The 57,671-nt window shown below is 50.5% G+C and carries 49 protein-coding genes and 1 pseudogene (1 of these 50 only partly in view); 20 read left to right on the forward strand and 30 right to left on the reverse strand.

Annotated elements, in window-relative coordinates; all coding sequences use genetic code 11:
• Positions 1 to 42 precede the first annotated feature (42 nt).
• Both CPA45_RS02785 and CPA45_RS02790 read left to right on the forward strand, forming a co-directional pair.
• Complete coding sequence (locus CPA45_RS02785; RefSeq protein WP_096650085.1) at positions 43 to 1,203, forward strand: ABC transporter substrate-binding protein; 1,161 nt, start codon at positions 43 to 45, stop codon at positions 1,201 to 1,203.
• Between the two features lie 29 nt (positions 1,204 to 1,232).
• On the forward strand, positions 1,233 to 2,636 hold the full coding sequence (locus tag CPA45_RS02790) for a 3'-5' exonuclease family protein (protein ID WP_096650087.1): 1,404 nt from the start codon (positions 1,233 to 1,235) through the stop codon (positions 2,634 to 2,636).
• Positions 2,637 to 2,649: 13 nt separating this feature from the next.
• On the opposite strand, the gene CPA45_RS02795 is transcribed toward CPA45_RS02790, so the two are convergent.
• The 3 genes from CPA45_RS02795 to CPA45_RS02805 form a co-directional block, all read right to left on the reverse strand.
• Entirely contained in the window at positions 2,650 to 3,456 is an 807-nt protein-coding gene (locus CPA45_RS02795) for an alpha/beta fold hydrolase (RefSeq protein WP_096650090.1), read from the reverse strand.
• Between the two features lie 16 nt (positions 3,457 to 3,472).
• Positions 3,473 to 4,141, reverse strand: coding sequence for a 7-cyano-7-deazaguanine/7-aminomethyl-7-deazaguanine transporter (locus tag CPA45_RS02800; protein ID WP_096650092.1), 669 nt, complete (start codon positions 4,139 to 4,141; stop codon positions 3,473 to 3,475).
• 167 nt (positions 4,142 to 4,308) lie between these two features.
• On the reverse strand, positions 4,309 to 6,225 hold the full coding sequence (locus CPA45_RS02805) for a propionyl-CoA synthetase (protein ID WP_096650094.1): 1,917 nt from the start codon (positions 6,223 to 6,225) through the stop codon (positions 4,309 to 4,311).
• A gap of 288 nt (positions 6,226 to 6,513) precedes the next feature.
• Between CPA45_RS02805 and CPA45_RS02810 the strand changes: the two genes are divergently transcribed.
• Positions 6,514 to 6,834 carry an ArsR/SmtB family transcription factor gene (locus CPA45_RS02810; RefSeq protein WP_096650096.1) on the forward strand — a complete coding sequence of 107 codons (321 nt, stop codon included), beginning with the start codon at positions 6,514 to 6,516 and terminating at the stop codon, positions 6,832 to 6,834.
• Positions 6,835 to 6,886: 52 nt separating this feature from the next.
• On the opposite strand, the gene sohB is transcribed toward CPA45_RS02810, so the two are convergent.
• Positions 6,887 to 7,933, reverse strand: coding sequence for a protease SohB (sohB, locus tag CPA45_RS02815; RefSeq protein ID WP_096650098.1), 1,047 nt, complete (start codon positions 7,931 to 7,933; stop codon positions 6,887 to 6,889).
• Positions 7,934 to 8,158: 225 nt separating this feature from the next.
• Here sohB and CPA45_RS02820 point away from each other — a divergent pair, with 225 nt between their 5' ends.
• Complete coding sequence (locus CPA45_RS02820) at positions 8,159 to 8,470, forward strand: SCP2 sterol-binding domain-containing protein (protein ID WP_096650100.1); 312 nt, start codon at positions 8,159 to 8,161, stop codon at positions 8,468 to 8,470.
• A gap of 37 nt (positions 8,471 to 8,507) precedes the next feature.
• On the opposite strand, the gene nudC is transcribed toward CPA45_RS02820, so the two are convergent.
• From nudC to CPA45_RS02840, 4 genes are read right to left on the reverse strand one after another with little or no spacing between them, the layout of a single operon-like run.
• Positions 8,508 to 9,290 (reverse strand): NAD(+) diphosphatase, encoded by a 783-nt coding sequence (gene nudC / locus CPA45_RS02825; protein ID WP_096650102.1) that lies wholly within the window; start codon positions 9,288 to 9,290, stop codon positions 8,508 to 8,510.
• Positions 9,283 to 10,017 (reverse strand): DNA polymerase III subunit epsilon, encoded by a 735-nt coding sequence (gene dnaQ, locus CPA45_RS02830; protein WP_096650104.1) that lies wholly within the window; start codon positions 10,015 to 10,017, stop codon positions 9,283 to 9,285. The genes nudC and dnaQ overlap by 8 nt, the downstream gene beginning before the upstream one ends.
• The gene (rnhA, locus tag CPA45_RS02835) at positions 10,005 to 10,484 is read right to left on the reverse strand and encodes a ribonuclease HI (RefSeq protein WP_096650107.1); all 480 of its coding nucleotides are present in this window, start codon (positions 10,482 to 10,484) and stop codon (positions 10,005 to 10,007) included. The genes dnaQ and rnhA overlap by 13 nt, the downstream gene beginning before the upstream one ends.
• On the reverse strand, positions 10,477 to 11,277 hold the full coding sequence (locus CPA45_RS02840) for a class I SAM-dependent methyltransferase (RefSeq protein ID WP_096650109.1): 801 nt from the start codon (positions 11,275 to 11,277) through the stop codon (positions 10,477 to 10,479). Before CPA45_RS02840 ends, rnhA begins: the two co-directional genes overlap by 8 nt.
• Before the next feature lie 135 nt (positions 11,278 to 11,412).
• Here CPA45_RS02840 and gloB point away from each other — a divergent pair, with 135 nt between their 5' ends.
• From gloB to CPA45_RS02870, 6 genes are all read left to right on the forward strand, one after another.
• Positions 11,413 to 12,180, forward strand: a complete 768-nt coding sequence (gloB, locus tag CPA45_RS02845) for a hydroxyacylglutathione hydrolase (RefSeq protein ID WP_096650111.1) — start codon at positions 11,413 to 11,415, stop codon at positions 12,178 to 12,180.
• A gap of 29 nt (positions 12,181 to 12,209) precedes the next feature.
• Positions 12,210 to 13,430: a transglycosylase SLT domain-containing protein gene (locus CPA45_RS02850; RefSeq protein WP_096650113.1), complete on the forward strand. Its 1,221-nt coding sequence runs from the start codon at positions 12,210 to 12,212 to the stop codon at positions 13,428 to 13,430.
• A 106-nt stretch (positions 13,431 to 13,536) separates the two neighbouring features.
• Positions 13,537 to 15,414: an extracellular solute-binding protein gene (locus CPA45_RS02855; RefSeq protein ID WP_096650115.1), complete on the forward strand. Its 1,878-nt coding sequence runs from the start codon at positions 13,537 to 13,539 to the stop codon at positions 15,412 to 15,414.
• A gap of 35 nt (positions 15,415 to 15,449) precedes the next feature.
• Positions 15,450 to 16,523 (forward strand): microcin C ABC transporter permease YejB, encoded by a 1,074-nt coding sequence (locus CPA45_RS02860; RefSeq protein ID WP_078087641.1) that lies wholly within the window; start codon positions 15,450 to 15,452, stop codon positions 16,521 to 16,523.
• Between the two features lie 4 nt (positions 16,524 to 16,527).
• Entirely contained in the window at positions 16,528 to 17,601 is a 1,074-nt protein-coding gene (locus tag CPA45_RS02865; protein WP_096650117.1) for an ABC transporter permease, read from the forward strand.
• Positions 17,594 to 19,189 (forward strand): ABC transporter ATP-binding protein, encoded by a 1,596-nt coding sequence (locus tag CPA45_RS02870; protein WP_096650119.1) that lies wholly within the window; start codon positions 17,594 to 17,596, stop codon positions 19,187 to 19,189. Before CPA45_RS02865 ends, CPA45_RS02870 begins: the two co-directional genes overlap by 8 nt.
• A 163-nt stretch (positions 19,190 to 19,352) precedes the next feature.
• Here the strand turns inward: CPA45_RS02870 and CPA45_RS02875 are convergent, their stop codons facing one another.
• Complete coding sequence (locus CPA45_RS02875) at positions 19,353 to 20,057, reverse strand: pseudouridine synthase (protein ID WP_096650121.1); 705 nt, start codon at positions 20,055 to 20,057, stop codon at positions 19,353 to 19,355.
• Positions 20,057 to 20,872 (reverse strand): amidohydrolase, encoded by an 816-nt coding sequence (locus CPA45_RS02880; protein ID WP_096650123.1) that lies wholly within the window; start codon positions 20,870 to 20,872, stop codon positions 20,057 to 20,059. The genes CPA45_RS02875 and CPA45_RS02880 overlap by 1 nt, the downstream gene beginning before the upstream one ends.
• 72 nt (positions 20,873 to 20,944) lie before the next feature.
• On the opposite strand from CPA45_RS02880, the gene rarD reads away from it, so the two are divergent.
• A complete protein-coding gene (gene rarD, locus CPA45_RS02885; RefSeq protein ID WP_096650125.1) occupies positions 20,945 to 21,853 on the forward strand; it encodes an EamA family transporter RarD in 909 nt (302 codons plus the stop codon).
• Here the strand turns inward: rarD and CPA45_RS02890 are convergent.
• Positions 21,824 to 23,476: a methyl-accepting chemotaxis protein gene (locus CPA45_RS02890; protein WP_096650127.1), complete on the reverse strand. Its 1,653-nt coding sequence runs from the start codon at positions 23,474 to 23,476 to the stop codon at positions 21,824 to 21,826. The two genes, rarD and CPA45_RS02890, sit on opposite strands and share 30 nt — an antisense overlap.
• 245 nt (positions 23,477 to 23,721) lie before the next feature.
• Here CPA45_RS02890 and CPA45_RS02895 point away from each other — a divergent pair, with 245 nt between their 5' ends.
• The 3 genes from CPA45_RS02895 (at position 23,722) to CPA45_RS02905 (ending at position 28,894) form a co-directional block, all read left to right on the forward strand.
• Positions 23,722 to 25,422 carry a SulP family inorganic anion transporter gene (locus CPA45_RS02895; RefSeq protein ID WP_096650129.1) on the forward strand — a complete coding sequence of 567 codons (1,701 nt, stop codon included), beginning with the start codon at positions 23,722 to 23,724 and terminating at the stop codon, positions 25,420 to 25,422.
• A 212-nt stretch (positions 25,423 to 25,634) separates the two neighbouring features.
• Positions 25,635 to 26,795, forward strand: coding sequence for a TAXI family TRAP transporter solute-binding subunit (locus CPA45_RS02900; RefSeq protein ID WP_096650131.1), 1,161 nt, complete (start codon positions 25,635 to 25,637; stop codon positions 26,793 to 26,795).
• A gap of 89 nt (positions 26,796 to 26,884) precedes the next feature.
• Positions 26,885 to 28,894 (forward strand): TRAP transporter permease, encoded by a 2,010-nt coding sequence (locus tag CPA45_RS02905; protein WP_096650133.1) that lies wholly within the window; start codon positions 26,885 to 26,887, stop codon positions 28,892 to 28,894.
• A gap of 147 nt (positions 28,895 to 29,041) precedes the next feature.
• Here CPA45_RS02905 and CPA45_RS02910 read toward each other — a convergent pair whose 3' ends face one another.
• Together CPA45_RS02910 and CPA45_RS23220 are read right to left on the reverse strand one after the other, a co-directional pair.
• Positions 29,042 to 30,643 carry a class I adenylate-forming enzyme family protein gene (locus tag CPA45_RS02910; protein ID WP_096650135.1) on the reverse strand — a complete coding sequence of 534 codons (1,602 nt, stop codon included), beginning with the start codon at positions 30,641 to 30,643 and terminating at the stop codon, positions 29,042 to 29,044.
• Positions 30,643 to 30,828, reverse strand: a pseudogene (locus CPA45_RS23220) (acyl-CoA dehydrogenase family protein); the annotation flags it as partial. The pseudogene CPA45_RS23220 and the gene CPA45_RS02910, both read right to left, overlap by 1 nt.
• 584 nt (positions 30,829 to 31,412) lie before the next feature.
• Here CPA45_RS23220 and CPA45_RS02925 point away from each other — a divergent pair.
• From CPA45_RS02925 to CPA45_RS02940, 4 genes are read left to right on the forward strand one after another with little or no spacing between them, the layout of a single operon-like run.
• Entirely contained in the window at positions 31,413 to 32,528 is a 1,116-nt protein-coding gene (locus CPA45_RS02925) for an MlaE family ABC transporter permease (protein ID WP_096650137.1), read from the forward strand.
• Positions 32,525 to 33,325 carry an ABC transporter ATP-binding protein gene (locus CPA45_RS02930; RefSeq protein WP_422821996.1) on the forward strand — a complete coding sequence of 267 codons (801 nt, stop codon included), beginning with the start codon at positions 32,525 to 32,527 and terminating at the stop codon, positions 33,323 to 33,325. The genes CPA45_RS02925 and CPA45_RS02930 overlap by 4 nt, the downstream gene beginning before the upstream one ends.
• 11 nt (positions 33,326 to 33,336) lie before the next feature.
• Positions 33,337 to 34,278 carry an MlaD family protein gene (locus tag CPA45_RS02935; protein WP_096650141.1) on the forward strand — a complete coding sequence of 314 codons (942 nt, stop codon included), beginning with the start codon at positions 33,337 to 33,339 and terminating at the stop codon, positions 34,276 to 34,278.
• A complete protein-coding gene (locus tag CPA45_RS02940) occupies positions 34,275 to 34,889 on the forward strand; it encodes an ABC-type transport auxiliary lipoprotein family protein (protein WP_096650143.1) in 615 nt (204 codons plus the stop codon). The genes CPA45_RS02935 and CPA45_RS02940 overlap by 4 nt, the downstream gene beginning before the upstream one ends.
• Here CPA45_RS02940 and CPA45_RS02945 read toward each other — a convergent pair.
• From CPA45_RS02945 to CPA45_RS02990, 10 genes are all read right to left on the reverse strand, one after another.
• Positions 34,875 to 36,749 (reverse strand): protein kinase domain-containing protein, encoded by a 1,875-nt coding sequence (locus tag CPA45_RS02945; RefSeq protein WP_096650145.1) that lies wholly within the window; start codon positions 36,747 to 36,749, stop codon positions 34,875 to 34,877. The genes CPA45_RS02940 and CPA45_RS02945 overlap by 15 nt on opposite strands.
• Positions 36,750 to 36,760: 11 nt before the next feature.
• Positions 36,761 to 38,017, reverse strand: coding sequence for a 2-oxo acid dehydrogenase subunit E2 (locus CPA45_RS02950; RefSeq protein ID WP_096650146.1), 1,257 nt, complete (start codon positions 38,015 to 38,017; stop codon positions 36,761 to 36,763).
• 17 nt (positions 38,018 to 38,034) lie between these two features.
• Positions 38,035 to 39,012, reverse strand: coding sequence for an alpha-ketoacid dehydrogenase subunit beta (locus tag CPA45_RS02955; RefSeq protein WP_096650147.1), 978 nt, complete (start codon positions 39,010 to 39,012; stop codon positions 38,035 to 38,037).
• Position 39,013: 1 nt separating this feature from the next.
• A complete protein-coding gene (locus tag CPA45_RS02960; RefSeq protein WP_096650148.1) occupies positions 39,014 to 40,216 on the reverse strand; it encodes a thiamine pyrophosphate-dependent dehydrogenase E1 component subunit alpha in 1,203 nt (400 codons plus the stop codon).
• Positions 40,217 to 40,349: 133 nt separating this feature from the next.
• Positions 40,350 to 41,120: an ABC transporter permease gene (locus tag CPA45_RS02965; protein ID WP_096650149.1), complete on the reverse strand. Its 771-nt coding sequence runs from the start codon at positions 41,118 to 41,120 to the stop codon at positions 40,350 to 40,352.
• Positions 41,110 to 42,078 carry an ABC transporter ATP-binding protein gene (locus tag CPA45_RS02970; RefSeq protein ID WP_096650150.1) on the reverse strand — a complete coding sequence of 323 codons (969 nt, stop codon included), beginning with the start codon at positions 42,076 to 42,078 and terminating at the stop codon, positions 41,110 to 41,112. Before CPA45_RS02970 ends, CPA45_RS02965 begins: the two co-directional genes overlap by 11 nt.
• A 2-nt stretch (positions 42,079 to 42,080) precedes the next feature.
• The gene (locus CPA45_RS02975; protein WP_096650151.1) at positions 42,081 to 43,274 is read right to left on the reverse strand and encodes an ABC transporter permease; all 1,194 of its coding nucleotides are present in this window, start codon (positions 43,272 to 43,274) and stop codon (positions 42,081 to 42,083) included.
• 3 nt (positions 43,275 to 43,277) lie between these two features.
• Positions 43,278 to 44,189: a glycine betaine ABC transporter substrate-binding protein OsmF gene (osmF, locus tag CPA45_RS02980; protein ID WP_096650152.1), complete on the reverse strand. Its 912-nt coding sequence runs from the start codon at positions 44,187 to 44,189 to the stop codon at positions 43,278 to 43,280.
• A 99-nt stretch (positions 44,190 to 44,288) separates the two neighbouring features.
• On the reverse strand, positions 44,289 to 45,680 hold the full coding sequence (gene cysS, locus CPA45_RS02985; protein WP_096650153.1) for a cysteine--tRNA ligase: 1,392 nt from the start codon (positions 45,678 to 45,680) through the stop codon (positions 44,289 to 44,291).
• Positions 45,681 to 45,691: 11 nt separating this feature from the next.
• On the reverse strand, positions 45,692 to 47,371 hold the full coding sequence (locus tag CPA45_RS02990) for a glutamine--tRNA ligase/YqeY domain fusion protein (RefSeq protein WP_096650154.1): 1,680 nt from the start codon (positions 47,369 to 47,371) through the stop codon (positions 45,692 to 45,694).
• Between the two features lie 156 nt (positions 47,372 to 47,527).
• Here CPA45_RS02990 and CPA45_RS02995 point away from each other — a divergent pair, with 156 nt between their 5' ends.
• A complete protein-coding gene (locus tag CPA45_RS02995) occupies positions 47,528 to 48,028 on the forward strand; it encodes a peptidylprolyl isomerase (protein WP_096650155.1) in 501 nt (166 codons plus the stop codon).
• A gap of 15 nt (positions 48,029 to 48,043) precedes the next feature.
• Positions 48,044 to 48,814: a UDP-2,3-diacylglucosamine diphosphatase gene (locus CPA45_RS03000; protein ID WP_096650156.1), complete on the forward strand. Its 771-nt coding sequence runs from the start codon at positions 48,044 to 48,046 to the stop codon at positions 48,812 to 48,814.
• A 118-nt stretch (positions 48,815 to 48,932) separates the two neighbouring features.
• Here CPA45_RS03000 and CPA45_RS03005 read toward each other — a convergent pair whose 3' ends face one another.
• The 7 genes from CPA45_RS03005 to CPA45_RS03035 all read right to left on the reverse strand — a co-directional run.
• Positions 48,933 to 50,750, reverse strand: a complete 1,818-nt coding sequence (locus CPA45_RS03005) for a SurA N-terminal domain-containing protein (protein ID WP_096650157.1) — start codon at positions 50,748 to 50,750, stop codon at positions 48,933 to 48,935.
• 113 nt (positions 50,751 to 50,863) lie between these two features.
• Complete coding sequence (locus CPA45_RS03010) at positions 50,864 to 51,136, reverse strand: HU family DNA-binding protein (RefSeq protein ID WP_007114333.1); 273 nt, start codon at positions 51,134 to 51,136, stop codon at positions 50,864 to 50,866.
• A gap of 193 nt (positions 51,137 to 51,329) precedes the next feature.
• A complete protein-coding gene (lon, locus tag CPA45_RS03015; protein WP_096650158.1) occupies positions 51,330 to 53,759 on the reverse strand; it encodes an endopeptidase La in 2,430 nt (809 codons plus the stop codon).
• Positions 53,760 to 54,039: 280 nt separating this feature from the next.
• Positions 54,040 to 55,326 (reverse strand): ATP-dependent Clp protease ATP-binding subunit ClpX, encoded by a 1,287-nt coding sequence (gene clpX / locus CPA45_RS03020; RefSeq protein ID WP_096650159.1) that lies wholly within the window; start codon positions 55,324 to 55,326, stop codon positions 54,040 to 54,042.
• A 74-nt stretch (positions 55,327 to 55,400) separates the two neighbouring features.
• Positions 55,401 to 56,018, reverse strand: a complete 618-nt coding sequence (gene clpP / locus CPA45_RS03025; RefSeq protein WP_078087671.1) for an ATP-dependent Clp endopeptidase proteolytic subunit ClpP — start codon at positions 56,016 to 56,018, stop codon at positions 55,401 to 55,403.
• A gap of 68 nt (positions 56,019 to 56,086) precedes the next feature.
• A complete protein-coding gene (gene tig, locus CPA45_RS03030; protein WP_096650160.1) occupies positions 56,087 to 57,442 on the reverse strand; it encodes a trigger factor in 1,356 nt (451 codons plus the stop codon).
• 227 nt (positions 57,443 to 57,669) lie between these two features.
• Positions 57,670 to 57,671, reverse strand: a 2-nt sliver of a protein-coding gene (locus CPA45_RS03035; RefSeq protein ID WP_096650161.1) for a hypothetical protein. It continues 367 nt past the right edge of the window; only 2 of the gene's 369 nt are visible here; the start codon falls outside the window, past its right edge — the gene reads right to left on this strand; only part of the stop codon is in view: it crosses the right edge, with 2 bases visible at positions 57,670 to 57,671.

A 57,671-nucleotide genomic window follows, 5' to 3' on the forward strand; every position in this document is an offset into this window, starting at 1 on the left:
CACAGCTACACTCCGCCGTCACGATGTCTGGAGCTCTTATTTATGTTGTATCCTTTTTCCCGCCTATGGCTAGCAGCGTTGTCACTCGCATCGCTAGCATTGGTCTTGTTGTTATTATTTTCAAATTCAGTCGCTTACGCAAACAAAGAAACCACTATCAGCGCTGAAGAGCTACGTCTTGAAAGCGAAGTACAGATTCCTGAGGGATTATGGTCATCCTCACCAGATCTGGTAGAGGAAGATGAGGTTGAAGAGGAGGCCCCAACAATGGCCCTCACGCCACCTCCACCTCTAGATCCGCCTCCTTTAAAACAACTAACGCTAATGCTCGATTGGTACCTAAGTCCACAGCATGCAGCCTTAATTGTTGCCCATGAGCGAGGACTATTTGCCGCACATGGGCTTGAGGTTGAACTGCAAACTCCTGCCGACCCCTCCATTGCCATTAAACTGTTAGCCGCTGGAGAAGTCGATCTTGCGTTGGCGCGCCAACCCCTACTACATCTACATGCACATGACGGAGCTCCAATTGCTCGCATTGGCACTCTATTTGAAACGCCTTTAACTGCTGTCATTGTGGCGGGTAACCAATATGAAGATAACCAAGCGTATCTTGCGGGCCTACATTACGGCTTTTCTACTCGTGAAGGGCGCGACACTATGTTAGCACACCTGCTACCCCGCTCCATACAGCAAATCGATGATTTTTCGCCGCCTGAAAACGTACGCTTTTCTTCCGCGACCGCGCTAAGAGATGGCAGTGTCGATGCAATTGCAGACGGCTTCTATCACTACTTACCCCCGCTGCTCGCAACAGAAGGTATTGCAACGCATGTTATTCAATACCACGAGCTCAAGATTCCCCGTCATGACGGGCTGATCGTGCTCGCGAATAGCGATTCAATGGTTCGTCGCGCGCCTACATGGGCAAGGCTTTTGATTGCACTAGAAGAGGCTAGCCATTGGATAATCGACAACCCAGAAGCTGCCTGGACACTATTAGCTACAACTCATCCAATCCTAGATAACGCCATCAATGCCGCTGCATGGGAAGACCTGCTAAGACGCATGACATTGAGTCCGGCAGCGCTTGATACAAGGCGCTATGCGACATTTGAAAACTATTTATTACAAGCGGGTCTGATTGATGCCGAGTTGCCAACTTCACGCTTAGCGATCGACCTACATGCGCTACCGCGTTGACAATATTCAGCCATATCCACGGGAGCCCGATGAGCGACATACCACTAATCTTCATTGATGTCGAAACAACCGGCACACGTACGACCCGTGACCGTATCACTGAAATAGCAGCACTCAAGGTTGTTGACGGCCATATACTTGAGTGCTGGAGTAGCTTAATTAATCCAAGGTGCCGTGTACCCTCACACATTAGCCAACTCACAGGCATCTACGACGAGATGCTTAGCAACGCCCCTACCTTTGAGCAAATTGCAGCTGAGCTTTTCAATTGGTTAGCAGATGGCTGCTTAGTAGCCCACAACGCTAGATTTGATTACGGCTTTCTACGTAATGAATTCAAGCGTTCTGGTTTCAATTTTCGCGCATCATTGATGTGTACATTGCGTATCTCTCGCCGGCTAGCACCTGATGAAACTCATCATAATCTCAAAGCACTAGTACATCGTTTTAACATAGCAGCAGCCCCCACCCATCGAGCGCAGGACGATGTATTTGCGCTCTGGCATTTATGGCAGACGTGGAAAAAGTGCTTCGATGGAACCAGCTGGCAAGCTGCTCTAGGCGACGAGCAGCGCCATAAAACCCTGCCTGCTCACTTAAATAGCGAACAACTTGCAGGATTACCCTCATCGCCAGGTGTTTATCTATTTTATGGCCACAACCGTTTACCACTTTATGTAGGCAAAAGCATCAATTTACGAAGCCGCGTGCTTGGACATTTCCAACGTGATCATCAAGACGATAAAGAGATGCGCCTCACCCAACAAGTACAGCATATTGAGTGGGAGGAGACCGCTGGCGATATGGGGGCTCAACTGAGGGAAGCCCAGTTAGTGAAACAGCTAATGCCAATAATGAACCGACAACTTAGACGGCAAGGAAAACTACGCACTTGGCATTGGCCAGCCGAACAACACGCCCCCACCTTGATAGATGGCAGCGCCCTAAGCCAGCCCCAAGCAGGCAAGCTTTACGGCCTGTTTCGTGGCGCAAAAGAGGCCAATAATGCGCTGCGCTCCATTTGCGAAGCTCAACAGCTGTGCCCGCAAGTGCTTGGATTGGAAAAGGGTAATGGCCGCTGCTTTGCACATCAGCTGGGAAAGTGCACAGGAGCTTGTTGCGGTAAAGAGCCTCTAGAAGATCATACAAAACGATCCCAAGAAGCGATGGAAAAACTTCAGGTCGGTACATGGCCGTGGCCTGGGCGCATAGTGATTCGAGAAAAACACCAGAGTTCCAGTGATGCTGCCTATCATGTGGTGGATCACTGGTGTTATCTAGGCAGCGCCATGACACTTCGCGCAGCGAAAAAGCTACAGAACGCAGCACCTCAGTTTGATGCCGACACCTACCGTATTCTTAACCGATTTCTACGCCATCCACAGCAGCATCAGCTAACAATTACCGCCCTAGAGCAATTACCTCACGCCTAAACAATTGTAGCAGCTACGACTGAGTCGCGATAAAAGCCTCAACAGCTTGTTGAAACGCCTCAGGTTGGTCTGCATGTAACCAATGACCTGCTTGCTTAAGGGTTACCACTCTTGCCTTGGGCAACATCTCCCGCAGAGCAGGCAGCATATGGTCGCCCACATAGTGAGAATCGGAGCCGCGAAGCACCAGCGTTGGGCCATCGTAGGGGCGATCTCCATCGGGCACTCCAATAATAGCGTCATAACCACGCTGAATTTCATCCAAGCCAACCCGAACGCTCATTACCCCTTGCTCGTTGCGGACTAGGTTAGTAGCCAGAAACAACCTCGTTGGCCGTGAGTCAACATGCTCTGCAAGCAAGGCATCAGCTTCACGACGGTTGGTAGGCTTGCCTGCTTTCACCCGCTCCAATGCGGCAAATACATCATCATGACCATGCTGATAAGCGACAGGTGCAATATCAGCAACGATCAATGAAGCGCAGCGCTCAGGCGCCAGACGAGCAAGTGTAATAGCTACTTTCCCACCCATGGAGTGTCCGAGAATATGCGCACGCTCGATAGACAACTTATCCAACACCGCCAACACATCCTCACTCATGGCAGAGTAGTGCATGCCTTCTGCATGGGGTGAGCGGCCATGATTGCGTAAATCAACGGCAATCACTCGTCGGCTACGCTGCCATACTTTAAGGTGCGAGCGCCAGTTATCAGCACTGCCTAACAATCCATGAATAACCACTAACGGCAGCTGCTCATTACCATCTTGCTCGGCAGGCAAGTCAATTACATGAAGTTCGACGGCAGCAAGTTCGGTCATGTAGGCTCCTTCGCCACTATGCAGTTCTAGGGGGCATGTCAACTTGGCCTGTCCACACTACCAAGCGACGCGTTAACCATGCTAATAGCAAACCGTATAAGGGCAAGAAGAATAGTAGGCTAATGGCTAGCTTAATGGCGTAATCAACCACCGCAATCTCAACCCAGTGGTTCGCCATGAAAGGGTCAGGGCTGTTATAGAATGCTACAAAGAAAAATGCGAAGGTATCCGCTAAATTCCCTAAGATCGTCGAACACACAGGTGCTACCCACCAAGCCCATTGGCGTAAACGGTCAAATACCTGCACATCTAATAATTGCCCTATGACATAAGCCAGAAAGCTAGCTAGCGCGATACGAGCCACAAACAGGTTCCATTCACCTAAGGCATCCAGGCCAGCAAAACTACCACGCGGAAAAACTACCGACACGACATAAGACACGACCAGTGCAGGCAGCATGACACGCAAAATAATGCTACGGGCAGGACCTTTGCCAAACAATCGCACCGTCAAGTCAGTGGCTAGAAAAATAAACGGAAAGCTGAATGCCCCCCAGGTAGTATGAAACCCAAACATCGTAAACGGCAGCTGAACCAAATAGTTACTAGCGGCGATAATGCCAATATGGAAAGCAACCATTACCAATAGGCAACGGCGGTACTGTGTATCGGTCAATGCAAACATGTAGGCTGGCCTTTTTTTAATGTCAGGAGGGGTTAGGGAACCCTCTAAAAAGCGTTTTTAACGCTACCGGGCGCGCATTATACGCTTTCCGATAAGTAATAAAAGGCAAGGTAATAAAAGCCGCCCAGAGAAGCAGACGGCTTTGGGGAAGGTCTTGCTCAATAGACTCAGAGGTCTAACGGTTTAGCTCGCTCCGCAGCACCCACTGAGCGCTCGCACATAGCGACATGAACGTCTTCCAGGCTAGTGGGGTCATCAATCGTCGAAGGTATGCCAAACTGTTTACCGTCTGCAATATTGCGCAATAGCTTACGCAATATTTTACCAGAGCGTGTTTTGGGTAATCGATTAACCACTAACACTTGCTTAAAACATGCAATTGGCCCAATACGTTCACGTACTAAGCTAATTAGCTCGGCTTCAAGCTTAGCCTCATCACCATCAAAGCCATCCTTGGGGATCACCAAGCCAATGGGCAACTGCCCTTTTAGATCATCGTGAATACCAATCACCGCGCACTCTGCAACGGCTGAGTGCCCCCCTACAACCTCTTCCATTTCACCAGTCGATAGTCGATGTCCAGCGACATTGATCACATCATCGGTTCTTCCCATGATGAATAAATAACCATCTTCATCGAAATAGCCGCCATCACCGGTTAAATAATAGCCTGGAAAAGCTGCCATGTAAGCGCTATGAAAGCGCTGCGGGTCACGCCATATACCAGTTAAACAACCTGGGGGTAGTGGCTGTTTAATCACCACACTCCCCTGTTGCATGGGCGCTGCTCGCTCACCGTCACGGTCTAATATTTGTACATTAAAGCCCGGCACTGGATACGTAGCAGAGCCTGCTTTGGCTGGTACTGCCTCAACGCCTGGTAGGTTAGCCGCAATAGGCCAACCTGTTTCAGTTTGCCACCAATGGTCGATAACAGGCACATCTAGTAGATCATCTAGCCAGTGAAAGGTTGGTGGATCTAAGCGCTCGCCAGCCACATAGAGATGCTCAAGGCTACTAATGTCGTAGTTGCCTAGCAGTTTAGCATCCGGGTCCTCTTTTTTAATCGCACGAAATGCCGTCGGTGCGGTGAAAAAGCTCTTCACTTTATACTCGTCAATTATCCGCCAGAAACTTCCAGCATCTGGCGTTTTTACCGGCTTCCCCTCATACACAATGGTGGTACAGCCGCGAAGCAAAGGCGCATAAACAATATATGAGTGGCCGACTACCCAACCTACATCAGAGGCGGTAAACATCACATCGCCTGGCTCCAGTGCATAGATAGCCTCCATGGAGTAAGCCAGCGCGACTGCATAGCCGCCGGTATCGCGCACTACCCCTTTGGGCTTGCCAGTAGTCCCAGAAGTATAGAGCACATACAGTGGGTCTGTTGCCTTAACGGGCACGCAGTCAGCAAAAGGAGCACTTGCCACTAGCTCAGCCCAGTCGTAATCGCCCTCTAATAGCTCTGCGCGGAGCGCCTCACGCTGAAAAACAACACAAGCGTCGGGTTTGAAGCTACTCAGCGCGATAGCTTGCTCAATAATTGGTTTATATGGCAGTACCTTATCAACTTCGACCCCACAAGATGCTGCAACAATAACCTTTGGCTCTGCATCCTCGATGCGGATGGCTAATTCATGGGGTGCAAAGCCACCAAAAACCACAGAATGCACAGCACCTAAGCGAGCACAGGCATACATGGCAACCAAAGCTTCCGGAACCATAGGCATGTAGATAACTACCCGATCACCTTTGGTAACGCCTAAACTTGCAAGTCCACCGGCAAATTTGGCTACGCGGTCACGCAACTCATGATAAGTAACTGTCTGCTTTGACTGAGTAACGGGGGAATCCCAAAAAATAGCGGGCTGACCGCCTCGTCCTTGCTCAACGTGATAATCAATAGCGGCATAGCAAATATTCAGCTCGCCGTCACCAAACCAGCAAGCGTGCTGTTGATCATCATAAGAGAGCGTAGTCGCTGGTGGTGTGTACCATGGCAGCCGTTTTGCCTGCTCTGCCCAGAAGGTTTCGGGATGCTCCACCGATTGCTGATAAGTACGCTGATAGAGAGTCATAGTAGCTTTGCCTTGATTTTGTCAACGAAATGAATCCAATTGTTGACACTTTATAAAGTTAATTGCATTGCCACCCTCATACTATGGGATACATCGCGACTAAAGCCGTATAAAACAATCCAAGTTGTCGACAACCAAAGGCGGTATTACCATTGATTAACCGTTAAACTTGCGTTTGGACAAAACCCGCTAAATTACTGATCATTGAATCAACAAGTCCTCGCGACGCGACGATGCCTAAACAACCATAACAACGCTGTTTTTATCAGTGTAGGCAAGGAGATACTTATGTTTGCTTCCCCAAGCGCCGCTACACGCCTGCTAGAAGATAACTGCCAAGCAATCGAGACTGGCACCAACTTGCTTAAAGCACTCGCTAACGAAAAGCGCCTACAGATCCTTTGCTTGCTAGCAGAGAAGGAGCTGTCAGTCACCCAGATTAATCAGCAGCTAGCACTTAGCCAATCTGCCCTCTCACAGCATCTGGCGATTCTGCGTCGAGATCAATTGGTTAACACACGCAGGGAATCACAAACCATTTTCTACTCCCTTAAAAGCGATAGCGCCAAGGCTATCATCGATACCCTGGCGCATTTCTACGCGGCTTAAACTGGCAAACGACTCTTTGTAAGCTTAAGTATAACGTGCACAAGGCTTGTGCTTAGCGGCGCTGCCAACCTGCAGCATCGACTAGGCCCAACCCTTTTACAATGGCTTGCTCTACCCCTGCCGATATTGCCAACCCAACTTTACGACTTATCGATTTGGGAGGTTCTAGCTTCACGTGATAGACATCAGCTTCGGCCATACGCTCAACCAAATACGCCTCGCTAGTGCCGACACTATCTACCAGCTGCTGCTCAAGAGCTTCACTGCCATACCAGATCTCACCGGTTGCTAGCTTGTCGATATCCATGCTGGGGCGATGTTGGGAAACGTAGTTTTTGAATAATTGATGAGTGTTTTCCAAGTCATCAATAAACTTCTCACGCCCCTCTTGGGTATTCTCGCCTAAAACGGTCAAGGTGCGCTTATATTTACCCGCGGTGAGAAGTTCAACATCAATGTCATGGCGTTTAAGTAGACGATGTATATTGGGAACTTGTGCAACAACGCCAATAGAGCCAATCACCGCAAACGGCGCTGCCTTGATATGGTTAGCTGTGCAGGCCATCATGTAACCGCCGCTCGCAGCAACCTTATCGATGCAAACGGTTGTTGTTAACCCAGCCACACGAAGCCGATCTAGTTGAGCCGCGGCGAGCCCATAGGCATGCACTAGCCCTCCCGCGGATTCTAAGCGAACAATCACTTCATCTTCAGTGCTGGCTACTTCGATAATTGCAGACACTTCCTGAGCAAACTGCTCTGTTTGAGACGCCTTTAAATCACCGTGAAAGTCTAGAACCCATACTTTTGCAGCATGCTGGTGCTCACTTTTGCCTTCTTTGGCGGCTTTGTGTTTGGCCTTCTCTTCTTGTCGAAAGGTTTTGATTAGCTTTTTACGCGCTCCCTGCTCTGTAGTGTGTACACGCAATCGACGTCCTCGAGCACGCCGCTGGTCATTTAGCGACTCGATACGAAGCTTGAGGCTATCATCGTTAGATTCTTTGCTACGCATCACAAGCAACAAAGTCATCCCCACCAGCGCCACTACAACAGCTGTCTGGATTAGGAATGTCCCCATATCTACAAGCCACTCGCTCATAAGCATTCTCCACCATAATGTTTAAACGTTACGATCTTTCACTTAGATCATTCACTTTTCTGCGCATATGATCATCTACGCTTGCAGCTCTATCAATGGGCACCCCAAACTCATAGCATCATAGCCACGACGCTTGATTAAAACGATTGTTTGAAATAGTCTCATGGGTAACGTGCTGATTCCTCAGTGCCTGCACTCTTAATCCACCTATAAGGAATTTGTATTATGTCATCGAATACGCTTGAAAAGTTACAAGCCCGTTTCAACTCAGAAGCAGCAAAAGGCATGGATGAAGTGTTTCAATTCCATTTCACTGATGCAGGCAGTCACTACTTGAATATTCAAGACGGTACTCTCGATGCCCAAGAAGGCGAGCACGATGATCCTTCCGTTAGTTTGACTATGAGTACCGAGACCCTAAAAGGCATCATGAGTGGCGACGTTAATGGCATGACAGCCTTCATGACTGGAAAACTGAAGGCGACAGGTAATGTCATGCTGGCTACCAAGCTCACCACCCTATTCCCGGGCAAGTAGCCTTCCAGGGAATAGAGTAGGTTACGGTAATTGATTGTTAATTACGCCAACGTGCCAAGTGAGTCTCAATGAGCTCACGCGAGATAGAGTAAGGCGGCGGCAGCGCGGGTAGCTGTCGCGGCGAAAACCACGCGGCATCGCTAATCTCGACTCCATCAATATGAATACGCCGCGTGGTTGCTTCAGCAAAAAAGCCAAACATAAGCGAGTGCGGAAATGGCCACGCCTGACTTTGGTGGTAACGCAGCTGGTCAACGTGCACCCCCACCTCTTCAAATACTTCCCGATGTACGGCCTCCTCAGCAGACTCTCCAGGCTCAATAAACCCCGCAAGCGTTGAATACCGCCCTGGTGGAAAACGAGGGCTACGCGCTAGCAACATCGCCTCACCGCAAGTTACCAAGGTAATGATACAAGGTGAAATACGCGGATAATTGCGATGCCCACAAGCGTGGCAATGCATGGCGAATTCAGCCTCCAGCTTAGTCGCTTTTTCTCCACAGCGGCCACAGAAACGATGATTCTCCAACCAAGCACCTACCTGTAGCGCCGTAGAAAGCAGGCTAAACCATGATGCGGGTAAATCTCCGAGCCATTGTCGACCGTCTATCCAACCATCCCCTGGTGTGCTTTCAACCAGCAGTGCTACCGGCTCATCGTGCCAATAGCATAATGGCTGCATCTCCTCACTCCAGGGCTGTAAAGGCTGCAAGGGCGTCAGCTCGCCACCAGCTAATAAGGGCGCAGGAGCCAAGTGGCTACGGGCGACACGGATAACGCGCCCTTCACGCGCATGGTGGGGAATTTCACGTCTAAGCATCAGTGCGGAGTTCCTCAAACCAGCGTAGCTTATGTGTTTGGCATTTAGCTTGATGCGCAGCTTGTTCGTCAGTAGTAGGGCGAATAACTCGTAACTGCCCAGGGCTAAGCGACAGCCGCTCAACAGATAGCCCCTCGTTGGTCTGGTGCTCTTGCTGCTTGCTGGAGGCCTCAGCGTCTAACGTTAGTGCTGTTTGGCCTCCCGTCATCGCCAAGTAAACGTCTGCTAGAATCTCGGCATCTAGCAAAGCACCATGTAATACGCGGTGCCCATTATCTATATCGTATCGCTTACATAGTGCATCTAAGTTATTACGCTGGCCGGGGTGCATCTCCCTCGCCATGACCAACGTATCAAGAATACGACAATGTTCTCGCACTGGGCCTAGCACCGGCGCTTTACGCCGCTGATTGAGCATCGTTAGCTCATGATCAATGAACCCAACATCGAAAGGCGCGTTGTGAATAACTAGCTCAGCACCTTCGATAAATGCCCAAAAAGCATCTGCAATTTCTGCAAATACTGGTTCATTAGCCACTTTGGCATCGTCAATACCATGAACCGCAACGACTTCAGCGTCGATATGCCGCTCTGGGTTAATGTATTGATGATAGGAGCGGCCGGTAAACCGTCGATTAATCATTTCAACAGCACCAATTTCCACCAATCGGTGACCATCTTTTGGATCAATACCGGTAGTTTCAGTATCTAAAATCACTTGGCGCATGTGGTATTCCTCTGATGCTCATCAATGGCTTCATTCGCTAAGGCATCTGCTCGCTCATTTCCAGGGTGACCGCTATGCCCTTTTACCCAGTGCCAATCTACGCTATGCCGCTGGGTTTCCTCATGCAGAGTTTTCCAAAGCTCAGCGTTTTTTACCGGCTGTTTCGCTGCTGTTTTCCAACCGCGTTTGATCCAATTATGGATCCACTGAGTAATCCCCTGACGAACGTATTGAGAGTCAGTCCAGAGGGATACTTCGCAGGGTTTATTAAGTGTTCTCAGCGCCATAATGGCTGCCATTAACTCCATACGGTTATTCGTTGTCTCGGCTTCATAGCCTTTTAATGTCTTCTCATGCTGACCACTTGAGAGCACGACCCCCCAGCCACCCGGACCTGGATTTCCTCGGCACGCCCCATCGGTATAAATTGTCACCCGGGGCAGCCCTTCGGCTGCTTGCTTACTCACGCTCTCTATCCTTTTTCAGACGACCTTGGTTTGAAGAGTGGCAGTGCGCTGAAGCACCGTTACGCGTCGCTCCAAGCGAGGAGGCAGAAATCGGAGCACGCAGCCCAAATTTGACTCGTTCGATGGGCGCATGACGCTCGCGACGCTGCGCTTGAATCATATAGCTTTCACCTAAAGGGAGGTTATGCCGTCGACCCCAAGCCTCCCAGTGCTCGCCACAAGTGGCGCTCATTGGACCACGAAAGCAGCAGTAGTCTACGCGTTCTACCTTAAAGTCGACAAATGCCAGCCAATCCCGTAGCCGATTAGCAGTGCGCCATTGCCCATTCCAGGGAAACTGCGACCGTTTTTTACGCCAGCGCTGGGCTAAACCACCAAGACCAACTGGGTTAAAACCAAACAGAACCAAAACACCGTTATCAGCCGTCACTCGTGCTGCTTCTTGAAGTGTAAAATGGGCATCCGGCAAATGCTCTAACCAATGATGCACAACTACTGTATCCATGCAGCGGTCAGGTAGGGCTAACTGATCCGGTGGGCATATAAGTGTTGACGTTGACTCAGCCAGTGAACGAACAGGCGCCCAGCGAACCACATGGGGTATAGCTGACATAGTCATTAACGCTGGTCCCATGCTCATCTCTAAACTATGCCCACCTTTACGTCCTTCCACTACAGGGCCAAGGCAAGCACGCTGCACATCCCACAGCGAACGGCCGGCCTCGGTTTGCCAATACGCCTCGCTTTGAGCCATCTGCTTTGCCAGCATGAGTGCCATCGCCGAATTTGACATGAACAGCGCTTACCTCCACAGTATTGACCTTTTAACGTCTTTAATATGCTGTTTTAGGCATCATAAAACCCTAAATAGCGCTTATCCATTAACTCTGCGTGTAATCACCTATACGAACTTCAAAGGATCTCGCCCATGATGAGCGTGACACCGATTCCTGCCCTTAGCGATAACTATATTTGGCTAATAAGACAAGATACCAGTCAAAGCGTTTGCGTGGTGGATCCTGGTGAAGCGGCGCCTGTCATCGAGCGTCTTGAGCGTGAGTCTTTGCAGTTGGAAACCATTTTGGTTACTCACCACCACCATGATCATACCGGTGGGCTGCATGAGTTGATTAAACGCTACTCACCCCGTGTAGTGGGTCCTGCAAACTCATCAATTGAAGGTGTTAACGAGCCGGTTGGTGATGGCGACGAAGTAAGGATCTTAGGGCGCTTATTTGAAGTAATAGCCACGCCTGGCCACACCTTAGACCACCTAAGCTATTTCACCCCAGGTATCCCTGCTCTGCTTTTCTGTGGCGACACGTTATTTTGTGCCGGTTGCGGCCGTCTGTTTGAAGGGTCACCAGCACAAATGTTCGCTTCACTGAAAAGATTTATGGAACTCCCAGAGGATACACTGGTCTTTGCAGCCCATGAGTATACGTTGGCCAATCTGCTATTTGCTCAAGCTGCAGACCCAAGCAATGAAAACATTAAATACGCCTTGCAAGAGAGTGAGAAGGCGCGCGCCTTAGATAGGCCCACTTTACCCAGCACGATAGGACGCGAGCTGAAAATTAACCCTTATCTACGCGTGGATACTGACAGTGTACGCCAAGCAGCAGGCACTCAGGGCTCTAATGACGATGATCTCGCAACGTTCACCACTCTGCGCGAGTGGAAGAACCGTTTTTAAGTAAGCTATCGAAAAGAAACGAACCGACTATGACGTATCGAACGATTCGCCAGCGCTTATTATTAAGCGCTGGCAGTACTGTAATAATGGGCCTTCTGATGGCTGCAGCAGCAAGCTCTCAGGCATCTGCAACTAATTATAGCAGCACTTACCCGTCAGCCACGCCAGCCCCATCAGCAGCGGCAGACTCACACACCTCAGCACGCCCCTCCACGTTTTATACCCATTTCTGGGAATCGCTGGTGCTAGAGCCACGAGATGCTTGGAGCGCCCTACGCGCAAACTTCCAATGGCAAGATAAGCAGCTCTCTCCAGAGGCTCAGGCCAGAGTGGACAAATGGATAGAGCACTATCAGGCAAGCCCACAAAATATCGTCGCAATTACACAGCGCTCTGCTCCGTGGCTAGCATGGATTACACAGCAGGTTGAAGAGCGAGGGTTGCCGGGTGAAATCGCCTTAATTCCTTTTGTCGAAAGCTCTTTCGACCCTAGCGCTCGAAGCCATCGAGGTGCCGCAGGATTATGGCAATTTATGCCAGGCACAGGTGATGCACTAGGCCTTGTACGTAACGGTAACTATGATGGCCGTTTAGATGTAGTAACGTCCACCGACGCAGCACTTGAATACCTGGAAATGCAGGCAGACCAGTGGTATGAGGGTGACTTGATGCTATCACTAGCGGCGTATAATGCTGGCGCAGGCACCGTGAACCGTGCTCAAAGACAAGCATTAAGCCAAGGTCTATCAGGCGAGTATTGGGATCTTGCTCTACCCAATGAAACCATGCAGTACGTCCCTAAGCTAAAAGCAATTGCTACAATTATTAGTGATCCTGAATTTTATGGCGTCGACCTACCCGAGATCCACTCAGATCCCGCTTTTGCAAAGGTACGATTGGAGCAACCGGTTAGCCTTGCCCAAGCATCACAGCTATTAGATGTTAGCCAAGCAGCGCTGGCCGAGCTAAACCCTGGCCTGCTTAATGGCAGTATCGATCCAAACAGTGCACAGACCTTATTAGTGCCCGAAGAAGTAGATACCCAGGTGTTAGCTCAGCTTTCACAGTCTGGCAATAGCACACTCACCACTGCTGAGGCACCAGATACTTACCGCGTTGAAAATGGTGACAACCTATCGGCGATCGCAGCACGCTATAATCTTGATCAGCAGGACTTAATTAGGTGGAATGCAATAGATCGCCCGGAAGCACTTCAGCCAGGCCAGCTACTTAGCCTTTCTGGGCGTTGAAACGAGGTAGCATAGACTTTATCACTTGAGCTTTTATTTATGCTCTGTTTCATGGGTTTTGTTACGACGGTTTGTTACTGCAGTTCGTTACTACAGGAAGTTACCAATGCCACGCGGTGTGTTGTTTACTAATACGCTTTTGATCATAAGCGGCTTCCTGCTTAGCATGTCGCTATTTGCTTCAGATGGTCTCGTTGAAACCACTCCGCCCGGCCCCGTTGAAACCACTCATGGGTTGTCCTTGTACGACAACCCAGAGCTAGCCGAAGACTTTGCTTATTTCCCCCACGTCAATCCGGTGGCCCCAAAAGGTGGCACTATCACTCACACTGCTGTGGGCGGTAGCTTTGACTCAACGAACCCCTTTATTATTCGAGGAACCCCAGCCACCGGCATTTCGAACATCTATGACACATTGATGACGAGCAACCCAGGAGAGCCCTTTAGCCTATATGGATTACTAGCAAAAGGTGTTCGTTTAGACCCTGATCGTCACTGGATTGAGTTTGATCTTCGCCCTGAGGCACGCTTTCAGGATGGTGAGCCAGTTACTGCCTACGATGTCGTCTTCACCTTTAACCTACTGCGTGAAAAAGCCAATCCCTTTTACGCTAGCTACTATGCGGGTGTTGAGCGGGTCATTGCGCAAAGCGAACATCAGGTGCGTTTTGAATTCAACAATACCGAGTCTCGTGAGCTACCACTTATCGTGGCTCAGCTACCTATTCTGCCCCGCCACTATTGGGAGCCTCGGGACTTTACATCACCCACCCTAGCGGCACACCCTGGATCCGGCCCCTACCGCATTGGTGATGTAGATCCTGGGCGGCGCATCGTGTTTAAGCGGGATGAGAACTACTGGGGGAAAGATTTACCCGTAAATATAGGCCGTCATAATATCGATCGAATTATTTATGAGTACTACCGCGATCGCGATATTGCCTGGGAAGCCTTCAAAGCTGGGCTAACCGACTTTCGCATTGATGCTCGCGCAGCCACCTGGGCAATTGGCTATGATTTTCCGGCTTATCGGGACGGCTTGATTAAGCGTATTACTGTACCAGACGTAAATCCTTCGATGATGCAGGCGTTTGTATTCAACCTGCGTAAAGAGCAGTTTCAAGACCCACGGGTTCGTGAGGCGCTTAGCCTAACGTTCGATTTCCCATGGCTAAATACAAATATTTTCTATGGTACTTATCAGCGTACTGAAAGCTTTTTTCAGAATTCTGAAATGGAAGCCACCGGGCTACCATCGGAAGATGAGCTGGCGCTTTTAGAGCCATTCAGAGACGAGCTGCTCGCCTCACACCGCTCTGAACGACTTTTTACCGACCCGCTGCCCATCGAGCACCCTACCAATCTGCGTGATAGGCTGAGGCTCGGCCTGGACTTGCTACATGAGGCAGGATATGAAGTTGATAACGGCGTTCTGGTCAATAACGAAACAGGCCGCCCCCTCAGCGTAGAAGTACTGCTATATGATTCAGGCTTAGAACGTGTAGTGCAGCCGATGCTACGCAATATGGCGCGGCTTGGCGTACAGACTTCACTTCGCATCGTTGATATCAATCAGTTTCTTAATCGGCTACGCAGCTATGACTACGATATGGTTATTAGCCATTTCCCTCAATCTAATAACCCAGGCAATGAACAACGTGACTACTGGACCAGCGCCGCTGCTGAAGCTCCACAAAGCCGCAACCGGATGGCTCTAGCCCACCCTGCCGTTGACGCACTAGTTGAGCAGTTAATACGCGCTGAAGATCGTGAAACACTAGACACTGTCACCCATGCCCTTGATAGAGTGCTGCGCTGGGGGTTTTACGTCATACCCCACTACCACTCGGGTGAATCCCGTATCGCCGTTTGGGATAAGTTTGGCTATCCAGAGCCATTCCCAGAATACGCCATGGACTTAGATGCCTGGTGGGTAGATACCGAACGTGAAGCAGCCTTGCAGCGACGTAATCGTCGGCGCTGAGCCTTGCTAAATCACAACGACTCACGGAGTGCACTGTGGCACGCTATACCCTTCGCCGACTGCTACTAATGATACCTACGCTGTTCGGTATCATGCTGCTTAATTTTATTATTGTACAAGCGGCCCCTGGCGGGCCTATTGATCAAATGCTAGCGCGCTTTGAGGGCGCTGATGCAATGGCAAGCACGCGCCTGGATATGGGTGGTGCGGATATCCAAGTAAGCGATGATTCGCGTGGCGCAAGAGGAATCGACCCTCGCTTTATTGAACAGTTAGAGCAACAGTTTGGCTTTGACAAACCCGCTCACGAGCGGTTTATTGGGATGATGGTGGATTATCTCACCTTCGATTTCGGCACCAGCTTCTTTCGTGACCGCCCAGTAATTGAACTGATGATAGAACGACTGCCTGTATCTATCTCACTTGGGCTGTGGACGACATTACTGGTCTACTTAGTTTCAATTCCTTTAGGAATACGTAAAGCGTTACGCCACGGGTCACGTTTTGATGTATGGACTTCAGGCTTGGTCGTTGTAGGCTACGCGATTCCCGGCTTTCTATTTGCCATTCTGCTTATCGTGCTGTTCGCGGGAGGAACTTACCTGGACTGGTTCCCGCTACGCGGCTTGACCTCGCCGGACTTTGCAGAGCTATCCACCTGGGGAAAAATAAAAGATTACTTCTGGCATATCACACTACCCGTCACCGCCGCTGCCATTGGCAGTTTCGCTACGCTCACCATGTTGACCAAAAATAGTTTTTTAGACGAAATCCATAAACAATACGTTTTAACGGCTAGGGCCAAAGGAGCAGACGAGCATCGCATCCTCTACGGGCATGTTTTCCGCAATGCAATGCTCATTATTATTGCGGGCTTACCGTCTGCAATGATCGGTATTTTTTTTACCGGCGCACTGCTTATAGAGGTAATTTTCTCCCTGGATGGCTTAGGCCTGCTGGGCTTCGAGGCAGTTATGCAGCGAGATTACCCAGTGATTTTTGGAACGCTATTTCTGTATACCGTCATCGGACTGTTGCTAAAGCTGGTGTCTGACCTTACCTATGTGTGGGTTGACCCTCGCATCGACTTTTCGTCGCGGGAGTCATAAGTATATGCACTTTATTACCTCGCGCCTTTCACCAATTACACAGCGTCGCTTAGCGGCATTTAAAGCTAACCGCCGCGCACGGGTCTCGCTGTGGCTATTTAGCACGTTATTCATTGTCAGCTTATTCGCTGAACTTATCGCCAATGACAAACCTATCGTGATGCAGTACCAAGGCCAGTGGTACTTACCACTGCTAGTAGACTACCCGGAAACTGAGTTTGGCGGATTTTTACCCACCCGCACCGATTATTTAGATCCTTTCATCCAACAGCAGATCAGCGACCACGGCTGGGCGCTTTGGCCTGTCATACCGTTCTCCTATCAAACGTTGGATATGCAGATGACCCAACCCTCCCCCGCTCCGCCGGATAACCGCCATTGGCTAGGCACCGACGACCAAGGGAGAGATGTACTGGCGCGGGTGATTTACGGGTTCAGGCTTTCGGTGGCGTTTGCCCTTGTGCTCACCGCTGGTTCGCTGGTGATGGGTGTCGTCGTGGGTGGGGTTCAGGGTTATTTTGGCGGCAAAGTAGACCTCATCGGCCAGCGTATGACTGAGATATGGTCGGGGTTGCCGGTGCTATTTCTGCTGATTATTTTGGCCAGCTTTGTGCAGCCTGGCTTTTGGTGGTTATTGGGTATTATGCTGCTCTTTTCTTGGCTGGGCCTAGTGGATATCGTGCGCGCCGAATTTTTGCGCGCCCGTAACCTTGAATATGTGCGTGCTGCTAAGGCGATGGGGCTACCCTCTCGGCTAATCATGTGGCGCCACGTTTTGCCAAATGCCATGGTGGCAACGCTTACATTTATCCCTTTCCTGTTTACCGGCGCTATAGGCACCCTGACAGCGCTAGACTTCCTGGGCTTTGGGCTCCCTCCAGGTGCCCCCTCGCTAGGGGAGCTAGCCGCTCAAGGTAAAAACAACCTGCATGCGCCCTGGCTGGGTATTACTGCATTCATGACGTTGGCGATTATGCTTTCTCTACTCGTATTTATTGGTGAAGGTTTGCGCGATGCATTCGACCCGCGCCATGTTACGCAGCGCCCTTCATCAGCCCAGGAAGCAACTCATGTTTGAGCCTACCAATGCTAATCCGCTACTGCGCTTACAGGAGTTTTCAGTTGCCTTTAATGACAGCGTGGTCGTTGACTCACTCTCGCTCACTGTTAATGCCGGTGAAACACTAGCAATCGTAGGTGAATCTGGCTCCGGAAAGTCAGTCTCTGCGCTCGGTGCCATTGATCTACTACCTAGCAACGCGACTGTGAGTGGGCAACGTTGGTTAGAAGAGATAAACCTCAACCAACTCACCAAGCGTGACTGGAATGGCATCCGCGGCAACCGAGTCGGATTTATTTTTCAGGAGCCGATGACCTCGCTCAACCCATTACACCGCATTGGCAAGCAGATCGGTGAGACACTGCGCCTACATCAAGGGATTGGCGGGCAGGCTGCACGTACTCGCGCCAAAGCGCTGCTAGAGCAGGTCCAACTACCGCGACCGGAAGAGTTATTAGATGCTTGGCCGCATCAGCTTTCTGGCGGTCAGCGCCAGCGAGTGATGATTGCTATGGCTATTGCCAATAATCCAGCACTGCTAATTGCTGACGAACCCACTACGGCACTCGACGTAACCGTTCAGCAAGAGATTTTAGCCCTGCTAAAAGAGCTACGTGACCGCCATGGAATGGGTGTTCTGCTAATCAGCCATGACCTGAACTTGGTACGCCGCCATGCGGATCGTGTGTGTGTTATGTACCAGGGAAAAGTTCAAGAAACAGGTAGCGTTGTCGACGTATTCGATAAACCAAAAAGCGACTATACCAAAGCGTTGATCGCTGCGGAGCCCGAAGGCCGACCTGCAGCACCTGTTAATGCTACACCGCTATTAACCACACACCAGCTCAGCGTCAGCTTTAAGCGGCCAAAAACAGGACTCTTTCAGCGCCAGCCGCCCGCATTTGACGCTCTCAAAGCAACTGATTTAAGCATTTCACCTGGTGAAACCCTAGGCGTTGTGGGGGAATCAGGCTCCGGCAAGACTACCCTGGCCTCAGCCATCATGCGCTTAGTCGCTAGCCAAGGAGAGGTAACACTAGGTGATGCAACGTTAAGCCAACTCTCCGGTGATGCGTTAAGACGCCAGCGCCATCGGCTGCAAATGGTGTTTCAGGATCCTTATGGTGCCCTTTCACCCCGCATGCCTGTGTTCGATATTGTGAGTGAAGGCCTGCACTTCCACTATCCTAACCTAACCCCAGCCGAAATAACCGAGCGTGTGCACCGTACCTTGCGCGAGGTTGGCTTACCGGAAAGCTGCGCTGCCCGCTATCCCCATGAATTTTCAGGTGGTCAGCGCCAGCGGATTGCCGTAGCTCGAGCAATTATTTTAGAGCCTGAGCTGCTAGTACTGGACGAGCCCACCTCGGCACTCGACCGCACCGTCCAGAAACAGCTGGTAACCCTACTACGCGAACTCCAGGCTCGCCGTCAGCTAAGTTATCTATTTATTAGCCATGACTTGGCTGTAGTGCGCGCTATGGCTCATCGTATTATGGTACTTAAGGACGGTGAAGTGATCGAACAAGGCGATTGTCTTGAGGTACTTGCTAATCCACAGCATGCCTATACCAAGGCTCTGATAAAAGCCGCCCATTTGGACTAATATCTGCTGAAATTTTGCTGGTCAGCGGCACTATCTGGATGGTGGTTATCTTGTTACGAACCATGAAAGATAACGGTATAAAATTTTACTTTTCCATAAGCAAACGCCCTCATTACACGATCGTGTAATGAGGGCGCCATACAGTTTTAGTACACGTAATAGGCTAGAAACCAGCTATCTCTTCTGGGGTTAGCTCACGCCATTCGCCCGGCGCTAAATTATCCGGTAATACTATGTCGCCAATTGATCGGCGATGTAACGAACTCACATGGTTGCCCAAGGCGGCAAACATACGTTTTACCTGATGATAGCGCCCTTCGGTAATGGTCAGCTCGGCTTGATATGGAGTAATAAAACGCAGCACGGCAGGCTGAGTGGGCGTCTCTTCTCCGTCTAGCATAATCCCTTCCGCTACCTGATCGATCGCCCATTGGGCAGCTTGATCCTCTACGGGTTCGGCTAAATCTGCCACATACACTTTTGCACAACGGTGGCGGGGAGAAGTCACTCTATGGGACCACTGACCATCATCGGTCAACAATAATAAACCTGTGGTATCAACATCTAAACGCCCTACTGGCTGCAGCCGCTCTACTTTCGGCAGGTCTATTAAGTCAATAACCCGCGGGTAGAGTCCACGGCGTGCAGTGCACTCCACATCTACCGGCTTATGCATCATCAAATAGCGCAGTCCAACCAATGATAACGTTTCACCATTCAACTTGACGTCATCACTCTCGGTGTTTACCTGGGTCGCCGCTTGTTTGATCAGCTCTCCATTAAGGGTGACTTCACCATTTTTGAGCGCACGCTTCGCTAAACTACGAGTTAACGGGGTCGTTTCACTTAAAAAGCGATCAAGGCGCATTATTGACCCACTCCTGGCAGCAGCGAATAGCGGTCGGCATCTTGCCATGCAGGAAATTTTTCACGAAAAGCATCTAGGTCCGTTTTATCTAGCGTCCCCGTTTCAATAAACGGAGCGTTTGCAGGATGATCGATCAGCGGTTCCCCTTTGAAATCGACCAGCATTGAGTCGCCACTGTAAGCGAGCCCTTTGGCATCCTCACCCACACGATTTACACCCACCACATAGGCTAGGTTTTCGACCGCACGGGCCTGTAGCAAAGTACGCCACGGATGCCTTCGGGGAGCGGGCCAGTTCGCCACGCACAGAATAGCATCATACTCGAAATGCTCGCCTTCTGCTGGTTGCTGACGCATCCATACAGGAAAGCGTAAGTCGTAACAAACGCTCAACTGCAACTTAAAGCCTTTAAGCTCAACAATTTGGCGCTGGTTACCCATTCCGTAGCGCTCATGCTCTCCAGCCATACGAAAAAGATGCCGCTTATCGTAGTGGCACAGGCCCTCGTCAGGAGTGGCCCACACCATACGGTTGAAATACTGCCCGTCTTCAACAATCGCAACACTGCCCGTCATCACACAGCCTCTCGCCTTGGCCTGTGCTTTCAGCCAAGCAACGCTTTGGCTTTGTTCCACCGGTTGGGCCATTTCACGAGAGTTCATGGTAAAGCCAGTGGCAAACATTTCAGGCAGCACGATAAGATCAGTAACTCGGCTATCTAACTCACCTAGCAATTGCTCTAGGTGTGCGTGGTTCGCTTGAGGATCTTCCCAGCGTAAATCGCATTGCACCAAGCTTATCTTCAATTGGCTCATGCCACTCTCCTTATGCACCGGTGTATTCATTAATTGTGTGCTAGATTAGCATTTTAAATTAATGAGGCTGCTATGCTTTCCTCAACATCGCGGGACCCCGAAGCAGTTAAAGGCGTTATGTTTGGTTTAACCGCCTATATAATGTGGGGCTGTTTCCCGCTATTTTTTGCCCTGTTTCAGGGTATTCCCGCCTTTGAAATTCTGGTCCATCGAATCTTGTGGTCGTGCTTGTTCCTGGTGGGCCTGATTAGCCTATTGCGACGCTGGTCTCCGGTGGCAGCAGCGCTGGTGCAACCACAGCGCTTAGGTCGAGTGCTGGCCTGCGCCCTACTGATTGCCTTTAACTGGGGAATCTATATTTATGCTGTGGAAAGCAAGCAGGTACTACAGGCCAGTTTAGGCTACTTTTTGACCCCCTTGGTAAACGTAGCATTAGGTATGCTGGTGCTACGTGAGGTGATGGCACGGCTTCAGCTCATTGCGCTAGGACTGGCGAGTTTAGCCATTGCTATCCAGTTTTTCATGCTGGGAGAGCTGCCCTGGATCAGCCTACTGTTAGCGCTAAGTTTTGGTAGCTATGGGCTATTTCGCAAACAGATCCCTTTAGACGGCCTTTCAGGCCTGTTTGTGGAGACACTGCTGCTACTTCCCCTTGCGCTAATTGCTCTTACTTGGCTGAACTGGCAAGGGGAATCGCACTTTTTGTATGATGTACCTATGTCCGCACTGTTGGTGATCAGCGGTGTACTGACTGCTCTGCCTCTAATGGCATTTGCAGGGGCTGCGCGGCGCTTACGGCTCGCCACGCTGGGGTTTCTGATGTACATCAACCCCAGTATTCAGTTCTTAATTGCACTTGCTGTCTTTGACGAGAAGCTGAGTATTATCCAACTGGCAACGTTTGTGATGATTTGGGCCAGCTTAGCGCTCTATTCTTGGTCATCGTGGCAGTCACGCACGCGCCAGACAGTGGCTTCCTGATATTGGCTCCCTTTGCTGGTCAAGGGCTAAATCTGCCGTACCGGCAGATTTAGTCGGTTGGTAACCAATACGGAAACCGCCCCAGTGCTTACCATTTACATAAATTGGTGCCGAAAGGTCATGCATGATTTCCCCAGTATCACGCTTGTAAGTTTGCAGTAACAGTGGCTTTTCATGGGCACCGCAACGGCTGCCTGTTGGATCATCAAAAATACGCTTGCTGCGGCAGTACTTCAGATCATGACCATAGCTGCCAGTAGGCTCACGGCTGACCGCCGCGTTGTGTGTAGGTACATAGCCGTTGCGATCGCAGGCGATAGCATAACTTAACCTAAACTGAGTGAGCAGCGGCTCTTGCAGGTTTTGTAAGTGTCGATCCGTAAAATCGTCAAACCCCGTATGGTAAAGCAGTGGCTGGGTGCCAGGAATTGCTCGGTAGTCTGGCGAAAATAGTGCTGTATGTGCTAGCTGGCCGTTAGCCAAGCCTTTTTCAAATAGTTTGCCGATTTGATCAGCAGCTTGACGGGCTATGCGAAACACTTCCTGATGCCGCCCCTCTAAGCGCTGCTGCGCCAGCTCACCATCAACACCTTCCGCAGCATCCATCAATGCACGGGCCTGAGAAGCCAGATCGTGCATGTTGCGATTTCCCTCATCCACATCGTCTTCTAACTGCCTTAGGCTATCCGCAACGGTTTGGCTATGTTCTCTTGTGCTTGTCATGGCTTCTGCGACGCTAGTAATCTCGCGCTGCACATGATCAAACTCTTGGGTAATAGTAGCCAGACCACTCCCTACTTGCTGCATACCTTGAGAGCGCTCACGAATTCGCGTCATCAATGACCCAATCGTGGCGACCACGCTATGGCCACTTTGATGCATATCATTAACCAGCTCATCAACACTTTGAGTGGCCGTTGACGTTTTTAACGCTAAGTTACGTACTTCACCAGCCACTACGGCAAAGCCCCTACCGTGTTCCCCAGCACGTGCTGCTTCAATTGAAGCATTGAGTGACAATAAATGGGTTTGTTCGGCAATTCCTTCGATCATGGAAGTGACGTTGCGCACACGCTCAATTTTATCGTTCAGCTCTGTCAACATATCAAGCGCATCGTTAGAGCGCTCAGCGACGCCTGCCATATCTTCTATGATATCAGCAAGCTCGCTATGATTATGATGGCTTGATTGGCGGGCATTCTCCGCAAGCGAAGCGACTTGGCTAGCGCTTGCGCTCACTTGCATAATGGCGGTGTTTATCGCACTCATACTTGATGATGCATCCCTCGCCATTTTTTCTTGCTTGGCCAGACGCTGATCCATTAAATCGGCGTAATGTGAAACCTCCGCCGAGGCTATCGCCGTACTACTGGCACGATTCATTAATCGGTAGGCCATAGCCCTTAAGGATGCATAGTCACTCAGGGGCTTTACTCTCCACTGCCCTTTTTCAAGTCGTCGCCGGTCAGAGCGATATACGTCCTCAAGTGCGCTCAACAAAATAGCTCCACCGCCAAGAGCGGCAGGTAGCAATGCTACATAACTCCACATATCATTTTGAGCGACCAAGCCCGCCGACAGTGCCAATAACACCGCAGAAATTAGCAATAGCAATAAGCGCATGAGTAGTACTCTTTTTATTGACATTATTGAGTAATGGACGCCACACAGAGCGAGCTTAACCCCGCGTTGTGATTAATCTTAACGGGTTATGTTGATGAAAGAAGTAGCACTTTGGGGGCAGAAAGAAAGCGCGTATGGCCCCATACGTCACATGACTTCTGAAGAGCAAATAAATATAAGCACTGCAACTAAATGGAATATCATTTACCCTTTGTCTTCTGCCGCCCTCTAGACACCTGGAACTCATGCTAAAGCGCTATTTGCCCATTCTGACGTGGCTACCCCATTACCATAAACGGCTACTGGGAGCAGACTTACTGGCAGGGTTAATCGTCACAGTGATGGTTATCCCTCAATCGCTGGCATATGCGCTGCTGGCTGGGCTACCCGCGGTGGTTGGGCTGTATGCCAGTATTCTTCCCCAACTGCTGTATACCTTGTTTGGCACTAGCAAAGCGCTCGCGGTAGGCCCCGTTGCCATTATCGCCCTAATGACTGGCGCGGCGCTTTCCTCTGTCGCTACCCCAGGTAGCGATGCTTATCTGCAGGCGGCATTGGTACTTTCATTGCTATCCGGGGTAATCCTGGTCGTAATGGGGGCGTTAAAAATGGGCTTTTTTAGCAATTTTTTGAGCCACCCTGTGATTTCTGGTTTTTTAACTGCCTCAGGTATTCTTATCGCCGCTAGCCAACTAGGTAGCCTGCTTGGAATATCTAGCAGCGGTTTTACCTTGATTGAGCGTTTGATGACGCTGCCCCCAAACCTGTCGGCGGTAAACCCTTACACACTCGCTATCGGCAGTGGCACCTTGCTCTTCCTAGTCGCCCTGCGCCGTTTTGGAAAACCAGGGCTTTGTGCCCTTGGTTTACCTAGTGCTGTCGCTGACTTAATCGCCAAAGCAGGGCCTGTTTTCGCAGTGGCTGCCACTACGCTAGCGACTTGGCACTGGCAACTAGCAGAGGTCGGTGTTGAGGTGGTGGGAACTATTCCAAGTGGCCTACCCGCTCTGAGCTTTCCTTGGGGCGATACAACACTATGGCGTGCGCTACTTATTCCTGCGCTGCTCATCAGCCTAGTGGGTTTTGTGGAATCAGTATCCATGGGGCAAATGCTAGCTGCTAAACGGCGACAGCGTATTTCACCCAACCAGGAGCTAATCGGCTTAGGGGCTGCCAACTTAGCCGCTGGCGTTACTAGCGGTATGCCAGTAACAGGCGGTCTTTCACGTACCGTTATTAACTACGACGCTGGCGCTCAAACACCCGCCGCGGGGGCATTTGCAGCCTTGGGTATAGCACTGGTTACGATGTCGTTTACTGGCTGGCTCTATTACCTGCCAATTGCCACACTAGCTGCCACCATCACAGTGTCTATTTTGACGCTAGTGGATATACCAACGCTGCGCCAGACATGGCGCTATTCTCGTAGTGATTTTGCTGCCATGGCCGTCACTATATTACTAACGTTAGTTGAAGGTATTGAGACTGGAATTATTGGCGGAGTAGCCCTCTCTGTTGCACTGTTTTTATATCGTACTAGTCGCCCCCACAGCGCACTGGTAGGCCGGGTTCCCGATACGGAGCATTTTCGCAATATCGAGCGTCACGATGTAGAAACGGCAAGCAGAGCTGCACTGCTGCGCATTGATGAAAGCCTCTATTTTGCTAATGCACGTTATTTAGAAGATACCGTCTACAACCTAGTCGCTAGCCGCCCAGAACTTGAACATGTGGTGCTCATATGCTCGGCGGTTAATTTAATTGATGCTTCTGCTTTGGAAAGCCTGGATGCTATCAATGCTCGTTTAAAAGATTCTGATGTAAAACTCCATCTCGCAGAAGTAAAAGGGCCAGTGATGGATCATCTCAAAAGAAGCGACTTTCTTGAGTCGCTTACTGGACGTGTTTTCCTTAGCACCTACGCTGCATGGAGAGAGTTTAGTTAACTACACCTTGTTCAAAAAACACTTGAAAAGCCAGGCACTTGCCTGGCTTTTTCTTTTAAAGCTCATGCCATTTAGCCTCACAATTTAGATCGGCGTTGACATATCCCTATGCGCTTACCTACTATCAACCGGCCACCAAGTAAAACCAAATACCGCATAACAAAACCAAAAATAACGAGATGTAAATACAACCACAATAAAGGAGCATTCAAATGCGCCCATTCGCTCACCGCTTACTCATTGCCACTTTACCTTTATCACTACTCGGCGCTGCGATTAGCTACGCTAGCGAAGTTGAGCTGCCAAACACCATGGCATGGACAGCCTATGGCACTAACTCCAGTGGCTATGCCCAAGCCGTCGCTATCGGGAATATGCTGCAGAATAAATATGGATCCTCGGTACGGATCCTACCGGGTGATAACGACGTATCGCGTATGACTCCACTCAAGCAGGGTCGTGTTGATCTTTGTGCTTGCGGTATTGCCAGCTACTACGGTGCGGAGGGCGTGATGATGTTTGCCGACCGCGACTGGGGGCCTCAGCCCCTGCGAGTGATAACTACCTCGACCGCCTCTTTTGGTCTATCTCTGGCAGTCGCAGGTGACTTAGATGTTGAAACACCCGCTGACTTGGCAGGTAAACGTATCGCATATATTCGCGGTGACGATGCCCTCAACAAAGGAACCGAGGCTTACTTAGCTTTCGGTGGGCTTACCTGGGATGACGTCCAGCGTGTTGATTACCCGGGATATGGTCGCTCCTTCGACGGTATTATTGCTGGCGACGTGGACGCCTCCTTCACTACAACAGTCACCCCACCTGCACAGCAGCTTGCTAGCAGCCCACGTGGCATTAGCTGGCCGGTGCTAGACCCTGAAGACGAAGCCGGTTGGGAGCGTATGGCTGCCGTTGCCCCTTATTTTCGCCCCCATGAAGTGACCGCAGGCGCTGGTGGTATTAGCGCCGAGAATCCCGTCCCCAGCGCTAGCTACCCTTACCCCATTGTGGTCGCCAATCAGAGCCTGGATGACAAGGTCGCCTATGGGTTAATCAAGGCAATGCAAGAAAATTTCGACGACTATAAAGATAACGCCCCAGGAGCCGTTGGCTATGCCTTGGAAGAGCAGGATCTTTTATGGGTCGTGCCATTTCATGATGCCGTGGTGGAGTACTACAAAGAGATCGATGTGTGGACGGATGAAATGCAAGCACATCAGGATCAGCTCGTGGAGCGCCAAGAAATCCTGTTAAGTGCCTGGGAAAGTTTCATGCAAGACGCGCCTAGTGATGAGGAAGCATTTACGATCAGTTGGATGGAAGCTCGTGCCATTGCACTGAATGATGCCGGTTTCGAGCCAATTTTCGAGTAATGCCCCAGGGGCAGCATTCGTTGCCCCTACTGATTATCGGCCCCTCCCTTGATTGCAGACATTTCCGCCATGACCATAGATACCTAGCCATGACTACAGATAGCTTTACTGCCAGTGCTCCACAGGTTAAAGAAAAGATCAGTCAAATTCGTCAACTACCCTCAGCCCTGCGCTGGATTCCAGCCACGGCGACCGTTGCTTTAATGCTGATAACGCTGGATTATCTTTTCAATATTGGATGGCTCACCTTTGTAACAGGCCTGGAAACACAATTTTACTATGCAGTTGTCGCCTTACTTTTACCGCTGGTTTTCCTGCTTTGGCCAATGCGTCGTAGCCAGCAAGAACGCCCTGTTCCGTGGTATGACTACCTGTTAAGCACCACCACACTCATTGTCGGCGGCTATTTTGTTTACAACGCTGTACCAATTTTAGAGCGGGGGTGGGCCTTTGCTGCACCAGATCTCGCTATCTACGCCAGCTACGCTTACTGGCTACTTATTATTGAGGCTGCTCGTCGAGCAGGCGGTTTGCCAATCGCTGTTATTGCCGGTGTATTTTCGCTCTACCCACTAGTGGCGGATATTGTGCCAGGCCCTATACAAGCGTTTCCTTCAACTCTTGAAGAAACCGCCATGTACCACACCATGAGCACCGAAAGCATCATGGGGGTGCCGCTACAAGCCTTCGCTGGCCTTGTGATCGGCTTTCTAGTGTTTGGCGTGGTGCTACAAAAAAGCGGCGGTGGTAAGTTTTTTATTAACCTAGCCTTTGCTTTATTAGGCCATGTGCGAGGAGGGCCCGCCAAAGTATCCATCTTCTCCAGCGGTTTGATGGGCTCAATGAGCGGTAGTGTTATCAGCAATGTGCTAACCACTGGAGTGCTGTCAATACCTGCCATGCGCCGCATCGGCATGACGCGCTCATTTGCAGGCGGCGTAGAAGCCTGCGCCTCAACCGGCGGTGTTTTAATGCCACCGGTGATGGGTGCAACTGCTTTTGTGATGGCAATGTTCCTAGATATCCCCTACTCCACCATTGCACTGGCCGCGGTTATTCCTTCAGTACTGTATTTCCTAGGCTTGTTTATACAGATTGATGCTTACGCTGCTCGCAACGACATTAAAGGCTTACCTGCCGTTGAACTACCCTCTTTATGGAAAACCTTAAAAGAGGGTTGGTACTTCATTTTTGTCTTTGCGCTATTGGTGTGGATGCTACTTGTCATGCAACGGGAAGCCATCGCTCCCTTTTACGCTACAGCACTACTACTCGTACTCAATCAACTATCTAAATATAACCGCTGGGGTTGGAAGGATGTAGGTGACACATTGTCATCTGCCGCCAAGCTATTTGCTGAACTCATCGCTATCTTGGCAGGTGTGGGCATGCTGGTGGGCGCGCTTTCCATGACCGGCCTTTCTGGCACCATCGCCAACGACTTTATCAACATAGCCGGCGGTAGTGTTCCACTTCTACTGATAATGGGGGCTGTTACTAGTTTCGTGTTGGGTATTGGGATGACCGTTACAGCAGCCTATATATTCTTGGCGGTTGCGCTGGCTCCTGCGCTAATTCAAGGCGGCGGCCTCAACCCAATGGCAGTACACATGTTCATTCTATATTGGGGCATGTTGAGCTTCATTACTCCGCCGGTCGCGCTGGGTGCCTTCGCCGCTGCCACTGTTGCAGGTGCACGCCCTATGGCAACCGGCCTTCAGGCAATGCGCTTGGGCAGCGTGATATACTTCATCCCTTTCCTATTCGTACTCAATCCCGCACTAATTATGCAGGGTGAGCCGCTCACCATTGTCGCCGTGTTCATCCAGGCCGTGGTTGGCATCATCCTGTTTGCCTCTGCCATGCAGGGCTACCTAGTAGTGGTAGGTCGGCTTGGCTATGGAATAGTACAAGAGAGCATAATTCGCGGCTTGGTATTAGTCGCAGGCCTACTGCTGGCACTACCTGGGGGTGGGATGGTGCCACTAAGCCAACTTACACTACTTGGCATGGCCTCAGTAGCGTTACTGCCTGGCATCATTTTGGCTCGCCTAAGTCAGCGGCACCACCAGCGTTCAAAGTGGCGGCTAGACAACTGAAGTAGCATGCTCTGCCCACACTGACGCACCAAACGCGAACGATAGGCAGGTAGTCGCTGCATGCCCAACAGCTTGTGATAGCCAATTAGCGCTTACTAAGACATATCGGAGCTACTCACTTGAATACTGAGCTTTGTTTAAATTGACTCATGAGGTGCTCTCCTGCTGAGCTAAATCCCGCAGCCGCCCTTTAAGAATTTTGCCGCTAGCTGTTGAAGGTAGCATGTCCATTAACACTATATGGCTCGGCCGTTTATAGGGCGCCAGCCGCTCGGCAATAAATGCCTTAAGCTCCGCCACATCCAGCTCAACGCCTGGCTCACTTTGCACAAACGCTACGACTTCTTCATTACCTGACACTTGGCGCCCTACCACGGCAGTTAACGTGACCGCCGGGAACTCATTAATAACCGCCTCTACATCCGGCGGATAGACATTAAAGCCCGAGCGAATGATTAGCTCTTTGCTACGTCCAACGATATACAGGTAACCATCGTCATCAAGTTTGGCGATATCGCCTGTATTAAGCCAGCCGTCTTTGGTTAGTGTGGCACGAGTGGCTTCTTGCTGGCGAAAGTAGCCTTTCATAACATTGGGCCCACGCACCCAAAGCTCTCCAACATTTTCGTTGGGCTGCTCGGCATGTCCACTGCCACTGAGCGGCTCAAGGCGATACTCAAGCAATGGTAAGACGCGGCCAACCGTACTGCTAACGTGACGATCATCAATCCGCGTTTGGCTGATCGTTGGACTAGCCTCTGTTAAGCCGTAGCCGTTGTGCAACGTGAGCCCAAAGGCTGACTCCACCCGCACCTTGGTATCGCTATCTAACGGCGCTCCACCCGCAGAGATGTAAATCAGTTCAGGTGCCTCTAGCGAGCGGTGTTCATGTTTTAAAAACTCTAGCGCACGGGCGTACATGGCCGGCACACCCTGGAGAACGGTAATTCGCTCGTGCTTAAGCGTAGCCAGCATATGTTCAGCATCAAAACGCGGCACGGTATACAGACATGCACCGTTATACAACGACCCCATACAGACCGAGGAAAGGCCAAAAATGTGTGACATTGGCAGCACGCCGTAAACTCTTTGCCCCTGACTCAAGTGACGCATCCCCCCCGAAATCGAGGCGATATAAAGAATGCCACGATGGGTCAACATGACGCCTTTTGGGGTGCCAGTAGTGCCTGAGGTATAAATCATCGCTGCTACCTGTTCGGCACCGCTTGCGTATACCCGCTCAGGTTCGCTGTCATAAAGCGGTGAAATAGCCAGATTCCCCAATTGAGGGTGCTGGTAGCGGTCAGCAGCGCTGCGCGCAGCGTGTTGGCAAGCCTCTGGCGAGGCATCACATGTATAAAATACTCTCCGAGGTAGGCAGTTGCTCTGAATAAGATTAATTTCCTGGGCAGAGAGACGCGCATTAACAATCGCCACCCATACATCAAGCTCACTGGCGGCAAGCAGCAAAACAACTAGGGCACGGCAGTTCTCGCCCACCGTCATCATACGATCGCCTGGGCGAAACCCTAATGCCTTTAACCAGCCACAGGCAGCCTGTATTTCTTGACCAAGCTCTGCGTAGTTCCAACGCACATTGCCGTCCACAATGGCAGGCTGCCCCGCCAAAAGCTGGGCATTTTCTAGCACACGAGTACTGAGCCGGGCAGGAATCTCTGCCACTAGCTCGCTAGCAAGGCGTCCAAAAATACTCTCGTCCGGTGCTTGGTAAGGTACCGATAAAGCCATTAGGACGCCTCCCGCACCATATTACGGGCAATCACTATTTGCTGAATTTGGGTAGTGCCTTCGTAAATACGAAATAGCCGCACATCGTGATAACAGCGCTCAACCGCGTACTCGGACATGTAACCCGCGCCACCATGAACCTGTACCGCACGGTCAGCCACACGCCCTACCATTTTACCGACGTAGGTTAGGCGCGCTCCGTTTGGGATCAAGCGTTCACGGACAAAACGGGCGATTGTATCGACAAGCTGACCAATCAATTCGGGATCTCGAATCATGATGGCTCCTGATGGCAAAAACTATTATTGATCGTTATAAATAGCGCTGGAGTAGCGACAAACCCGCCAGGCGGAATTAATGTCCAAGTTGCTTATCAAGCACTTTTGCATAGCCCAGGACAGGCAGTCAACAAACGAAACCAAATTCTGCAATGCAAAATAAAATCACAATAACTATTAATTACTCTCCTTGATGCTGGTTCAAGACTACCCACTGCAGCCTCGGCCATCAGGCGCGCCTGGCTATGCGGCTGATCGGACGAACAAGGTCATGGCGATTAACTGCGGTGGCTCTAGCCTGCGCTTGGACATGACCGCTTGGTTAACAATCTCGGGCTGCGTTTAAAAGAAGTGGCAGACAATATCAAGCAGGAACTGGCACCTGAATATCGTGTTTCACGTTAAGTTACTGACAACTTCTCTTTCACTAACACTCGTTTGAATGCATCATAAGACCTTCACTTAATCGTGAATATCGATGAGGAGCAGGGATGCCAGACGAATGGTTAACAGTCGAAGGTGCCAATATATCGTTTCAGGGCAAATGGACGCTTGATAATTTCCATGCCCTAAAAAGCGTACTCAGCCAGCAGGGCGAGCTATCTTCGAAAAAAAAGATATCGCTTAATGGTATCGAACGCCTTGATACCGCTGGTGCTGCCCTGATCATCGAATTCATCGGCATTGAAAGAGCTAAGCAGGTACCAGAGTGGGCCAGCGAATTGCCTAAAGAGCAACAAGCGCTACTGGTGCGGATTGCTGAGGCAATGGAAGTGCCTCTGGATATCCCCCCCTGCACACGACATAGTATTACTGATGCGCTTGCCAATATTGGTCAGAAAATGTCTGACCTATGGTCGCAACAGCGCCAACTACTAGCTTTTATTGGTTTAGTGCTAGCCACACTTATTCCGTTGCTGCTGCGCCCTCATCGCTGGCGCTTTACCGCCACCATTGCACACATCCAACAAAGCGGCCTAAACGCGGTCCCTATTGTTGCGCTGTTAACTTTTATGGTGGGGGCTGTAGTGGCTTTCCTCGGTGCCACGGTGCTCGAAGATTTTGGCGCCACCATTTATACCATTGATTTAGTGGCTTTCTCTTTTCTACGTGAATTTGGTGTTCTGCTTGCCGCCATTTTGCTCGCAGGCCGCACGGCCAGTGCGTTTACTGCACAGTTAGGTGCAATGAAATCCAATGAAGAAATTGATGCCCTTCAGGCCCAGGGGCTCGACCCTATCGAGCTTCTGGTGCTGCCCCGTGTGATTGCCATGTTGGTCAGCCTACCGCTTCTTGCCTTTGTAGGCATGCTCAGCGGGTTATTGGGCGGTGCTGTAGTAGCCTCGCTGTCGCTGGATATTTCTCTTACCCAGTTTATGACCACACTGCAAAAGGACATGTCTGTTACCCACTTTCTGGTGGGGCTAAGTAAAGCCCCTGTGTTTGCCTTTGTCATCGCGGTGATTGGTTGCCTTGAAGGGTTCAAAGTCAGTGGCAGTGCACAGTCAGTTGGCGCCCATACAACCTCAAGCGTTGTGCAATCAATTTTTATGGTGATTCTAATTGATGCCCTGGCTGCACTGTTCTTTATGGAGATGGGCTGGTGACACATTCAAATAAGTCTTCAGAGCAACATAGTCAGCCAGTTATTAGCGTCCGGGGATTAGTTAATCGCTTCGGTGCCAATGTCGTTCACGAAAACTTGGATTTAACCCTGAATCAAGGTGAAATCCTTGGGGTCGTAGGCGGTTCTGGAACGGGAAAGTCAGTCTTGTTACGCAGTATCGTCGGCTTGAAACGCCCTAATGATGGCACCATTGAAGTATTGGGTACGCGCTTAAATGACCTAAGTGAAGAGCAGCGCAGTCAGGTAGAACGTCGCTTTGGCGTATTGTTTCAGCGCGGTGCACTATTTAGCTCTTTAAATTTGCAGGAGAATATCGCTCTACCGCTAATTGAACACGCCAAGCTAGGTCGAGAGGAGGCGGAGTATCTAGCACGACTCAAATTATCGTTAGTAGGCCTGTCTCCTAACACCGCTCTACAATTTCCCGAGTCGCTCTCTGGCGGGATGGTAAAACGTGCCGCCCTGGCACGTGCTCTAGCGCTGGATCCAGATATTCTCTTTTTAGATGAGCCTACCGCTGGCCTTGATCCTATCGGCGCGGCAGCCTTTGATGAGCTGCTAGTCACTTTACGCGATGCGTTGGGCTTTAGTGTTTTCCTGGTAACTCATGACTTAGACACGCTCTATGCCGCCTGTGACAGGGTAGCAGTACTTTCTCAAAAAAGGGTGCTTGTAACTGACACGTTAGCGCGTGTTGCGTCGTATGACGATGAATGGATACAAGACTATTTCCAAGGCCCCAGGGGCAGAGCGGCTCAACACGCTCATCAAAATTAGGAGTAACGCATATGGAGACACGTGCCCATCATATATTGATCGGTCTCTTTACGCTGTTAACTGGCGCAGGCGCCCTGCTCTTTGCCTTATGGATGAGCTATGCAGCTGGTGAACGCGACTACCAGCCTTACCAGATCTTATTTGAGCGCAGCGTAAGCGGCCTCTCCGTTGGAGGCAAAGTGCAATATAACGGCATAGAGGTAGGGGATGTGACCTCTTTGGAGCTAAACCCCAGTGATCCACGTCAGGTCATTGCTGCCATTCGTGTCTACAAAGACACCCCTGTTAAATCAGACACCCGTGCGAAGCTAGCGTTTGCCAGCATTACCGGCAGCATGTCTGTTCAACTCCATGGTGGTTCTCCGGAAAGCCCTCTCTTGATGGAGCAAACCGACGATGCAGTTCCATTTATTCGGTCCGACCCCTCACCAATCGCCACTTTGTTTGATGAAAGTGAAGTAATGATCGAAAACATCAATGCGATCTTGAAAAGCGTCAATGAGCTATTTGATGACAGCAACCGCGAACAAGCCGGTAACATCTTAACGAATATCTCCCGCATTACCGATATGATTGCTTCTCAGCAAGGTGCACTTGACGAAAATATGGCGCTATTTGGCAATGCATCGCGCCAAGCGACTTCTACCCTGGCAAGTATTGAAACGCTTAGCCAGGAAACGACTCGATTACTCAGTCAAGATGGTCAAATGGTGATGGAGAGCATCGCTGGTGCCAGCCGCGATGTGGCGAGCGCTGCACAGCGTATTGAGCAGCTAGTCAACGACAATTCGAGCTCTGTAGAACGTGCGCTTCAAGGGTCGGGGGATATCGCGCCAGCACTTTCTGCCTTGCGCTCTACTCTAAATTCACTGGACCGTATTACCCGCCAGCTCGAAGAAAGCCCCAGGGACTTCTTCCTGGGCCGAGATCAGGTAGAGGAGTTCCGCCCATGAGCTTTCGTCTTACATTTAGTCCCCTAGCACTGACGGCTGTGTTACTCATTAGTGGCTGCTCAATACTGCCTGAAAGTGAACCAGCCACTCTGTATCGCCTACCTGCATCAGATACTTCGCTTGCTGGCTCTTCTGGTGCTGTTTCGATTCCCTTAAGACTCGGAATTGCCACCCCTGAGGCAGGCCACTTGCTGAGTAGCAACCGCATTGTGGTTTATCCCCAGCGTAACGTGGTCAATGTGTACGAAGGTTCACGCTGGCATGAAAATGCCCCAGACATGCTGCAAGCCCGCCTTATATCAGGTTTGCAGCAGCGTCAGCTATTTACCAGCGTGGGTAGTGATCGCCTGCCTAATGATTTACTGCTACTTAGCGAGTTGCGCCACTTTCAAAGCGAGTATGACACCAACCCTCCCAGCATTAACCTTCAATTAGACGTACAGCTGGTAGGTGCTCACGATCGTCAGCCAATAGTGGCACAAAGCTTCGCTACCCGCGCCCAGGCAAGTAGCGTCGAGATTCCTGACGTAGTTGATGCCTTTGGCCAGGCGAGCGACGTACTAACCGAACAGCTGGCAGTATGGTTACTAGAGCAATCAAGTGGCTTGTGAGCCACTTATAGGTGCTTGCGTAAGGTGCTTGCGCAGATAGGCTCGAGGGTCTTTGGGATAAAAGTGCTCTGGCTGGCGTTCAAGGTGAGTGAAAAAGCGCGTATCTTTATAAGGCATTTTCATAAACCCAGACACGCCCAGGCCTTCGATTTGGCTAACCGAGTCCAGCATGCGCGCCAGCAAACTGCAAAACTCTTGCTCACGGCAGGGGTCAAGTAGCCGGTAATAGCTGTGAATCTTAAGGTGCTTAGGCAGTGCTTCGAAGATAATCATGCCGGTATGGTGAATATCATTAAGTTGCTGAAGTATCTGAATGATGCTTTCAGGAAGTGCAAGCAGTTCTTCTGGGTCAGGGCCATCCTCAAAGTAGCTATGCTGACGAGTACGGTCTTCCATTTCCGGCACCGCGCTTAGCTCATAACTAATCGCCATATTAGACTCGCAGTGAAACGAGTGCTCCGCACTTAGGCGCTCTATGTGGAGGGTTTGGCGGGCATTAAACAGGCAGCTTTTGAAAATCCCCTGACGGTGAATAGCGCGGGCCAGATGCACCATGTTATTAACAGCCTCAATAAAGGCTGGCTTTAGATCTGGATCGTGCAGATTTAAGGAAGAATCGATATAGACTCCTTCTCGCTCCCAGCGAACTGCCAAACCACCCACCACTGGGTATTTACCCAAACGGCTCACCGATGCCAAAAACGCCTTTTCGGTTTCTCCCATGCCCTGCATGAACTGCTTATAATAGCGGTCTAACTGCACGTCATTAACGTCGTTTAAAGTCTCTTCAGCATTTGCCTCACGCAGGAATGCTTTGCGCGAGCTATACACCACAGTATCTATTTCTTGACGCGTAGACCGCCCCCATACCGGCACCAAGGGAGGATGTCGAGCAACGGGCAGATCAACCATGACTGTCTTTTCCAGGCGCGGCATAACACGCAAAAAATAGTCGCCCGCACGGCGACGCACCTGCGGGTCTGGATCCAACATGCCATCCAGGATACGAGCAAACTCCATCGGCAACCCTAAAGAGCTGGCGGGAATCGCACGATGGCCAAACCTGCAGGATTGGGCAGACGCCAACGCATAAAGCGTTCCCGCTACGCCCTGCTCATCAAAGCGTGGCGATGAAAGCGCACCATTGAGCTGCTCATCACCAATAAAGTACACATCCCCAAGGCGCGCATTGGTTTGCTGTAAATTATCGGACATTAGCTCCATCACGTTAGCGCCTACAAACTGCAGCTTTTCATCCAACTGGGCAAATACGGATGATCCCCAATCAATCAGTGCAACTTGCTCTGTGGTGGGGTCAAACACCAAATTGGAAGGCTTGATATCACCATGCACCACGGGGCGGGCATTGGGGCCTGATTCACGGCGCAGCACGGTAAGGATATCCGCTAGTTGAGCGGCAATGCGGATAATTAAACGGGGAGAAAGTTTCCCCTCTTTAAGGGATACCTGCTCTAGATTCCAGCCAGGCGCACGCTCCATTACCAGAATGGATTGACCTCTAGCACGCTGATAGGCTACCAACTTAGGGATACGTGGATGTGCCACTTGGTCAAGCATGAATGCCTCTTCTTCAAGGCGCTCTTGCAGGTGCATCGGCAAAGTAATACGCGAGAACTTAAATACGTAGTGAGCCGGAGCACCTTGAACAAGTGCACTGCCCGCAAACACAAAGCCGTAGGCTCCTTTACCTATCAGTTCAATTTCCGTGTAGCCCAGTTGGGTGAGCTGTGTTTGACACAGCGCCACCCAATCCTTGAGCTTACGGGCATCGTGATGGCTTAGCAGATATACCGACTGCTCTTCTGGTATGTAGAACTGCTGAAGCGGTGCCTGAGACATGGGTTGCTTTGCTAACCCAAGTGCAGCAGCATAGTTTCTGGCGCTTCTAAAAAGCCTTTCCAGGCATTGCAGAAGCGCGCGATAGTACCACCATCAATAAAGCGGTGGTCTCCTGCCCAGGTAATCGTCATGATCGCGCGACGCTGCACTTCCCCCTGCTCATCAAAGCGTGGCAGCCACTGGGTTTTACCAATAGCGACAATTGCGGCTTCAGGGGCATTGATAATCGGTGCTGCATAGGTACCACCAAGCGCCCCAATATTAGAAATGCTGATCGTGCCGCCTTTGAGATCTGCTTGATCTACACGCCCCTCCCGAGCGGAGGTGGTTAATCGCCCCACTTCACGGGCAATATCAAGTAACGTCAGTTGCTCAACACCTTTTACATTAGGCACAAGCAGGCCCGCTTTACTGTCTACTGCCATCCCAATATTACACTGGGGAAAATAGTGTAGCTCATCCCCTGCTGCATTCAGCTGAGCATTCACAATAGGGGCTTGAGCAACAGCAAGTGCCATCGCTTTCATAAAAAAGGGCATCAACGTCAAGCGCTCACCCTGAGCTTCTACTAGCGGTTTCAAACGCTCACGTAGTGCTAGCAGCTCTGTGACATCAATTTCCTCACCGTAGTGGAAGTGCGGAATAGTGCTTGCCGCTTCGACCATCCGTTTAGCCATCACTGCACGTACACCGCGTAGAGGCTCAACCCTGGGCGCCAGAGGTTCGCTTCGCATTACAGGCTGTCCGCTGGCATGGCTTACGGGGGTTGCCACTGGCTCCACTTGGTCAAGATGCGCCAATACGTCCTCTTTTAACACCCGGCCATCTTTACCGCTGCCAGCAATATCGGTTAACTGAAGATCATGCTCGCGCACAAGGCGGCGCACCGCAGGACTAGCAGGCACTTTATCTACGGCTACACTAGGTGCAGTTTGTGGAGACGATATTTCGGAAGGCTTGAGCGACGATGGGGCTTGTTCGGTTACATTGGGTGCTTCAGCTATATCGGCATCGCTATTCGGCCCAACCTCAGCTTCTATCTGGTAGGCATACAACGGCGCATGTACCTTGGCAATTTGCCCCTGAGGAACGTAAAGCTTAGTGACCACCCCGGACTCAGGAGCAGTGATTTCAACCAACGCCTTATCGGTCATCACCTCAACGATAGGCTGATCCTCTTCAATGTGGTCGCCTTCAGCAACGCGCCACTCAACCACTTCACACTCAACGATACCTTCACCGATATCCGGCAGTAAAAAATCACTCATGGCTGTTCTCCCTGGCGCTAAAAGTTCACGCTTTCGCGAATCGCTTCAAAAATTTTCAGATGATCGGGCAGATACTCTTTTTCCAGCACTAATGGGAAAGGGGTATCTAGCCCGGTTACCCGACTAATCGGCGATTCCAGATAGAGAAAACAGCGCTCTTGAATTGTCGCTGCGATTTCACCGGCAAAGCCACCAGTTAACGGAGCTTCATGGCTAACAATCAGACGTCCGGTTTTAAACACTGACTCAGCCACTGTATCCGCATCCCATGGCAGCAACGTGCGCAAATCAATAACTTCGCAAGCAATGCCCTGCTCTTCGGCAAGCTCAGCAGCTTTGCCAATAACTTCCATTTGTGCGCCCCAGCCTACCAGGGTGATATCGCTGCCCTCTTTGATGACCTCAGCCTCGCCAATCGGCAGTTGATAGTCCTCCTCAGGGACATCGCCTACTGCCGCACGGTAGAGCCGTTTAGGCTCAAGATAAAGCACCGGATCTGGATCACGAATGGCCGCCAGGAGCAGACCCTTGGCTTGATAAGGGCTACGGGGTACGACAACTTTCAAGCCCGGGGTATGGGTGAAATAAGCTTCTGGTGACTGAGAGTGATAGAGGCCACCTGCAATTCCACCGCCATAGGGCGTACGAATAGTTAAACCACCTACGTTAAACAAATCACCTGAGCGATAGCGGAATTTGGCTGTCTCATTAACGATTTGGTCAAAGGCAGGGAAGATGTAATCGGCAAACTGAATTTCAGCAACCGGTACCGAACCCTGTGCTGCCAAGCCGTTGGCAAAGCCGATTATTCCTTGCTCTACCAACGGAGTATTGAAGCAACGTGCCTTGCCGTATTTTTCCTGTAAATGGCTGGTAGCGCGAAATACACCACCAAACACACCCACGTCTTCACCGAAACAGATGACTTTGTCATCTTCGGCCATGGCGATATCGAGAGCATTATTAATCGCCTGTAGCATATTCATAGTAGGCATCTTACGCTCCCCCCTGAGAGTGGTTGGCCGAATCAACATCCAGGTCGAGAGACTTAGCACCTTTTGGGTACGCATCTGGATAGCGTCGAATATGACGCTTGAGCTGATCTAGCTGACGCTGCAAAGCAGGGGTAACATCAGCGTAGACATCGCTAATTAGCGAGTCTAGTGGCGGAGAGGAGCGTTTTTCTGCTCGCTTCATCGTGTCAAGAACCTCTCGACGCAAAGTTTCTTGCTGGCTGGCTTCTTCCTCGTCACTCCACCAGCCCTTTTTCACCAACCACTTTTGTAAGCGCAGTAGCGGATCCTTCGCTCGCCACACCTCTTCCTCATCCTTCGAGCGATAGCCGGAGGGGTCATCTGATGAAGAGTGAGCAGCGAGTCGATAGGACATCGCTTCGATCAGTACGGGCTGATTCTGCTCTACAGCAATTTTGCGGGCTTGTGTCGTGGCCTCAAATACCGCTAACGCGTCATTGCCATCGACCCGAATGACGTGCATATGGTAGCCAAATGCTCTCGGCGCAATACCATCTGCAGCAAACTGCTCAGTGGAGGGAGTTGAAATGGCATAGCCATTGTTGCGGCAGAAAAAAATCACCGGTACTTGATGAACGGAGGCCATATTCAGAGCGGCATGAAAATCCCCTTCTGAGGCAGCACCTTCGCCAAAAAATGTCAGCGTACAGTGCCCATCACCTGCCAACTTTTGACCATATGCGTAGCCTGTAGCTTGGGGGATCTGGGTCGCAAGAGGGGATGAAATGGTCATGTAATGCAGTTTGCGCGAACCATAGTGGATCGGCATTTGACGGCCTTTACCATAATCCAGCTCATTACCGAAAAGCTGGTTCATGAACTCGTCGATGGAGAAGCCACGGTACATCAAGGCGCCCTGCTCACGGTATTGCGCCATAATCATGTCCGCGTCATCTAACGCTGCAGCCGCCCCAACGACCGCAGCCTCTTCGCCGGTGCACTGCATGTAAAAACTGAGCCGCCCCTGGCGCTGGGCAGCCATCATTCGCTCATCGAGGATGCGAGTTGCCAGCATGGCCTGATAGAGCCGTCTAGCATGATCACGTTCTAACGCTGGCTCACTAGCACCTTGGTAAAGCTCGCCCTCTGGATTGAGCAAGCAAAAAGTATCTATTGAAAACTCGTCGCCGGTCATAAAGCGCGGCTGATGTACGTACTCGGTCATCATTATTATCCTTGTATTGCCCCTTTTGAGGGCAGTGTTGTCGGTGTTGACCTTTTATGCCAGTGGATTTATCTGACAGGGATCAACGCAACACAAGGACATTAACTCAGCGGGCTACTTTAGGGGATACAACTTAAGACGCAGAAAGGCGCGAGTAGAGCTTTTTTTGATAAAAATCGAAGATGCTATCAACCGTCAAAGCAAGCAGTGCAATCAGCAAAGCTCCTTGGACCACATAGGCCATATTACCATTCACAATACCAGCGATAATCGGATCGCCTAAATTGCTGGCTCCTACGGTTGCCCCCAAAGCGGCAGTGGCGATATTAATCGTCACTGATGTGCGTATACCCGCTAATATCACCGGAGCCGCCAACGGCAGTTCGACACTGCGAAGTACCTGCCAAGAAGTCATCCCCATAGCCCGTGCCGACTGCTTGATATCCGCATCGACACCCTGAAGACCTGCCAATGTATTGCGCACAATAGGTAATAGTCCATACAGTATGAGTGCCACAATAATTGGCAGTGTGCCAAAACCCAGCGTGGGCACTGCCAGCGCCAACACTGCAACTGGAGGAAACGTTTGTCCTAGCGAAGCCAACTGCCCGACAAGAGGTAAAAAATCACGACCACGCCGGCGGGTAACCGCTATACCAGCAAGCACACCCACAATAATTGTGCACAGAGCTGCGATGCCCACAACCAACACATGGCGCCCCAGCAGCGTATAAAAATCTGCCCGATGGTAGATTACCTGACGCGCGTCAGGCTCCAACCAACGAAATAGCCCTTCCAGATAAGGTATCCCAACCAGAGTGACCAGCAGTAACACCCCCCAAACAAGGGGCAATACACGCGCTTGGTTAGCACTAAGCGTGTCAGTGTAGCGGTTAATATGCATCCCGAGCGCCAACCTTATCGAGTTGAGCCTCTTTGACTATCTTCCTTAGTGACAGCTCGCCAATTGGCATATCTTGCTGGTCTACAACGGTAAGCCGGTCGCAATGATCGCGCAACATCATTGAAAGCGCCTGGCGGAGCGAAAACTCAGCAGGAATACGCGACTGTGCTGGAAGCGTCTGTCCCAGCGATGCCATATGGTCTCTTACTCGGGTCAATGCGGCTTGTTTAAGCCCCCTTTCCAGGCCGCCCAACAAAGAGTCTACAAAAGGATCAGCAGGGTGCTGCAAAAGTGCCAACGGAGTTCCTTGCTGCACAATGCGACCACTACGCATCACTACCAAATGGTCAGCAAGCTTCAACGCTTCATCCATATCATGAGTAACAAAAACAACTGTTTTATTTAGACGCGCTTGAAGCTTTGCCAATTCGTCTTGGAGATTTTCGCGTGTAATGGGGTCTAGCGCCCCAAAAGGTTCGTCCATCAACAGGATGTCAGGATCCGCTGCCAGAGCGCGCGCAACCCCCACCCGCTGTGCCTGACCACCCGACAGCTGATGGGGATATTTATGGGCAAACTCTTCCACTGGCAAACCCAATAAATTCATTAACTCTTCTACCCGGGCCAACACAGTTTCACGGGGCCACTTTAAAAGCCTGGGCACCAAGCCAATATTACGTGCCACCGTCCAATGAGGAAAAAGTCCTGTACTCTGAATCACATAGCCAATGCGGCGACGTAACTTCACAGGGTTGTAACTTTGGATATTCTGACCATCAACCAGGATATCCCCTGCACTATGTTCAATGAGACGGTTAATCATGCGCAGAGTGGTAGATTTACCACAACCAGATGTGCCAACCAGCGCACAAAACTTCCCTTTTGCAACACGCAGCGATATGTCATCAACAGCTGCTTCATCACCAAAAAATTTTGACACGTGGGCAAGTTCGATCATTACTATCCTCCGGGGCGTAGCGCTTTGGCCAACGCGCCCAACCCGGCATCCACAATCAGCGCCAGTAATAAAATAGGCAGTGCGCCTAGAAGCACCATATCCATTGCCGCCTGGCCTAGCCCCTGAAAAATAAAAGTGCCAAGCCCACCGGCGCCAATTAATGCCGCCACGGCGGTCAAGCCCACTGCTTGTACAGTGGTAATGCGTACTCCCTCTAGTACTACAGGCAGCGCTAACGGAAAGCGGACATGCCAAAAACGCTGACTGCTACGCATCCCCATCGCCTTGGCCGCTTCTAAGGTATCGACACTGACTTCCTCCAAAGCAATATAAGTATTGCGGACCATAGGTAGTAAGCTGTAGGCAATAAGGGCAATTAACGCGGGCGTTGTCCCAATACCACTAACACCCAACTTTGCTAGCAGCGGCACATTTGCGGCTAGCCATGCTAACGGGGCCAGTAGCAGGCCAAATAATGCAAGGCTCGGAATGGTTTGCAGAAAATTGAGCAGGGCAAATGACACGCGCTGTAGTTTGGCATAGCGACGCATCATTATCGCCAGTAACAACCCTACTACAACACTCACGCCTACAGCAGTGCTTACTAAACGAAGGTGCTGTAAGGTAGCACGCCAAAACTGCTGCTCACGAACTTGAAACTCCTGCACTAACGCCAAACTCTGCAACCAAAAAGTGGCGCATATCCCCCACACCACGCCCACGCAGCTCAACAGTAGTGTGGTGGAAAGACGAGTTAAACCCAGCCTAATGCGTAGCTCTACCAAACAGAGCAACAGGATAAACAGCAGTGACCAGGTAGCAGCACCAATGCTTAAACGGGATTGGGGAAGCGCAGGATCCACCAACCACTGGCTAGCGACCATCAAGCCGAATGGCATAAGCAATAACACAATCATCACTAGTGTCAGCATTGCTCGATAGTTAGTTCGGCTGGGGAATAAGGCTAGCCCACTCATTGCACTTATTAGCAGCGATATGAGCAACGCCCCAGGCAACCCTATAGCATCCAACATACCGTAAGAGGTACCTGGCACAATCCGATTAGGGGCAACGCTGACCGGGTTTAACAGCCATATTACTGCTAACATCACTAAGCCTAAACTCAGCAGTACTACATTGGGGTGCCATGCACGCTGGTTCAGCTTAACGGTGGGCAGCGCATCAGTAAGCGACATTCATTAGTCATCCAAGCTATCAAGATAGTCACGTGCCACCTGGTCAGGCGATAAACCGTTAACCGCTACGTCCGCATTCAAAGCTTGCAGTGTGACTAAATCCAGTGTCGCAAACACTTCGTTAAGCAGAAGCTCAATACGTGGGTGCGTTTCCAAAACACTGGCACGTACAACCGGGGCTGGCTGATACACCGGCTGCACGCCTTTGGAGTCTTCTAACACCACTAGGCCAAGCGCTCTTAACCCGCCATCAGTGCCATAAGTCATTGCGGCATTGACACCGCTAGTTTGCTGAGCAGCAGCGCGCATAGTAGCTGCCGTATTACCTCCAGATAACACTAGTAACTGATCGTTGCTTAGCTCGAACCCATAGGCTTTCTGGAAGGCGGGAAGCGCTTGGGCAGACTCAACAAATTCAGCGCTGGCAGCGAACTTAAACGCCCCCCCCTGGGCCAAATATTCTGTGAGGTCGTCAAGGGTACTCAAATCATGGGCTACAGCGACATCCTCACGGATACTCATCGCCCACGTATTATTGGCACTGGCGGGTTGCAGCCACACAAGCCCCTGCTCAGCATCACGTGCTTTCACCGTTTTGTAAGCATCATCAGCGTCATTCCAAACGAGGCTGTCGGCCATATCAAAAAAAAACGCGCCGTTACCGGTATATTCTGGATAAAGGTCTATCTCACCAGCTTTAAGGGCACTACGTACAACGCTAGTCCCCCCTAACTGCAAACGATCTTCAGTGGCAATACCATTGCGCTCAAGAGTCTGAATAATCAGCTCCCCAAGCACTGAACCTTCTGTGTCAATTTTAGATGACACGACAACGGGGGCATCGGCATTTGCCGTCGAGCAAACAGCGGCCGATAGAGCAAAAGCAACGATCACAGGACGGGTAGCAAAGCGCATTGTCGTTATCCTTTTTAATAGCGTGTTTCGGTCACTTAAGTATAAAAGCCATCTGCGTTAAACTCAGACGCCGCGTTTGCGGCGTCTGAACATTCCTTTTTACTGAGGCGCCTCAATGACCCACGTGGTTCCTTCCCGGGAATCCTTCAAAATAATCCCCATACTGGCCAACTGATCTCGAATGGCATCCGCTTGAGCAAAATCTTTGTTTGCCTTCGCTTCATGGCGCTGAGCTATTTTGGCTTCTATCTCTGCGTCGCTTAGTGCTATCTGCTGCTGGGCGCCCTTTAGAAAAGTCTGAGGTACTTGCTGCAGCAACCCCAACACACCTGCCAAACGCTTTAACTCACCCGCCAAAAGAGGCGCCTTTTCCGGCGTTTCACTCTTCGCACGGTTAAGGTCACGGGCTAAATCAAACAACACCGCCAATCCTTCAGGTGTATTAAAGTCATCATCCATAGCTGCTGTGAAGCGCGTAGAATAGCTCTCTAGTCCGCTACCATGATCGTTGCTCACCACGCCATCCAGCGCTGTATAGAAGCGTGTGAGCGACTTACGCGCTTCATGCAGCGAATCTACTGAATAATTAATCGCGCTACGGTAGTGGCTAGCAACTAACAGGTATCGCACGACCTCAGGATCATGCTCGACCAACACGTCACGAATCGTGAAAAAGTTGCCCAAGGATTTCGACATCTTCTCCTGATTAACCCGCACTGCACCAGCATGCATCCAGGTGTTAACGTAGGTTTTGCCGGTAGCAGCTTCAGACTGGGCAATCTCATTTTCATGGTGAGGAAAGGTCAAATCCGGCCCACCACCATGAATATCGAAGGTATCACCCAAACAGCAGGTCGACATCGCTGAACACTCAATGTGCCAGCCTGGGCGCCCGTCTCCCCACGGCGAAGGCCAGTGTGCCTCCGTGGGCTTAGCTGCTTTCCATAGCACAAAGTCCAGCGGGTCCTCTTTATGAACATCAACTTCTACCCGTGCACCAGAGCGCATATCATCTAACTGGCGATTATTCAGTTTTCCGTAATCAGTGAATTTACGCACCCGATAATAAACATCACCATTGGCGGCTGGATAAGCAAAACCTTTTTCAACCAGCGTTTCGATCATAGCGATGATATCGCCAATATGCCCCGTTGCACGGGGCTCATTGCTCGGCGGTAATACATTGAGTCGCGCTTCATCCTCATGCATCGCATCGATCATGCGCTCAGTCAATACATCAATCGTTTCACCGTTTTCTTCGGCACGCTTTAAAATTTTATCGTCAATATCGGTAATATTGCGCACATAGGTGACGTCATAACCACGATGCCGTAAGTAACGTGTAATCACATCGAAGGCCACCATGACCCGCGCGTGACCAAGGTGGCAGTAGTCATACACCGTCATACCACAGACATACATGCTTACTTTACCCGTGACGATTGGGATAAACGGTTCTTTGCGGCGTGTCAGCGTATTGTAAATCTGCATATGACTATTCCTTAACCCTTCTGTTTGATTTTCGCCCAGCTATCTTTCAACCCTACTGTTCGGTTAAATACCGGCTGCCCTGGTTTAGAGGCGTGACGGTCAGCACAGAAATAGCCCATACGCTCGAACTGGAAGCGATCTTCAGGCGCTGCATTGGCCAAGCTTGGCTCGCCAATAGCTTGACACACCATCAGGGAGTCGGGGTTAAGATGCTCTAAGAAGTCGACGTCTTTATCGCGGTCAGGCTGCTCAACCATGAATAAATTGTCATACAGGCGCACTTCCATGGGTACACCGTGGGCAGCGCTTACCCAGTGAATCACCCCTTTCACTTTGCGGCCCTCTGGGTTTTTCCCCAAAGTATCGAAGTCTACCGAGCAGTGTAGTTCGGTCACCTCTCCGGCTGCGTTTTTTACCACATCATCGCAACGGATAACGTAGCTATTGCGCAAACGTACTTCCTTCCCAGGCGCTAGGCGGAAGAATTTTTTGGGTGCATCCTCCATAAAGTCATCTTGGTCGATATAGAGCTCACGGCCAAAAGGAACCTTCCGCATTGGCATGTCGTCACGCGCAGGGTGGCCGGGCACGTCATATACTTCTTGATGCTCTTCAGGAACGTTGGTCAGCACCACTTTTAGCGGTTTTAACACGCACATTGCTCGGGGCGCGCTGTCTTCAAGATCCGAACGAATCGCATGAGTCAACATCGCTATATCGACCAAGCCACCATCAGCACGGGTCACGCCAATCATTTCGCAGAATTTACGAATAGAGGCCGGTGTGTAGCCACGACGACGCATACCCGAAATAGTCGGCATACGTGGATCATCCCAACCATCGACAATCTGCTCGTCAACCAGCAACTTTAGTTTGCGTTTGGAAGTCAGCGTGTAGTCGAGGTTAAGACGTGCAAATTCAATTTGGCGTGGCTTTGTCGGCACCGGAAGATTATTTAAGAACCACTCATAAAGCGGGCGGTGATCTTCAAATTCCAATGTACAGATCGAATGAGTAATGCCTTCGATGGCATCCGACTGACCATGGGTAAAATCATAAGAGGGGTAGATTTTCCACTTATCGCCAGTTTGATGATGGTGCGCGTGACGGACGCGATAAAGAATCGGGTCGCGAAGATTGATATTAGGCGATGCCATATCAATTTTAGCGCGCAGTACTTTCCCACCCTCAGCAAACTCTCCAGTACGCATGCGCTCAAATAGGTCGAGGTTCTCGTCCACGCTGCGTTCACGGTAGGGGCTAGGCTTGCCAGGAGCGGTTAAGGTGCCGCGATATTCACGGATTTCATCTGGCGATAAGTCATCAACGTACGCCTTTCCCTCCCGAATTAAATGCTGTGCCCAGATGTATAGCTGGTCGAAGTAATCAGATGCAAAGCGTACCGGGCCGGCCCACTGAAAACCCAACCAGCTAACGTCTTCTTTGATCGCATCAATATACGCCTGCTCTTCTTTTGCCGGGTTGGTATCGTCAAAACGTAAATGACATTCGCCACCCAACTGTTTCGCTAATCCGAAGTTTAGGCAGATCGACTTAGCATGGCCGATATGCAGAAAGCCATTGGGCTCAGGAGGAAAGCGCGTGACAATTTTACTGACCTGGCCGCCCTCAATTTCGTCGCGTACTTGGTTGCGAATGAAGTTCGGCGCTGGGGTGGTCTCGTTGGTCATGGTGGTGTTGATAACCTCATAGTGGATGGCATGCCAGACATTCGCTGCCTAAGCTGACAGGGTTAGCGCTTCGCGGCGCCAAGCAAAACCGCTATTATAACGTGACGCCGATGCACAGCGCCAAGGCGAACGCCTTTATTGAACAGGAATTTATCTATGATCGTATTACAGACCAACCACGGTGACATCACTATCGCGCTAAATTATGATAAAGCGCCACTTAGCGCTGCCAACTTTGAGCAGTATGTGCGCGAAGGATTTTACGACGGCACACTATTTCATCGTGTGATTGATGGCTTCATGGTTCAAGGCGGCGGTTTTGATCAAGAATTTAACCAAAAGCTAACCCGTGACCCCATCGAAAATGAAGCCGACAACGGCCTGGAAAATACAATTGGCACCCTCGCCATGGCCCGCACCCAAGACCCGCACTCAGCTACCGCACAATTTTTTATCAATGTAGGTAACAACAGCTTTCTGAATCATAGCGGCAAAAGCCTGCAAGGGTGGGGCTATGCAGTGTTTGGTGAAGTTGTAGATGGCATGGACGTAGTTAATGCCATTAAGAGTGTCAATACCACTCGCCGCGGCATGCATGCTGATGTCCCTGCAGAAGATGTCATTATTGAGCGTGCATACGTTAAAGAAGCGGAATAACCGTTTAGGAGCTTTATGCGCACTCTTTTAGTTGCTGACCTGCATCTGAGTAGCGAGACCCCTGAGATTAACCAGGGGTTCTACCGCTATTTAGAGCAAACCGCTAAGGGGGCGGACTCCCTATACATTTTGGGCGATCTTTTTGACGCCTGGATAGGCGATGATCTTCTTGATACCCCCCACCCGCTTAGTATTATCGCTCAAGAGGTTATTAAGCGATTACGTCAACTAAGCAGCAACGGAACAGCTATCCATTTCCTGCATGGTAATCGCGACTTTTTGATTGGTGAGCGTTTCATTACCGCCTGCCAGGGAAACTTACTACCAGAGGCTCAAACAGTTGAGCTTCAAGGCGTACCCGTATTGATCCTTCATGGCGATAGCTTATGCACTAAAGATGAAGCCTACATGGCATTTCGCCAACAGTCTCGAGATCCTCAGTGGCAAGCGCAAATCCTAGCACTCCCTCTAGAGCAGCGCTTGGAGTTAGCCAAGAGCTTACGCATGCAATCAGGGAGCGCCAATGCTAATAAAGCCGAAGAGATCATGGATGTAACGCATGATGAGGTGGTAGCGCTAATGGAACGCTTTGGTGTGACAACCATGATTCATGGTCATACGCATCGCCCAAAAGTTCATGATTTAACGGTAGAAGATGTACCAGCCAAGCGGTTTGTTCTAGGTGATTGGGACGCACTGCATGGTTGGGACGTAGTGATTGAGCAAACGGCGGAGCACTCTGCAATGCCGATTCTACGCCAGTTCTCCCTCAACTCTCCACCATAGCCACCCACTATTGGCACAACTAGCATAATAGATAAAGCCGATCTAATGATCGGCTTTATCAAAGCTTAGCGTTTCAATTTTACTGCTACAACGCTAAATTAATCGCTCTAGATGCGCTCTACCGCTCAATATTGGCATTCCGGCGTAGGTCATCGATCAGGCCTTGAATTACCGACTGAGCTCTAAGCTGTTCGGCCATTTGGGCTACGAAAGAGGTTACCTGCTCATCAACCTCTCCAGCTGTTACGCTATCCAATGCCACAACTACCACGCTTTGTGGCAGCATTACAGAACGATACGCACTTTGCCCATCCTCAGGGCGAGGCATACGAAACACTTCCTGAACTAGTGTTTGAGGCAACGTGCTGTCAGACTGCCGAGACACGTTAGATGCCTCAAGCCATGTGACATCTACTGTTTCACCAGCCTCTAACGCTGTAATTAAGCGCTCAGCTTCGTCCTCTAGCCGATCCAGACGCTGCTGTGCAGCAACTGCGCTCTCGACTTCATCACGCACTTCATCCAGCGTTAACCGAGTAGGCTCTCTATGCTCTGCAACGCGCAAAACCAAGCGGCGATCATCATCTAGTTCGATAACTTCGCTGTTATATCCTTCGACGAGAACGTCAGCACTGAATGCTTCATCAAGTACGCCTGGTTCCGAAAGAGGACCATCGCCTTCGCCACGAGCCAGCCAATCCGTTTGATTGAGCGTCAAGCCAAGGTCATCCGCCACACTTTCCAGATCATCAGCAGCAAAGCTTTCATCTATCAGACGCTGAACCTGTCGGTTAAAAGCATCGTTCACTTCACGCAAAGCCACTTCTCGCTGCAGAGCATCGCGCTGTTCCTCAAACGTTGGTGCAGCGATACCGGTTACCTGCAAAATATGAAAGGCCCCGTCCATTTCTACAAGCTGCGATATTTCACCTTCGCCAAGAGCAAACGCCGCTTCATCAAACGCATCACCGAAGAAACCAGGGCTAATCACACCTAAGTCGCCACCCTCTTCTGCACTAGCAGTATCATCAGAGTAGCGTAAAGCGGTATCTGCAAATGTTTCACCGTCCTGTAGGGCCTGCAATGCAGCCTCAGCGCGCTCCTGGGCCTCTTCACGGCTACGGTCTCCACCAAATGTCACCATCACGTGAGACACCTGACGGTCTGCATTTTGAGTCTGCTCACGCCATGCCCGACGCAGCTCACTTTCATCAACCTCACGTCCAGCAGCCATTTCTTGACGGTCAATCATCACGTACTCAACACGCACTTGCTCAGGGCGCTCGAAGCGAGACTGATTGGCATCATAGTAAGCCTGCATTTGCTCTTCAGTTACCTCGATGTTCAGATCAACATCATCGGCACTTAACATAGCGTAACGAAAACTACGCTGCTGACGCTGCAGCTCTGCCAGTTGCTCTTGCTCACTGGCTAAGCTGAAATCGCTAAATGCAAGGCCTTGCTGGAGGTGTTGGCGCTTGATATCCACCCGTAGCTCTTCGCGGAACGAAAGCGGCGTATAACCAGCTCCTGCTAAACGATTACGGAAAACTTCAGGTGAAAAACGGCCTTGCTGGTCATGAAACTCAGGCAAGCCAATAATCATTTGATCCAATTGGGCATCTGAAACGTAAAACCCACCGTCTTCTGCATATTGGGTCAGCAGCGTTTGGGTAATCAGCTGATCAAGCATGTCGTTACGCAAAGCACGCTCTTGCTCTGGCGGCACTTGCCCAGAACGCAACGCACGCTGCACTTCAAGCTCGACCTGCTGACGCACGATTGGCTCGCCGTTAACGCTCGCTACTTTATTAGGGTCACTACCAAATACACTAAACAGCGACTCAATACCGAATAGTGCCATGGCGGCTACCATGACACCGATAATTATTTTGGCACCCCAGCTTCTGGAGCCATCTCGAATACTTTGCAGCATGCTAGCCTCAGATCGTTACAGCCAAATTCATCACCCTAAATATTGGGCTTGAAAATAACATGGGCGCATCGCGGATGCGATGCGCCCATTAGATTACAGCAAACGTGGGTCAATTAGTTGACGGCGTCTTTCAGCGCTTTTCCGGCTTTAAAGCTAGGAACTTTTGCAGCGCTGATTTGAATTGGCTGACCCGTTTGCGGGTTGCGCCCCGTACGAGCAGCACGCTCTTTAATCGCGAAAGTACCAAAGCCTACCAGTGAAACACTTTCGCCTTTCTTGAGGCTATCGGTGACAGACTCCACCATGGCATCCAATGCGCGGGTTGCCGCTGCTTTCGGAATATCTGCAGATGCGGCAATAGCTTCAATCAGCTCGGACTTATTCACACTTCACCCCTTAACTGTTTCAAAAAATGGCTCTGAACGGCGCGGTCACCGGGCGCTACAACCTCAAAGCATAGCTGCGTTTTATAGCAATGCCTTGAAACACCTGTCAAGCGACCGAACCGGGGAATGCCCGTTACATACGGTGCTGGACAAACTTATTAAGTACTATTAAGGCTCTTACGAGCCGTCATGCTCAATGAGTGCTGGCTACGACGTTCGAATTGAAAGACGTGTCAGTACCTTTTAACGCGGCACTGTCGTCGACTTGGTTGTTAGTTAGTGCTACGGCTAACACCTCATCTATCCACTGTACAGGACGAATATCAAGTGCACCTTTGATATTTTCCGGTACTTCCTTGAGATCTCGACGATTTTCCTCAGGAATTAAGACCGTCTTTATACCACCGCGGCGAGCTGCCAGCAATTTCTCCTTTAAGCCGCCGATGGGTAATACCTCTCCACGCAGATTAACTTCACCTGTCATGGCCACGTCACAGCGAACAGGACGCTGAGTATAAGCGGAGACGATTGCCGTTACCATGGCAATGCCAGCACTGGGCCCATCCTTAGGAGTAGCGCCTTCAGGAACATGGATATGAAGGTCTTCGCTCTCAAACCGCTTCGGATCAATACCATACTCATGAGCACGGGCTTTGACCACCGTCTGAGCAGCGCTTACCGACTCCTTCATCACATCACCTAATGAACCTGTTTTATTTATACGCCCCTTACCTGGCGTAACAACAGACTCTATATTCAGCAGCTCTCCACCCACAGAGGTCCAGGCAAGCCCTGTAACCCGCCCCACTTGGTCTTCCTTCTCCGCGAGTCCGTAACTGTAGCGACGCACACCTGCATAAGCCTCAACCTGCTCTGCACCTAGCACTTGGCCCGCTTGTAATTTGTCACCCGGCTTTTCTTGGGAGACCAGTTCCGCCTCCAGTCGCTCACGCAGCACCTTTCGGCATACTTTCGCGATTTGGCGCTCAAGCTCGCGCACACCAGCCTCGCGAGTGTAGTAGCGTACAAGCTCCAACAAGGCATCGTCCTGCAACGTTAGCTCAGCAGGCTTTAGACCATTGGCTTCCAACTGTTTAGGCAGCAGGTAGCGCTTTGCAATTGCCAGCTTTTCGTCCTCGGTATAGCCCGGTAGACGAATAATTTCCATACGGTCAAGCAGCGGACCAGGTATGTTCATCGAGTTTGCAGTACAAATGAACAGCGTCTCAGAGAGATCGAAATCCAGCTCCAGATAGTGATCACTAAAACTATTGTTCTGCTCGGGATCAAGAACTTCCAGCAATGCTGATGCAGGATCACCGCGATGATCCATTCCCAGCTTATCGACTTCGTCGAGCAAAAACAGCGGGTTCTTAACGCCAGCCCGACTCATTCGCTGCATGAGCTTGCCTGGGAGCGAGCCAATATAGGTCCGTCGATGACCACGAATCTCCGATTCATCGCGAACACCACCCAGCGCCAAGCGCACATACTTACGGTTTGTCGCACGAGCAATGGACTGGCCCAAAGATGTCTTGCCCACGCCTGGCGGCCCAACTAAACACAGCACCGGACCTTTCAGCTTGCGCACGCGCTTCTGAACCGCTAAATACTCAAGTATGCGTGCTTTAACCTCTTCAAGGCCGTAGTGGTCTTCATCAAGCACCTGCTGGGCTTTGACTAGATCATGCTTTACTCGCGTACGCTTTTTCCACGGCACGGCGACTAGCCAATCTAGATAGGAGCGTACAACCGATGCTTCGGCGGAATTGGTAGCCATCATTTTGAGCTTATTAAGCTCTTGGGTAGCCTTGTCAGCAGCTTCTTTAGGCATACCTGAAGCTTTGATGGACTGTTCGTACTTTTCTGCCTCATTGGGAACATTCTCAAGCTCACCCATCTCTTTTTGGATAGCTTTCATCTGCTCATTGAGGTAATACTCACGTTGAGTCTTCTCCATCTGCTCTTTAACACGAGAGCGAATGCGTTTCTCAACCTGAAGCAAGTCAATTTCGGACTCTATTAACGCCATTAGATGCTCGATACGGTCCCGAACCCGGTCCATCTCAAGCAACTCTTGCTTATCGCCAATTTTCAGTGATAGATGGGCGCAAATCGTATCTACCAAGCGACTAGGGTCTTCAATCCCAGCCAGGGAATTGAGTACTTCATTAGGTACTTTTTTAGATAATTTGACGTACTGTTCAAATTGATTCAGTAGCACGCGCACGAGTGCTTCTTGCTCGCGACTAGTAAGCGGCTCACTTTCACGCGGCACTAAGTATGCTTGCGTATAGCCCGCATCATTCTCTTCAATACTGATAACATCAGCACGAAAACTACCTTCGATAAGCACTTTCACAGTGCCATCAGGAAGCTTCAGTAGCTGCATAATATCAGCTACGGTGCCCATCGCGTACATGTCGGCGTTATCTGGGTCATCCTGAGAAGCCTCGCGCTGAGCCACCAGCAGTACACGCTTGTCGGCCTCCATCGCCGCTTCCAAGGCTTGGATAGATTTTTCACGGCCAACAAAAAGAGGGATAACCATTTGCGGATAAACAACCACATCCCGCAACGGCAACAAGGGTAAACATTGTGTCTGATCGGCGTTCTGCTGCATCGCAGACGTTCCTCAAAATCGGATGAGTACTTGAAGGGTACTTAACCAAGCACCTCACAGTATGAAAAGCACTTGCACAAGCACTGTATAAAAAAACTACGCAGCTGCACTATACCAAAAACACTACGTGTAAGCGCATTACGCCTGGGAGTTCCCTTTAAAACAACTGCATGAGCGCTTGGCTTATTAGCACATAAGTCATTAATAACAAGGGGTCGCCTAGGCGACCCCCTGGTTCAACACAAACGATCTCGACTAAGCCACATTGAAAGTCAAATAGCTAGCCGTCAGTCCCATCCACTCGCGCTTCTTCTTGCTGAGAGTAGATCAGCAGTGGCTCACTCTCACCAGCGATGACAGAATCATCGATGACCACTTTACTGACGCCCTCCAAGGAGGGAATTTCATACATTGTGTCTAACAGCACGGACTCAAGAATAGAGCGTAAGCCTCGAGCACCTGTTTTGCGCTCCATTGCCTTTGACGCTACCGAGCGCAGGGCCTCATCTCTAAACTCAAGTGTAACGCCTTCCATCTCGAAGAGTTTAGCGTACTGCTTCACTAACGAGTTCTTAGGCTCGGTTAGAATCTGCACCAACGCATCTTCATTGAGCTCGGTCAGCGTGGCAATCACCGGCAGACGACCCACAAACTCTGGTATCAAACCAAATTTTACCAAATCATCTGGCTCGACATCAGCTAACAGCTCACCTACACCGCGCGATGACTCTTTACTTTTCACACTAGCGTTAAAACCAATACCGCCTTTCTCAGCACGATCACGAATGACCTTATCCAGTCCAGCGAAAGCGCCACCCACAATAAACAAGATATTGCTCGTGTTTACCTGGACAAACTCTTGCTGCGGATGCTTACGACCACCTTGCGGCGGCACGGAAGCCGTTGTGCCTTCAATTAGCTTAAGCAACGCTTGCTGAACACCTTCACCAGATACATCCCTGGTGATAGACGGGTTATCAGACTTACGTGAAATTTTATCGATTTCGTCTATATAGACAATACCGCGCTCAGCTTTTTCGACGTCGTAATCACACTTCTGGAGCAGCTTTTGGATGATGTTTTCAACATCTTCACCCACATAGCCCGCCTCAGTAAGCGTGGTAGCGTCAGCGATAGTGAAAGGCACATTCAATAACCGCGCCATAGTTTCAGCTAGCAGTGTTTTACCACTACCAGTAGGACCAATGAGCAGAATATTGGATTTACCTAGCTCCACATCGCCGTCACGCACTTCTGATTTAAGACGCTTGTAGTGGTTGTAAACCGCTACAGACAGCACCATTTTCGCGCGGTCTTGCCCGATGACGTAGTCATCCAATGTATGACGTATTTCGCGAGGCGTAGGTAAACGCTCCTCATCGCTCTCGGCATCGGCTTCGAGAACTTCCTCGCGAATGATGTCATTACACAAGTCGACACACTCATCGCAGATATACACGGACGGGCCAGCAATTAGCTTGCGTACTTCGTTCTGGTTTTTACCGCAAAACGAGCAGTACAGCAGCTTGCCACCTTCGTCCTTGCCTTTGCCTTTGCCGTCGGCCATTCGCGTACCTCTATCACTGCGGCGGCTGACGCCGCCGGAAAAGCTCGTTAGATAAGCATAATCCTACCACGCTATCAGGATGTGGGGCGCTTATCCAGCACTGCATCAATCAAGCCATACTCTTTGGCTTTATGAGCACTCATAAAGTTGTCGCGGTCAGTATCGCGGGCAACTGCTTCAAGATCCTGGCCAGTGTGGTGCGCCAAAATCTGATTTAACTTCTCACGAATACCTAAAATTTCACGAGTGTGAATCTCGATATCCGAAGCTTGGCCTTGATACCCACCCAGCGGCTGATGAATCATCACCCGCGAATTGGGCAGGCAATAGCGCTTACCTGACGCACCTGCCGTTAGCAGTAAGGCGCCCATACTCGCCGCTTGTCCAATACATACGGTAGAAACGTCAGGTTTGATGAACTGCATAGTGTCGTAAATCGACATACCCGCAGTCACTGACCCACCTGGCGAGTTTATGTATAAATGGATGTCCTTATCAGGATTTTCTGACTCAAGAAACAGTAGTTGCGCCACAACTAAGTTTGCCATGTAATCTTCAACAGGGCCTACCAGGAAGATCACACGCTCCTTGAGAAGGCGTGAATAAATATCGTAGGCCCTTTCCCCTTTGGCGCTCTGCTCAACCACCATAGGCACTAAGCCGCCGGCGTTTTGAATATCAAACTCACTCATTCGGGTGATTCCTTGCGTCCGGTAAGGGAAAGGCGCACCGTACAAAGGTGCGCCACGCGATGAAGAAATTAGGCGTTAGCCTGCTCGCCTTCTTCTTCAACACCTTCATCCTGGTCAGACTGCTGCTGAGCGGCAGCCAATGCCTGCTGATAAGACATCTCAACGTCTTTAACGTTCGTTTGTTCCAGCAGCTTTTCTACTGCCTTTTCTTCAAGAATGGCTGATTTTACCTGAGTTTTTAGCTGCTCATTACCCATGTAATAATCAATGACTTCTGACGGATCCTGATACTGTTCAGCCAATTCGGCCACTTTAGCCTTGATGGCATCATCATCAGCATCAAGCTCGTTGGCTTTAATCACTTCTGCAAGCAGCAAACCAACTTGAACACGGCCTTTAGCCTGCTCTTCAAAGAGCTCATTGGGTAGCTGACTAACATCGAAATCTTCACCTAAACCAAACTGCTGTGCAGCCTGACGCTTCATCCCATCGGTTTCTTGCTGGACGAGAGCGCTGGGCACGGCAATTTCATTGGCGTTTTTCAGTGCATCCAGAACCTGCTGCTTAACACGGTTATCAACCGCCTGGGCCGCTTCGCGCGTCATGTTCTTTTGAATCTCAGCACGGAATTTGGCCTCATCGCCACCTTCCACACCAAAGCGCTCAATGAATGCAGCGTCAACTTCTGGTAGCTTCTGAGCACTGACTTTGTGAACAGTGACTTTGAACGTCGCTTCTTTACCAGCCAGATGCTCTGCTTGGTAATCACCAGGGAAGGTAACGCTGATGGTTTTTTCTTCACCAGCCTTGGCACCAATCAATTGCTCCTCAAAGCCTGGGATGAAGCTGTTAGAGCCGATAACGAGAGCATGCCCTTCAGCGCTTCCACCTTCAAACGCTTCATCACCGAGAAAGCCCTGGAAGTCGATAGTAACTTGGTCACCATCGGCAGCCGCAGCATCCACCTCTTCCCATCCAGCATTTTGCTTACGCAGTGTGTCAATCATCTCGTCGACATCAGCATCACTAACGCTTACAACAGGGCGTTCAACTTCAGTACCCTCAATCGAAGCAAGCTCAATCTGCGGATAAATTTCCATTAACGCAACAAACTCTAGGTCTTTACCTGCCTGATTAACCTTAGGCTCAATTTGCGGGTAGCCAGCAGGGTTGAGACCTTCTTCAGTAATAGCACGAACATAACGCTCACGCATTACCTCACCAACTACTTCATTACGTACACTGTCGCCGTAGCGCTGGCGAACTACAGCCATCGGCACCCGACCTTGACGAAAACCATTCAGGCGAACGTTTTTCGCAGTGTCTTTCAAGCGAGCACTGACGGCCTCATCGATTTCGCCAGCCGGCACCTGAATTGTGATACGGCGTTCAATCTGGGAGGTCGTCTCGACGGAAACTTGCATGAATTGTCCTCTAGCGGCTGGGCGTTGTGTTGATTACGTATATTAAGTTAAAAGGGCAATTTTAAGAACCCTTGCGCATGGTGGCAAGCGCCATGCTCGCAAGATGGGGGCAGAACCATCAATTACAAGGGGATACCCGACGAAGTCTTCTGTTTACAACATCTTTTAGAGCTAAAACAGCCTAATGTGTGTTAATGCTATGACACTTTAGAGCAAGCGAATACACCTC

Source organism: Vreelandella nigrificans (assembly GCF_002374315.1).
Lineage (GTDB): Bacteria > Pseudomonadota > Gammaproteobacteria > Pseudomonadales > Halomonadaceae > Vreelandella > Vreelandella nigrificans.

Bases quoted from the DNA above. Each gene is read 5' to 3' on its own strand.
- CPA45_RS02785 (WP_096650085.1), top strand. From the start codon at position 43: ATGTTGTATCCTTTTTCCCGCCTATGGCTAGCAGCGTTGTCACTCGCA.
- CPA45_RS02790 (WP_096650087.1), top strand. From the start codon at position 1,233: ATGAGCGACATACCACTAATCTTCATTGATGTCGAAACAACCGGCACA.
- CPA45_RS02795 (WP_096650090.1), bottom strand. From the start codon at position 3,456: ATGACCGAACTTGCTGCCGTCGAACTTCATGTAATTGACTTGCCTGCC.
- CPA45_RS02800 (WP_096650092.1), bottom strand. From the start codon at position 4,141: ATGTTTGCATTGACCGATACACAGTACCGCCGTTGCCTATTGGTAATG.
- CPA45_RS02805 (WP_096650094.1), bottom strand. From the start codon at position 6,225: ATGACTCTCTATCAGCGTACTTATCAGCAATCGGTGGAGCATCCCGAA.
- CPA45_RS02810 (WP_096650096.1), top strand. From the start codon at position 6,514: ATGTTTGCTTCCCCAAGCGCCGCTACACGCCTGCTAGAAGATAACTGC.
- sohB (WP_096650098.1), bottom strand. From the start codon at position 7,933: ATGAGCGAGTGGCTTGTAGATATGGGGACATTCCTAATCCAGACAGCT.
- CPA45_RS02820 (WP_096650100.1), top strand. From the start codon at position 8,159: ATGTCATCGAATACGCTTGAAAAGTTACAAGCCCGTTTCAACTCAGAA.
- nudC (WP_096650102.1), bottom strand. From the start codon at position 9,290: ATGCTTAGACGTGAAATTCCCCACCATGCGCGTGAAGGGCGCGTTATC.
- dnaQ (WP_096650104.1), bottom strand. From the start codon at position 10,017: ATGCGCCAAGTGATTTTAGATACTGAAACTACCGGTATTGATCCAAAA.
- CPA45_RS02840 (WP_096650109.1), bottom strand. From the start codon at position 11,277: ATGTCAAATTCGGCGATGGCACTCATGCTGGCAAAGCAGATGGCTCAA.
- gloB (WP_096650111.1), top strand. From the start codon at position 11,413: ATGATGAGCGTGACACCGATTCCTGCCCTTAGCGATAACTATATTTGG.
- CPA45_RS02850 (WP_096650113.1), top strand. From the start codon at position 12,210: ATGACGTATCGAACGATTCGCCAGCGCTTATTATTAAGCGCTGGCAGT.
- CPA45_RS02855 (WP_096650115.1), top strand. From the start codon at position 13,537: ATGCCACGCGGTGTGTTGTTTACTAATACGCTTTTGATCATAAGCGGC.
- CPA45_RS02865 (WP_096650117.1), top strand. From the start codon at position 16,528: ATGCACTTTATTACCTCGCGCCTTTCACCAATTACACAGCGTCGCTTA.
- CPA45_RS02870 (WP_096650119.1), top strand. From the start codon at position 17,594: ATGTTTGAGCCTACCAATGCTAATCCGCTACTGCGCTTACAGGAGTTT.
- CPA45_RS02875 (WP_096650121.1), bottom strand. From the start codon at position 20,057: ATGCGCCTTGATCGCTTTTTAAGTGAAACGACCCCGTTAACTCGTAGT.
- CPA45_RS02880 (WP_096650123.1), bottom strand. From the start codon at position 20,872: ATGAGCCAATTGAAGATAAGCTTGGTGCAATGCGATTTACGCTGGGAA.
- rarD (WP_096650125.1), top strand. From the start codon at position 20,945: ATGCTTTCCTCAACATCGCGGGACCCCGAAGCAGTTAAAGGCGTTATG.
- CPA45_RS02890 (WP_096650127.1), bottom strand. From the start codon at position 23,476: ATGCGCTTATTGCTATTGCTAATTTCTGCGGTGTTATTGGCACTGTCG.
- CPA45_RS02895 (WP_096650129.1), top strand. From the start codon at position 23,722: ATGCTAAAGCGCTATTTGCCCATTCTGACGTGGCTACCCCATTACCAT.
- CPA45_RS02900 (WP_096650131.1), top strand. From the start codon at position 25,635: ATGCGCCCATTCGCTCACCGCTTACTCATTGCCACTTTACCTTTATCA.
- CPA45_RS02905 (WP_096650133.1), top strand. From the start codon at position 26,885: ATGACTACAGATAGCTTTACTGCCAGTGCTCCACAGGTTAAAGAAAAG.
- CPA45_RS02910 (WP_096650135.1), bottom strand. From the start codon at position 30,643: ATGGCTTTATCGGTACCTTACCAAGCACCGGACGAGAGTATTTTTGGA.
- CPA45_RS02925 (WP_096650137.1), top strand. From the start codon at position 31,413: ATGCCAGACGAATGGTTAACAGTCGAAGGTGCCAATATATCGTTTCAG.
- CPA45_RS02935 (WP_096650141.1), top strand. From the start codon at position 33,337: ATGGAGACACGTGCCCATCATATATTGATCGGTCTCTTTACGCTGTTA.
- CPA45_RS02940 (WP_096650143.1), top strand. From the start codon at position 34,275: ATGAGCTTTCGTCTTACATTTAGTCCCCTAGCACTGACGGCTGTGTTA.
- CPA45_RS02945 (WP_096650145.1), bottom strand. From the start codon at position 36,749: ATGTCTCAGGCACCGCTTCAGCAGTTCTACATACCAGAAGAGCAGTCG.
- CPA45_RS02950 (WP_096650146.1), bottom strand. From the start codon at position 38,017: ATGAGTGATTTTTTACTGCCGGATATCGGTGAAGGTATCGTTGAGTGT.
- CPA45_RS02955 (WP_096650147.1), bottom strand. From the start codon at position 39,012: ATGCCTACTATGAATATGCTACAGGCGATTAATAATGCTCTCGATATC.
- CPA45_RS02960 (WP_096650148.1), bottom strand. From the start codon at position 40,216: ATGACCGAGTACGTACATCAGCCGCGCTTTATGACCGGCGACGAGTTT.
- CPA45_RS02965 (WP_096650149.1), bottom strand. From the start codon at position 41,120: ATGCATATTAACCGCTACACTGACACGCTTAGTGCTAACCAAGCGCGT.
- CPA45_RS02970 (WP_096650150.1), bottom strand. From the start codon at position 42,078: ATGATCGAACTTGCCCACGTGTCAAAATTTTTTGGTGATGAAGCAGCT.
- CPA45_RS02975 (WP_096650151.1), bottom strand. From the start codon at position 43,274: ATGTCGCTTACTGATGCGCTGCCCACCGTTAAGCTGAACCAGCGTGCA.
- osmF (WP_096650152.1), bottom strand. From the start codon at position 44,189: ATGCGCTTTGCTACCCGTCCTGTGATCGTTGCTTTTGCTCTATCGGCC.
- cysS (WP_096650153.1), bottom strand. From the start codon at position 45,680: ATGCAGATTTACAATACGCTGACACGCCGCAAAGAACCGTTTATCCCA.
- CPA45_RS02990 (WP_096650154.1), bottom strand. From the start codon at position 47,371: ATGACCAACGAGACCACCCCAGCGCCGAACTTCATTCGCAACCAAGTA.
- CPA45_RS02995 (WP_096650155.1), top strand. From the start codon at position 47,528: ATGATCGTATTACAGACCAACCACGGTGACATCACTATCGCGCTAAAT.
- CPA45_RS03000 (WP_096650156.1), top strand. From the start codon at position 48,044: ATGCGCACTCTTTTAGTTGCTGACCTGCATCTGAGTAGCGAGACCCCT.
- CPA45_RS03005 (WP_096650157.1), bottom strand. From the start codon at position 50,750: ATGCTGCAAAGTATTCGAGATGGCTCCAGAAGCTGGGGTGCCAAAATA.
- lon (WP_096650158.1), bottom strand. From the start codon at position 53,759: ATGCAGCAGAACGCCGATCAGACACAATGTTTACCCTTGTTGCCGTTG.
- clpX (WP_096650159.1), bottom strand. From the start codon at position 55,326: ATGGCCGACGGCAAAGGCAAAGGCAAGGACGAAGGTGGCAAGCTGCTG.
- clpP (WP_078087671.1), bottom strand. From the start codon at position 56,018: ATGAGTGAGTTTGATATTCAAAACGCCGGCGGCTTAGTGCCTATGGTG.
- tig (WP_096650160.1), bottom strand. From the start codon at position 57,442: ATGCAAGTTTCCGTCGAGACGACCTCCCAGATTGAACGCCGTATCACA.